This window comes from Amycolatopsis sp. VC5-11, from assembly GCF_037034185.1.
Lineage (GTDB): Bacteria > Actinomycetota > Actinomycetes > Mycobacteriales > Pseudonocardiaceae > Amycolatopsis > Amycolatopsis nivea.
This window is the reverse complement of the sequence record NZ_JBAGKF010000022.1, coordinates 1-57,523: the sequence shown is the minus strand read 5'-3', so window position 1 is coordinate 57,523 and position 57,523 is coordinate 1. Positions and strand designations below refer to the sequence as shown.

Sequence of the window (57,523 nt, the reverse complement as noted above, 5' to 3'; positions counted from 1 at the left end):
CGGGATCCTGCTGGAAGCGACCGGAAAGATCAAACCGAACGTGCCCGCGGCGGTGATCAGCACGGCGATCTACGGGCTCTCGAGCCTGTTCTTCGCGATGACCGCCAGCTATCCGATCGCGGTGGCACTGCTGGTGATCGGCGGCGTGGCGAACCTGGCGTCGATGTCGATCGGCCAGACCGTCGTGCAGTTGCTGGCGAAACCGGAGGAACGCGGCCGGGTGATCGGCGTGTACAGCGTGTCCGCCAACGGTCTCCGCGCGGGCAGCGGATTCACCGTGGGGCTGCTCGGTTCCGCGGTCGGGGTGCACTGGTCGCTGGGCATCAGCGCGGCCGCGCTCACCGTCGGCACCGGGATCGCCGGGTGGTACTCGCTGGGCAGCCGCCGGGCCCGGAAGCTGCACCAGGTCACCGACTGAGCCGGTCTACCTCGTCCGCAGCCATCCCGGCGCGGACGAGGTAGTCACGGACGTCGAAGCCATCGAGGGTGGCCAGGACGGCTTCCCGGATCGTGGTCTGACGGCGGGCCAAAGCTGCTTCGAGCAGCGCGGTTTGGTCTTCGACGCCTAACGCCCGGTACAGCGGGAGGACGGCTTCGGTGGAGAGGGCGTAATCGGCGGCGATGGTTTCCGGGTCGACATCGGCGAGGGCGAGCAGGAGGAGCGAGATAAGGCCGGTGCGGTCTCGGCCGGAAGTGCAGTGGAAGAGCACGCCGCTTTCGGCCCGGGCCAGCGCTTTCAGGACGGTTGCGCAGCGTTCTGCTTTACGGTCAAGGAAAACGCGGTAATACAGCGGGGTGCCGTCGAGTTGCTCGTCGGCGATGTATTGCCAGAACTCGGTGTCTTCGACGTCGTCCAGCGGAACTTCGAGACGCGTCATCCCGGCTGGCACGGTGACGGCGTAGGTGCTGATCTCGGCGGGGTTTCGCAGGTCGATGATGGTGCGGAGGCCGGATTCCCGCGCCTGAGCCCAGCCGGTGCCGGTGACAAACCGGAGGCTGGCGGACCGATAGAACCGCGCGGATCGGGTGACGCCGCCGGATCGGGTCGGGAGACCGCCGAGGTCTCGGGTGTTGAAGAAGCCTTCCCATCCCACTGCCCGGTTCTCGCCCATCAGCCGATCCTGGCCCGGCTCTCTCGCTGCGGGCAACCAGTCAGTTGTCGACGCCGTCCGTCTGCGGAGGACGCAGTGCGCGTGCTGCATTGCGCAATGCTCCGACGAGCGGCGAGGTGTCGGCGGCCCGGGTGCACAGGGAGATCGGGCAAGGTTCGGCGTCGATGATCGGGACGAACGCGACGTGCGGGTGGCGATAGCCGTCAGCGACGAAGCTGCCGGTGATCACGATGGCCTGCCCTCCCGCGACGGCCTCGAGCATCTCGTCCATGGTGCGGACCGACGGGCCGTAGCGGACGGGAATGCCGCTGGGGCGGGGATCGCAGGCCCACCAGCGCACCCAGGCGGGGTCGGCGTCGTCGTCGGTGAGGTGGATTTCGCCGTCGAGGTCGGCGAGTTCGACCGCGTCCCTCGAGGCGAGGCGATGGGTGACCGGCAGCGCCACGACCCGGGGTTCATGGTGCACGACGTCGAGGCGGAGACCCGTAGCGTCGGCAATGGGAGGCCGGACCAAAGCGGCGTCGACTTCACCGTCGCGCACCGTCGTGGCCTGCTGCGACCACGGCAGCTCCACCATCCGGATCGACAGTCCGGGCTCCTCGCGCCGTGCCGTGTCGACGATGTTCCGGACGAGCGGGCCCGCCGAGGCGCTCATGAAGCCGACCCGCAGCGTGGCGGCGAGTTCCCGGCGGTGGGCCTCGACGGCGGCGACGGCACGGTCGGCCGCGGCCAGTGCTTGCCGTGCCTCGTCGAGGAAACGGCGGCCGACCGGGGTGGGACGGACGGGGTGGGCGGAACGGTCCAGCAGTTCGGCGCCGAGCGTGCGTTCCAGTTTGCGGATCTGCTGGCTCAACGCCGGGGCGCTGACGTAGAGCTTGTCCGCCGCGCGGCCGAAGTGCCCCTCGTCGACGACCGCGACCAGGTAGCGCACGAGATGCAGGTTGAGGTCCACGCCGACTCCTCGGGACGGTGACCTGCGAGGTTAACCGATGAGTTCACGGGAGGCGACAGGCTTGTCATGGACCTTCCCGTGCGGCGCGCCCAGGGTTGGGGCTACCCCGAACCGACTCGACGAGGAGCAACGGTGAGCCGTTACGAGCACGACTTCCAGAACATGTTCGCAAGCCTGGAGAAGCAGATCGCGGAAACCGACAACCCGCGCCACCGCGCGATCCTGAAGAACTACCGCTTGCACGCCCTGCTGGAGGTGTCGGGACGCTACGAGGAGTTGCTGGCGCCGACCATGACCGTGGAGCACCCGCATTACCGCATCCACGAGTCCGGCACCTCGCTGATCCTGGACGGGATGGCCGAGGTCAAGGCGTTCTACCAGTCTCTGATCGAGGCGAACGCACTGGTCATGTGGGTCAGCAACCAGGACATCGCGGTCAACGACCGCGGATTCTCCGGCGAGCTGGAGTTCTTCGAGTTCGTGCCCGGCGCGATGCTCGGCGACACCGTCTTCGGTTCGGTGCGGGCCGGGGACGATCCCGGGGACATGCACCTGCTCAAGCGCACGCTCGCGTTCCACTGGCCCTATGACGAAAACTGCAGGCTGATCGGCGAGCACGTCTACGAGGACACCGCCTCGCGGGAGATCATCCCGCTCGAACCGGCCGACATCATCACCGCGGCGCGGGCCGCCGAACTGCTCGCCCCGGAGATCGAGAAGGTCCTGCCGTGAGCGTCGCACTGGTCACCGGGGCCGCGGGCGGTCTCGGCGCCGCCATCGCCGCCCGGCTGGTCGAGGAGCACGCGGTCCTGCTCACCGACATCGATTCCGGCCGTCTCGCCGAGACCGCGGCGAAGCTGGCCGTCGGCGGTGCCAGAGTCGCCCACGCCGTTTGCGACGTCAGTGACCACGCGTCGGTGCGAGCCGCGTTCTCCCTTGCCGAAGAACAACTCGGCGAGGTCACCGCGCTGGCCAACGTCGCGGGCGTCGGCGGCGTGCTGACCCCGTTCACCGAGCTGACCGTGCGGCAATGGGATCGCACGTTCGCGATCAACACTCGCGGGACTTTCCTGACGTGCCAGGAACTTCTCCGCCGCCGCGCCGGCCGCCCCGGCGCGATCGTCAACATCGCTTCGATCGGCGCCCGCCTCGGAATGGAGACGATCGCCGACTACGGCGCGTCCAAGGCCGCGGTCCTCGAAATGACGCACGCGGTGGCCCGGGCCGGCGCTCCCACCGGGCTGCGGGCCAACGCGGTCATGCCCGGTCTGATCTGGACTGACATGTGGCGGAGCGCCACCGAGCAGATGGTCGCGAACGATCCCGCCGCGGCCGGCGCCACTCCGGAACAGCTCTTCGCCGGGTTCGTCGACCGGATGGTCCCGATGAAACGCCCGCAGACCCCGGCCGACATCGCCGAGACGGTCGGGTTCCTGCTCTCGAACAAGGCAGCCAACATCACCGGTCAGACCATCGCGGTCGACGGCGGTGCGGTCATGTCCTGAACCACGACAGCACACAGGGAGCGGCGGGCCGCGGCGTCAGGAGAGGACGCCGCGGCCCGCCGCTTTGGTCGTGCTGCCAACTGCGGTGAACGCGGATCGGCGGCGTTCGATCAGGTTCCGCGACGGGTCGGAAAACGGCGGTCGAACAGGCGATCGCCGGTTTTTGTCGGTGGTCGTCGTTACGCTCGCCCCATCACGCACCACCCGTCACCGTCAGCGACAAGCTGCTCACCAGCGCGGATCACACTGGACCGCAGCTTGTTCCACACCGTATAGTCCACGTGGAATAACCCACGTTGGGTCACTCGATTGGATCTTCTGGAGGAACCGTCATGGTCGCGGCCAAGCTCACGGCACTGGGCGTCGCCGTGCTCGAGCTGCTGCACGAGCGGCCGATGCACCCGTACGAAATGGCCCAGCTGATGCGGGAACGGCACGTCGAAAACCGCGTGAAGCTCAAGGCCGGATCGCTCTATCACACGGTGGATCGGTTGCAGCGCAACGGTTTCGTCGATGTGGTCGAAACCCAGCGGGACGGCAAACGGCCGGAGCGCACGGTGTATGCCATGACGGCCGCGGGCAAAGACGCCTTCCAGGAACGAGCCCGGCAGATGCTGGGCGACGTAGTGCCGGACTACAGCGACGTGCTGAGCGGGCTCGCCGTGATCGACGATCTCGGACGCGACGTCGCGCTGCTCGAACTGGAGCACCGGATCACCCGGCTGCGCGCGGGCGTGGCCGCTGACCAGGTGATCCTCGAGCGGCTGGAATCCGACGGCACCCCCGAAATCTACTGGCTCGACTTCCGGTTCAGCGCGGCGCAGCGGAAGTTCGAGCTCGCGTGGATCGAGCAGCTGTTCGCGGACCTCGACAGCGGCCGGATCCCTTTCCAGGACAAGAAACTCAAGCTCAAGGAAAACCATGAACGCAAGACCGGTTAACCCGTGGGCCGCGCTCAGCGCGCTCTGCATCGGGTTCTTCATGATCCTGCTGGACACCACGATCGTGTCCATCGCGGTGCCCGCCATGCTGCAGCACCTCGACGCCGGGCTGAACTCGGTGGTGTGGGTGATCAGCGTCTACCTGCTCACCTACGCCGTGCCGATGCTGTTCACCAGCCGCCTCGGCGACCGCTTCGGCCCGAAGCGCGTGTTCGTCGCCGGGCTCGTGGTGTTCACCGCTTCGTCGCTGTGGTGCGGCCTCTCCGGCAACGTCGAGATGCTGATCGCCGCCCGTGCCGTGCAAGGCCTTGGCGCCGCACTGATGACGCCGCAGACGCTGGCGTTCATCAGCCACCTGTTCCCGCCCGCGAAGCGCGGCGCGGCGATGGGCGCGTGGGGCGGGGTCGCCGGCCTGGCCACGATCACCGGCCCGCTGCTGGGCGGCGTGCTGGTGCAGCACCTCGGCTGGGAGTGGATCTTCTACGTGAACGTGCCGATCGGCGTCGTCGCGATCGCGCTGACGCTGTGGCTGGTGCCGGACTGGCAGCCGAAGCACTCGCATTCGTTCGACCTGATCGGCATCCTGCTGTCCGCGGCCGGGCTGTTCTGCGTCGTCTTCGGTGTCCAAAATGGACAGCAGTACGACTGGGGCACGGTGTTCGGCGGCATCACAGTCTTCGAAATCATCGGCGCCGGCGTGGTCTTGTTGATCGCTTTCGTGCTGTGGCAGCACTACAACCGCCGCGAACCGCTGGTCCCGCTGCAGGTGTTCGCGAACCGCAACTTCTCCGCGGGCACGCTCACCGCGACCACCGTCGGCTTCACGATGACCGGCATGTTCCTGCCGCTGATCATCTACATCCAGACGGTCCTCGGCCTCTCCCCCACCATGGCGGGCCTGCTCACCGCCCCGATGTCCCTGCTGTCCGGCGTGATCGCCCCCTTCGTCGGCCGCGCTTCGGACAAGATCAACGGCAAATACCTGGTGATGGGCGGCCTGGCCCTGCTGGCCGCGGGCGTCGGCATCATCGCGCTGCAAGCACGACCGGACACGAGCCCGTGGGCACTGATCCCGGCTCTGCTGGTGTGCGGCCTCGGCGTCGGCTGCATCTTCTCCCCCATGAGCAACCTGACGATGGCGTCGGTAGAACCGCGGCTCACCGGCACCGCCTCGGGCATCTTCAACACCGCCCGCCAGGTAGGCGGCGTCCTGGGCAGCGCCGCGATCGGCGTGCTCCTGCAAGCGAGGATCAGCGCGTCGATCACGAGCGAGGCCGCCACCGCGGCCGCGAAACTGCCGGAGCAGTACCGCGCCCCCTTCACCGAAGGCATCGCCCACGCCGCGGCGTCCACCGGCGAATTCGGCTCCTCCGGCGGCCCATCCCCCATCCCGGGCCTCCCGGCGGACATCGCCGCCCAAGCGGGCCGCCTCGCCAGCGAGGTTGTCCACAATGGACTCACCGATGCCGCCCGCGCGACACTGATCCTGCCGATCGCGGTGCTGATACTGGGAGTTTTGTCAGCAGCGGCATTGCGCCGGGTGTCCCCTAGGCCGCACACCCCCGCGCCGACCGCCCCGACCCCAGAACCAGCCCGATGACGAGCTGACCCCCGGGCCCCGGCTGGACCCCACTCCAGCCGGGGCCCGGGAGGCGGCGAGAGACAATCCACGCGACTCTCGTCCCACAGCAGCATTGTTGGCCCCCGACGCAATTCCGCGCGCAGCGGCGAGGTCTGCCGGTGCACAGAAAGCCCGGGCGTGCCAGGCGCGTTCCTCGCCCAGCAACCACCGGCTCGGCATCCCCGCGCACGCCCCCGCCGGGATCCTGGCTCAATGCCAGACCTAGCGCCCGGCTCGCGACCCGGTGCCACGACGCCCGCCCCGCTTTGCGAACCCGGCCGCGAAACCCGCGGCACCAAATCATCGCCCCCGGGCCACACACCCCCAACCCCGCCCCGTCGAGGTAGCGTTCGCCTGTGCGTCTAGTCCTCGCCTCCCAGTCCCCCGCCCGCCTCGCCGTCCTGCGCAGTGCCGGTCTCGACCCGGCCGTTGTCGTGTCCGGTGTCGACGAGGATGCCGTCGCGGCGGCGCTCACCGATCCCGAACCCGCCGAACTCGTCCTGGCCCTCGCGAAGGCCAAGGCCAACGCCGTAGTCGAGATGGTCTCCGAGCCCGACGCCGTGATCGTCGCTTGCGATTCCATGCTTTCCATCGGCGGCGAGATGGTCGGCAAGCCCGCGACCGCCGAGGTCGCGAAGCAGCGGTGGGCTCGGATGGCGGGCGGCTCCGGCGTCCTGCTCACCGGGCATGCCGTGGTCCGGCTCGACGGCGGGCAGCGCACCAAGGAAGCCTCCGGCACCCGGTCCACCACCGTGCACTTCGCCAACCCCAGCCAGGCCGAGATCGACGCCTACGTCGCCACTGGCGAACCGCTGCACGTCGCGGGGGCGTTCACGCTCGACGCGCTCGGCGGATGGTTTGTCGAGGGGGTCGAAGGAGACCCGTCGAGTGTGATCGGGATCAGTCTTCCGCTGCTGCGCCAGCTGCTCGCCGAGGTCGGCGTCAGCGTGACCGAAATGTGGAACTAGTTCACATATTGGGACGATGTGTCACTCGGTCGAGTGATCAGGGAAAGTCGATTCCGGCCCGCACCCGGGCCAGCGGAAACTCTCGACCTCTCTGGGGTGGCACATGTCCTTCGCAAGGACGTACACAAAGCCGCGCGTGTTCGCCGCGGCCGTGCTCGGTTCGCTTGTCGTGGGCGCCGGACTCGGCGTGCTCGCGCGGACGACTGAAGCCGGCTGGCTGACCGACACCCTCGACCACATCGGCACGATCTTCACGACCCTGCTGCAGATCGCGGTGATCCCGCTGGTCTTCACCGCGATCGTGGTCGGCATCAACAGCCTCCGCGGCCTCGGCGGCGGCCGCACCGCCGCGCGGCTCGGCGGCAAGACCGTGCTGTGGTTCGCGATCACGTCGTTCATCGCCTCGCTGATCGGGATCGCGATCGGCAAGCTGTTCAACCCCGGCTCCGGCGGGCTCGGCGAGGGCGTCGCGGCCACCGCGAAGAACGCCGACAAGGCCGCGAAGAGCATGAGCCACTGGGGTTCCTGGGACGCCTTCATCAAGGGCCTGCTGCCGGAGAACTTCTTCTCCGCCTTCGCCGAGGGCAGCACGCTCCAGGTGCTGTTCCTCGCCGTCGTGATCGGTGCCGCCGCCTACAGCCTCGGCGACAAGGCGAAGCCGTTCGTCGACTTCACCACGAGCGTCTTCGAAATCGTCCAGCGTTACCTTGGCTGGATCGTGCGCCTCGCGCCCATCGGCATCATCGGCCTGATCGGCGCCGCCGTCTCCAACTACGGCGACGCGCTGTTCCGTCCGCTGCTGTCGACCACGATCGCGGTGTACGTCGGCTGCCTGCTGATCCTATTCGTCGTCTACCCGATCCTGCTGCAGTTCGTCGCGAAGGTGAACCCGCTGACGTTCTTCGCCAAGGCGGGCACGGCGATCCAGTTCGCGTTCGCGTCGCAGTCGAGTTCGGCCACGCTGCCGCTGACCCGGCAGTCCGCGGTGAACCTCGGCGTCGACCCCGGATACGCCGCCTTCGCCACCCCGCTCGCCAGCGCGACCAAAATGGACGGTTGCGCCGCGGTGTTCCCGGCGATCGGCGCGATCTTCATCGCCAACCTCGCCGGGGTGCCGCTGAGCTTCGGCCAGTACGTCGGCATCGTGGTCGTCGCCGTGGTCGGTGCGCTGGCCACCGCGGGCACCACCGGCTGGCTGACCGCGCTCACCCTGACCACCGCGTTCATCGGACTCGACGCCAAGCAGGTCGCGCTCGGCATCGCGCTGATCTACTCGGTGAACCCGATCATGGACATGATGCGCACCGCCACGAACGTCGCGGGCCAGATCGTGGTCCCGACAATCGTCGCGCGCAGCGAAGGCCTGCTCGACGACGAAATCCTCAACACCCAGACCGCTCGCCCGAACCACCGCGACGAGGGCGGCGCCGCCCGGCCCGCCACCGCCTGAGTCTCAGGAGTTGCCGGAACAGCGCCGCAGCTGGGTTTTCTTCAGCTCGACGTCCGGCCAGCCGCGGAAATCCGACGGCGAGGTGACGGTGCTCGTGCAGCCCATCACCTCGCCGTCGAGTTCGTACACCTCCGCGACCACCGGAGCCGCCTGGCAGCGCGGGGTGCCGGACACCGCCTTCGGGCATTCGTGCCGGACGACGATCACGTCCGCCCGGCCGTCCTGGCTCACGTCGTAGAGCGACAGCGAGCCGGCGTCAGAGAAATACGGCTTGCCGTAGTCGCGCCACACGCCACCGGACTCGGTCAGCAATTCGCCGTACGCACCGCCGGCCGCGTCGCCGCGGATCAGGCACGCGGCGGTCGATCCGTCGATACAGCGCAGGGAAGTCGCCGTCAGCTTCGCGCCCAGGTTCGTGATCGCCAGTTCGAACGGCTGCTGCCCGACCTGGACCCGGCCCGATCCGCCCGAGGCATCCGCCTGCAACACGACCGGGGTACCGCCGACGCTCACCGCCGCCAACTGCTTGCACGGACCGTTTCCGCAGGTCGAGGACGGTGCTTCGACCGGAGCCGCGGCGGGCTCGCTCGGCGTCATGGTCTCCGCGCCGTCCGGCTTCGGGCGCATCGTGACGACCACGACGAGCGCCGCCGCCGTGACCACCGCCGCGAGAACGGCGGTGAGCAGCGCGGATCGCGGGACGCGCTTCGGCCAAGTCCGCATATCCGAGACTGTAAGCGACCTTGCGCACCGTGTCCGTCTATGTTGTCGGAGTGACGAACCCCAATTTGCCCCCGGCCCTTTACCTGCCGACCGGCCCCACCGGCCCGACCACCGACGGCCAGACCGGAGCCAACGTCGAACTGCGCCGCACCCCCGACGGCCGCACCGCGCTGGTCGCCTTCACCGCGCTCGACCGGCTCGTCGACTGCTGCGGCGAGCACCAGCCGTGGATCCTGGTCAACACCGAAAACCTGGCGCTCGTGCACCAGGTCAACCCCTACGACGTCATCGTGCTCGACTCCGAACTACCGGCCGAACTGCGGCATCAGGCCCCTGCCGGACGGGTATAAACAGGACCGAACTGGGTGGTCCACCTCTCAATCCAGGCCCGGTCCTGGTCCGTAGACTCCCGGTTGACCAGCAGCTCGGCGACGGGGCACGGGAGGTATGTGGTGAGCGAGCAGGACACCGCGAGCACAGGCGGTCCGGTGACCAAGGTCCTGGTCGCGAACCGGGGCGAGATCGCGGTTCGCGTGATCCGGGCAGCGAAGGACGCCGGCCTGCAGAGCGTGGCCGTGTACGCGGACCCGGACCGCGACGCTCCGCACGTGCGCCTCGCCGACGAGGCGTTCGCCCTCGGCGGGAACACCGCGGCCGAGAGCTACCTCGCGATCGACAAGATCCTCGACGCCGCCAAGCGGTCCGGCGCCGATTCGGTCCACCCCGGTTACGGCTTCCTTTCCGAGAACGCCGAGTTCGCCCAGGCCGTCCTCGACGCGGGCCTGACCTGGATCGGGCCGAGCCCGCAGTCGATCCGCGACCTCGGCGACAAGGTGACCGCGCGGCACATCGCGATGCGCGCGGGCGCGCCGCTGGTGCCCGGCACCAAGGAGCCGGTGAAGGACGCCGACGAGATCATCGCGTTCGCCGACGAGCACGGCCTGCCGGTCGCGATCAAGGCGGCATTCGGCGGCGGCGGCCGCGGTCTGAAGGTCGCCCGCACCCGGGAGGAAATCCCCGAACTGTTCGAGTCCGCGACGCGCGAGGCGGTGGCCGCGTTCGGTCGCGGCGAATGCTTCGTGGAGCGCTACCTGGACAAGCCGCGGCACGTCGAGGCGCAGGTGCTGGCCGACCAGCACGGCAACGCGATCGTCGTCGGCACCCGCGACTGCTCGCTGCAGCGCCGCCACCAGAAGCTGGTGGAAGAGGCCCCCGCGCCGTACCTGTCCGACGACCAGCGCGCCCGGATCCACGAGTCCGCCAAGGCCATCTGCAAGGAGGCCGGCTACTACGGCGCGGGCACCGTCGAATACCTCGTCGCGGTCGACGGCACCATTTCCTTCCTCGAGGTGAACACCCGCCTGCAGGTCGAGCACCCGGTTTCGGAGGAGACCACCGGCATCGACCTGGTCCGCGAGATGTTCCGGATCGCCCGCGGCGAAAAGCTGCGGATCACCGAGGACCCGACGCCGCGCGGCCACTCGATCGAGTTCCGCATCAACGGCGAGGACGCCGGCCGCGGCTTCCTGCCCGCGCCGGGCACCGTCACCAAGTTCGTCGCCCCGTCCGGTCCGGGCGTGCGCGTCGATTCCGGCGTCGAATCCGGCAGCGTGATCGGCGGCCAGTTCGACTCGATGCTCGCCAAGCTCATCGTCACCGGTTCGGACCGGCAGAACGCGCTCGAGCGCAGCCGCCGCGCGCTGGCCGAGTTCGAGGTCGAGGGCATGGCCACGGTGCTGCCGTTCGACCGCGTGATCGTGAACGACCCGGCGTTCATCGGCGACGAAAACGGCTTCAGCGTGCACACCCGCTGGATCGAGACCGAGTTCGACAACCAGATCGAGCCGTTCGTCGCGCCGGACGTCGAGGCCGAGGAAGAGGCACCGCGGCAGAACGTCGTGGTCGAGGTCGGCGGACGCCGGCTCGAGGTGTCGCTGCCGGGCGGGTTCGCCCTCGAAGGCGGCGGCGCGCCCGCGGCGACGAAAGCCAAGCCGCGCAAGCGGGCAGGCGGCGCGAAGGCAGCGGTGAGTGGCGACGCGGTCACCGCGCCGATGCAGGGCACCATCGTGAAGATCGCGGTCGAAGAAGGCCAGCACGTCGAAGCGGGCGAGCTGATCGTCGTGCTCGAGGCGATGAAGATGGAAAACCCGGTAACCGCGCACAAAGCGGGCACCGTCACCGGGCTTTCGGTCGAGATCGGCTCCGCGGTCACGCAGGGAACGCAACTCTTGGAGCTCAAGGACTGAAGTTGTGCTGAATGTCGTGGGTGCCGCGCGCTCGCGCGGCCTACCATCGACTACGTGACTGAGGTTCCGTCTCCGCAGCTGCGGATCAGCGACCAGGAGCGAGAGTCCGCGCTGCATGCGCTCGGTGAGCACATGAGTGCGGGACGGATCGACATCGACGAGTTCGGCGAACGATCCGCCCGGATCACCGCGGCTAAAACCCGGGGCGAACTGGGCGAGCTGTTCACCGATCTTCCGGTGCCGCATCCGGTGTTCGGCGCGGGCGCGACCGCCGCGCCGGAACCGGCCGCGGTGCCGCCCCCGCTGCCTGTGCCGCAACCCGCGGCGTCCGGCGAGGTGGCCGCGCGGCAGCCGGAGTGGTCGGCAGGGCAACGTGCCGTCGCCGCCTTGGTTCCGCTGGTGTGGATCGCGGCGATCGCCCTGATCGCCACCGGCACCGCGGGATGGCCGGTGATCTTCGCGCCGATCGCGCTCACCGCGGTCGGCCGCGCGCTCTGGGGCAAGGGTTTCGAGCACCATGACCATCACCACCACGACCGGCACCGGGAACGCCGCGAGGAGTTCCGCGCGATGCGCGACGAGCACCGGCGGCAGCGCCGGCTGGACCGCTGAGGCGGACCATGGCTGACCTGCGGCTGAGCGACGCCGAACGCCAGGACGCGCTCGATGTCCTCTCCGAGCACGTCCGCACCGGACGCCTCGACATCGACGAGTACGGCAGCCGCTCGGCGAAGGTCACGTCAGCCAAGCTGGTCAGCGAACTGGTGCCGTTGTTCGACGACCTGCCTTCGCCGCGGCCGAGCGCGCTGCTGGCCACGGCCCGGGCGGAACCGGTCGTGCCCGCGGGCAACGGCAAGCTGGGCGCGTTCGTGTGGCGGTATTCGGTGCCGCTTTCCATCGCCTTGGCGGTCGTCGTGCTCATCGTGACTCGTGGACGGTTGCTGATCGTCTTCGCGCTGCCGTTGCTGCTGATCCTGTTCAGCGGATGGCGGCGGCGCTGAGCCCGCCGGAACGCACGCGGCCGAGTCCGATGATCGGGCTGCGGCCGGGCTCGGTCGATCCGAAAGCCGAGCGATGGGCAGGCCCGCTGTTCGCCGGGATCGGGATTCTGGCGCTCGCGGTGTGCACGATCATCGCCGCCGGTCAGCCACACGGTGATCCCGCGCAATGGCGCACCACGCTGCTGCTCGCCGCGGCGAGCGGACTGTGGTTGCTGGTGCTGATCCCGGTTTTCCCGCGACGCACGCGGAAACCGTGGCTGGCCATCGGGTTTTTCGTCGTGCTGCTGGCTGGCGCGACCGTGCTCACCTCGCGAGTGGATCCGTTCACTGCCTTCGCTTCAATCGGTTACCCGATCGCGTTCGTGTTGTTCCCGACCCGCTGGAGCATCTTCGCCGCGGCCGCAACGGCGGTGGTTCCGTTGCTGGCCAAGGGAATTTGGGAACCTTCGCCGCCATGGATCACCGCGGTGTCGATCGTCGGTCCGATTCTGTACGTGGCGTGGTTCGTCGGCGCGGAGAACGAACAACGTCGTCGCACCAACGAAAAACTCGCCCAGTCGAACGCGCAGCTGGAAACAGCCCTGACAGAAAACGCGGCGCTGCACGCACAACTGCTCACCCAAGCCCGCGAGGCCGGGGTGCTCGACGAGCGACAGCGCATGGCTCGCGAAATCCACGACACTGTCGCCCAGGGATTGACCGGCATCGTCACCCAGCTGCAGGCCGCCGACCGGGCCACCGAAGCCGCGGATCGGCAGCGGCATCTCGACCACGTGCACACGCTGGCGAAGGACAGTCTCACCGAGGCACGCCGAGCGGTTCAAGCGTTGCGACCGGAACCATTAGCGGACTCGCATCTGCCGGAAGCGTTGGCAGGCTTGGCAAATCGAGTGTCCGGCACTTCCGGCACCCAGGTGACCGCCGACGTAGCAGGCGATGCCCAGCCGTTGCTGCCGGAGCTGGAGGTCGCGCTGTACCGGGTGGCGCAGGAAGCGTTGGCCAACGCGGAAAAACACGCACATGCCACCCGCATCGGCATCACGCTCACCTACACGAGCGACCTGGTCATGCTCGACGTCCGGGACGACGGAAGAGGTTTCGCCTCCGGTGACCGCGGCGACGGCACCGGCTTCGGCCTGGAAGCCATGCGCCAGCGGGTGCAACGGGTGGCGGGTTCGCTGACCATCGAATCCGCGCGTGGGGAAGGGACCGCCGTGCACGCGGAGTTCCCGGCGATCCCGTCGCCCGCTCAAGCCAGCTGACCGCCCTCGGCGCTGCCGCGACACCTGCCATGTCCGTTGTGCGGCAACGCTTCCAGCCAGCGCGCGATGTCGTGTCCCCGCCTCGCTGACCGCGGCTGCCCGCCCCTTCGGGTGACCTGGCCGTGACGCGGCACGCAGCCATTTCCCGCCTCCGGACGGCTAGGCTCGTGTCGTGGAACCCGTGGAAATCAACGCGGGCGCGTACTACCTGCGCCAGCTGCGCGCGGACCGGCATCTCGACGACCGGCCCGCGCTGATGGAGGCGTTCGCGGACCCGCAGCATCGGCGGTACGTGCTGAACTACCGGTTGCGCACCCCCGACGAGGCCACCGAGTACGTGACGCTGCGCGCCGCTCAGTGGGCGTGCGACGAGCGCTGCTCGTGGGCCGTCGCCGAGCCGGAGACCGGCCGCCTGCTCGGCGAGGTCGGACTGCGCGATCTGGACCTCAACTTCGGCACCGCCGAGGCGTCGGTGTGGACGCATCCGGCCGAACGAGGCAAAGGCATTGCGGCCGTAGGGCTTTCGGCCGCGATCCAATTCGGGTTCGCCCGGCTGGGCCTGCACGAGATCGCTTATCGGCACGACGAAAGCAACACCGCGTCCGAGATCGTCGCGCGGCGGGCCGGGTTCAGCCGGGTCGGGCCCGAAGACCGGCCCTCGCCCAGCGGCGAAACGCTCATCCGCTGGGTGCTCAAGCCCTCGTGAGTGCCGGTTCTGCCCGGCACTCACGAGGAAAGCTCAGCTGACCGGCTCGATCAGCCCCGCGCGAGCCTCCGGCGCGGCCGCCCGCAACGCGTCCGCCGACTCGTCCGTCGGCTGCAGCTGCGAATCCCGCTCCGCCTCGACCCGCGCCCGGTAGACCTCGACCTCGCGCTTGGTCTCCTCTTCCGACCAGCCCAGCACGCCCGCCACCAGCTGCGCGACCTGCTCGGCGCAGTCGACGCCGCGGTGGGCGTACTCGATGGAGATCCGCGTGCGCCGGGCGAGGACGTCCTCCAGGTGCAGCGCACCCTCGTGGCTGGCCGCGTACACGACCTCCACGCCGAGGTAATCCGGCGCCGACTCGATCGGCTTGAGCAGCTCCGGCCGGTCCGCCGCGAGCGCCAGCACCTCGTGCACCAGCGAGCCGTAGCGGTCGAGCAGGTGCCGCACGCGGTACGGGTGCAGCCCGTGCTCCGCGGCCAGGTGGTCGGCCTGGTTGACCAGCGCGTGGTAGCCGTCCGCGCCGAGCAGCGGGACCTTGTCGGTGATGGACGACGGCGGGCGGCCCGGCAGGTCGACCACCGCGGCGTCGACGGCGTCGGCCGCCATCACCCGGTACGTCGTGTACTTGCCGCCCGCGATCGCGACCAGGCCCGGCGCGACCCGCGCGACCGCGTGCTCGCGCGACAGCTTCGACGTCTCTTCGCTCTCGCCGGCCAGCAGCGGACGCAGGCCCGCGTACACGCCTTCGATGTCGTCGTGCGTCAGCGGCGTCGCGAGCACCGAGTTCACGTGTTCGAGCAGGTAGTCGATGTCGTGCTTGGTGGCCGCCGGATGCGCCAGGTCGAGGTTCCAGTCGGTGTCGGTGGTGCCGACGATCCAGTGGTTGCGCCACGGGATGACGAACAGCACCGACTTCTCGGTGCGCAGGATCATGCCCGACTCCGACACGATCCGGTCGCGCGGAACCACGATGTGCACGCCCTTGCTGGCGCGTACGCGGAACCGGCCGCGGCCGCCGGACAGCCGCTGCAGTTCGTCGGTCCACACGCCGGTGCAGTTGACCACCGCGCCGGCCTGGATCTCGGTCTCGCGGCCGTCCTCGACGTCGCGCACGCGCACGCCGGAAATCCGGTCCGCCTCGCGCAGGAAGCCGACGACCTGGGTGGAGGTCCGGACCACCGCGCCGTAATGCGCGGCGGTGCGCGCGACGGTCATCGTGTGCCGGGCGTCGTCCGACTGCGCGTCGTAGTACCGGATGCCGCCGATCAGCGCCGACCGCTTGAGCGCGGGGACCATTCGGAGGGCACCCGCGCGGGTGAGATGTTTCTGGCCCGGCACCGACCGGGCGCCGCCCATCGTGTCGTACATCAGCAGCCCGGCGGCGGTGTACGGACGCTCCCAGATCCGGTGCGTCAGCGGGTACAGGAAGCTCACCGGCTTGACCAGGTGCGGCGCGATCTTCGTCAGCATCAGCTCGCGCTCGTGCAGCGCCTCGCGCACCAGGCCGAACTCGAGCTGTTCGAGATAACGCAGGCCGCCGTGGAAGAGCTTGCTCGACCGGCTGGACGTGCCGGACGCCAGGTCGCGGGCCTCGACGAGAGCCACCCGCAGGCCGCGGGTCGCCGCGTCGAGCGCGGTGCCCGCGCCGACGACGCCGCCGCCGATCACGACCAGGTCGAAGGTCTCGTCGCCGAAACGCCGCCAGGATTCCTCCCGGCCCGCCGGACCCAGCTGGGCCGGGTCGCTGCCGTTGCGCGGATTCGTCACCACTCGTTCCTCCTCGTGCTCCACCTTCCCCAGCATCGCACGCTTGCGTGATCGTCTGCTGACCCCGAGGTGACACGTGTGGCGGAACCCATGACGATCATGGTCACATTGGTTCGCCCGGCTTATGGATTGCACGCGTACGCGACGGTAACGTGCCGCGGACTGGGGTCGGCGACGAGGCTGTGGCCGGACGTGATCGGCCCTGCACAGACTGTCCAGTGTGGAGGTGCGGAGAGCGTGAGTCCGGGTGCGATCATCGTCTGGGAACTGTTGGGCACGGCAGTGCTCCTGTTGCTGGGCAACGGCGTTGTGGCCAACGTCGTGCTGCGAAAGAACAACGGCTTTCAAGCCGGAACCCTGTTCATCACCTTCGGGTGGGCCTTCGGCGTGTTCGCCGGCGCCAGCCTCGCCGCGCCGACCGGCGCGCACCTGAACCCGGCGGTCACCCTCGGGCTGGCCATTTCGGGCAAGGTTTCGTGGGCGGACGTGCCGTTCTACCTGATCGGCGAAATGCTCGGCGCGATTCTCGGCGCCGTGCTGTGCTGGCTGACCTACAAACTGCAGTTCGACGACCATCCGAATCCGGAGGAGACGCTCGGCATTTTCTCCACCGCCCCGCAGATCCGGAACAAGGCGTGGAACCTGGTGACCGAGGTCATCGGCACCTTCGTGCTGGTCGGCTGGATCCTGCTGACGCCGGCGTTCAAGACCGCCTCGGACGGGACGCCGACCTTCGGCAACACCGCGCTCGGCTACGCCGGGGTGTCGTTCGTCGTGCTGGTGATCGGTATTTCTCTCGGCGGGCCGACCGGCTACGCCATCAACCCGGCCCGCGACCTCGGCCCGCGGATCGCGTACGCGTTCCTGCTGCCGATCAAGGGCAAGCGCGACCCGGACTGGAACTACTCGTGGGTGCCGGTCCTCGGTCCGCTCCTCGGCGCCGCGCTGGCGGCGCTGGTGTACCTGGCCGTGCACAACCTGACCTGATCCAGCTTTCCGGAGGGAATCCATGACTTCGTATGTCGCCGCGATCGACCAGGGCACCACGTCGACGCGTTGCATGATCTTCGACCACTCCGGCCGTGTCGTCGCGGTCGACCAGCGCGAGCACGAGCAGATCTTCCCGAAGGCGGGCTGGGTCGAGCACAACGCCGAGGAGATCTGGGAAAACACCCGGGCGGTCGCGGCGGGCGCGCTCGCCAAGGCCGACCTGCGGCCGACCGACATCGCCGCGGTGGGCATCACGAACCAGCGCGAGACGGCGCTCGTGTGGGACCGCAAGACCGGGAAGCCGGTGTACAACGCGATTGTCTGGCAGGACACCCGCACCGACAAGATCGCCGGCGAACTGGGCGCGCTCGGCGGCGGCCAGGAGCGCTACCGCGAGAAGACCGGGCTCCCGCTCGCGACGTACTTCTCCGGCCCGAAGATCAAGTGGATCCTCGACAACGTCGAGGGCGCACGGGCCAGGGCCGAGGCGGGCGATCTGGTGTTCGGCAACATGGACACCTGGGTGCTGTGGAACATGACCGGCGGCACCGACGGCGGCGTGCACGTGACGGACCCGACGAACGCGTCGCGCACGCTGCTGATGGACCTCGACACCCTGCAGTGGGACGAGGACATCGCGGCGGAGATGGGGATCCCGCTGTCGATGCTGCCGGAGATCCGGTCGTCGTCGGAGGTGTACGGCAAGGTCCGCCCGCGCGGGGCCCTCGCGGAAGTGCCGATCGCGGGCATCCTCGGCGACCAGCAGGCGGCGACGTTCGGCCAGGCGTGCCTTTCGCCGGGCGAAGCCAAGAACACCTACGGCACCGGCAACTTCGTGCTGCTGAACACCGGCACCGAGAAGGTCCTGTCGGAAAACGGCCTGCTCACGACGGTCTGCTACAAGATCGGCTCGAACGACACGGTGTACGCACTGGAGGGCTCGGTCGCGGTCACCGGTTCGCTCGTGCAGTGGCTGCGGGACAACCTGGGGTTGATCTCGTCGGCGGCCCAGATCGAGGAATTCGCCCGAACGGTCGACGACAACGGCGGCGCGTACTTCGTGCCCGCGTTCTCGGGCCTGTTCGCCCCGTACTGGCGCTCCGACGCCCGCGGCGCGATCGTCGGCCTGACCCGGTTCGTGAACAAGGGCCACATCTCGCGCGCGGTCCTGGAGGCGACGGCGTTCCAGTCGCGAGAGGTGATCGACGCGATGAACGCCGACTCGGGTGTCCCGCTGAAGTCGCTCAAGGTCGACGGCGGGATGGTCGTGAACGAACTGCTGATGCAGTTCCAGGCGGACATCCTGGGCGTGCCGGTGATCCGCCCGGTGGTGAACGAAACGACGGCCCTGGGAGCGGCTTACGCGGCGGGGCTGGCGGTCGGGTTCTGGGAGTCGGAGGACGACATCCGGACCAACTGGGCCAAGGACAAGCAGTGGGACCCGTCGATGGACGAGTCGCGGCGGGAGAAGGAATACCGGAACTGGAAGAAGGCGGTGACGAAGACCTTCGACTGGGTGGAGGACTGATCCTTCCGGTCTGAGGTGGGGCGTGCTTGAGCTTTCTGGTGGGCTCCGCCGCCGCAACGGTGTGCGGCTTGGCTGGCCGATGATCGTGAGGGGAACCCTGGGGGAATCTGATTCCGTCAGGGTTCCCCTCACGTACTTCTGACCCACGCTGCCGACTCCACCGAACGCGCCGACCTCGCCACCGATCCCGCCGCGAATGTGCACAGCGCAGCCCGACACCGCCGAACTCAGCTCAGGCTGGCACCGGGCAGAGTCCCGCCCGACAACCGCAAGCCGCACCAAACCGGCCCGCCCAACTCAGCGCAGCCACGCGACCCTGCCCAGTCCGGCCCACCACCGCACAGCCGCAAGGCCCTGCCGAGTCCGGCAACACGGCCTCGCACTGCACAGCCACACGGCCATGCCCGCCGCACAACACAGCCCAGCTCAGCACAGCCGCCCCGCCCGGTCCGGCAACACGGCCTGACACCGCACAGCCACACGGCCCTGTCCGCCGGACAACACGGCCCAGCGCAGCACAAGCCACGCGGCTCTGCCCAGTCCGGCAACACGGCGGCCTGCCACTGCGCAGGCACTGCCCTGCCCAGTCCGGCAACACGGCCTCGCACCGCACAACCACACGGCCATGCCCGCCGGGCCACACGGCCCAGCGCAGCACAGCCACACCGCGCGGCACCGCCCAGTCCGGCGACACGGCCCGGCACCGCACAGTCCGCCGCCCCGCCGGTCCCCCGCCTCACCGGTCAGCCAACTCGGCCAACCCGCCCCGGCGGGGGCTCACATCACCCTGGCCCCAACCGTCACCCCCACCCCTCCTGCGTCCCGGACTGCGAGTTCGGTGCCATCAGCGAAAACCCCGCCCCCTGGTCATCCATCGCGATCACCATCCGGCCGTGTGGGGTGTCCGTCGGAGGGCTCACCACCGTTCCGCCCAGGTCCGGGATTCGCGCTGCTGCCTCGTCCGCGTCGGCGGTCCAGAAGTACGTCACCCAACCAGGCGATGCCTGGCTGTCCGCGGCCAGCCCGCCAAGGCCACCGACCGGCCGCCCGTCGACGTCCAGCGTTGCGTAGGTGAAGCCTGGCCCGGACATGTCGCCGAAGCCGTATCCGAACACGTCGCCGTAGAACTGCTTGGCCGCGGCGAAATCCCGGGTCATGCATTCGTTCCACGCGGGAGCCCCTGGCGTCAGCGTCGCCTGCGTGCCGGAGTGCCTGCCTGGCTGCCACAGGCCGAACGTCGCTCCGGTCGGGTCGGTCGCGATGGCCATCCTGCCTTCGGTCAGGACGTCCATCGGCGGTGCGATGACCTGACCGCCTGCTTCGGCGATCGCGGCTGCCGTCTTGTCCACATCGGACACTGACAGGTACGTCGTCCACATCGGCGGCATGCCTGCCTGCTCCGGCGGGATCTGCCCGATGCCCGCGACCGGCTTGCCGTCGATCTGCGCCATTCCGTAATAACCGGTCTCCGGGCCGCCGGATTCGACTGTCCAGCCGAGCAGCGACTCGTAGAACGTGACCGCCTTGTCGCGGTCAGGCACCATCAAGTCGCCCCAGCACGGTGTGCCCGCGGGCCACGGTTCTGTCCTGGTGATCATGCGTGCCTCCCAGAATTGTGCCAACCGCCACAGTGTCGCACCGGGCACCGACAAAATCGGGGGCGTCTTGTTCAATGCGCGGGGTCACTGCCCGCCGTTCACCAGATGGGCGTACACGATGATGTTGTCCACATAGCTGTGCTCGGCCCGGTCGAACGCGCCGCCGCAGGTGATCAAACGCAGTTCCGGGTCCGAAGTGTCCCCGTACACCGCGTCGGTCGGGAAGACGTCCTTCGGCACCTGGTCCACTTTGGTCACCTCGAAGTGCGCGGTGGTGCCGTCGCGGCGGGCGATATCGACGTCGTCTCCCGGCTTCATTTCCTTGAGCCGGTAGAAGATCCCCTTTTGCTTGTTCCCGTCGACGTGTCCGAGCACGACCGCGGGGCCGACCTCGCCGGGCGTCGGGCCGTTTTCGTACCAGCCTGCCTGCAAGGGTTTGCTGACCGGCGGAACCTGTACCGAATTGTCGGGATTGAGGCCGAGCGGCACGAGACTGGAATGCGCGTCGATGCTCGGGATGTCCAGCGAGACCGGCTCCGATTTCGGCATCGCCGCCGACGCAACCGAGGCAACCGGCGGAGCGCTGGAAGCGGGTGCGGCGGTCGTCGCACCGACCGAGCAGCCGGCCAGCAGCGCGGCGAGCGCGACGGACGCCGCGGCGAGTGTCTTCCTCATCATTTTCCCCCGATCCGCCCGGGCCTGGCCGCGGGAAAAGCAGCCAGGCCCAGGAGACTAGTCAGCCACGCTGGCGACGACGCGCCACCACGAACCCGGTGCCGCCGAGGGCCAGCACGCCCATCGCGCCCGCCGCGAGCGGGAGGCCGAGGTCCGACTGGTTGTCCGCGACCGGACCGTCCGTGCCGCCGGTCTGCGGCGCGCCGGACGGGACCTGGCTGACCTGCTTAGGCGTGGGCGTCGGCTTCGGGACGGGCTTCGCGCCCAGCACGGTGAACTTCGTGGCGATGTCGCCGCTGCCGCAGGAGAACGAAACCTTGTACGTACCGGGCTTCACACCGTTGCGGACGGTCGCGGTGCCCTGCGAGACCGGAGCCTTCGACGGGTCGCCCTGCGGACCGACCGGGTGCAGCTTGCCGAACTGCAACGCGGCCGAGCTCAGGTTCTTGATTTGCGAGGCCTCGCAGCCGACGCGCACCGTGACGCGGTCCCCGGCGTGGCCGGACGACGGCAGCACCCGGATGAAGGCCTTCGGCACGCCGCCGCTGTCGCCAGGCGGTTCCTCCGGCGTCGAGGAAGGCGGAGCGGTGGTGGTGCTCGACGGAGGCGGCGTGGTGGACGTTTCAGCGGCGAAAGCCGGTGCTGCCGAAAGCATTCCGGCGGCGACCAGAGCGGAGAAAACAACGGTACGCTTCATGACACTCCCCTTGATGAAAATACGATTCCCGCCGCGCACGGGCAGCGGCGAATCCGCGTCCGGCCGGCAGTTCCCCCTGCGGCCCGGGCGTTTTCGTTCCGACAACCACCAAGACGCCTTCGCCGGGCGCGGGGTTGCCCCGGACACGAAAAAACCGCCGGAAACAATTTCCCGGCGGTTTTTCGAAGCATGGATGATTAGCCGGCGAGGCTCCCGTCGCCCGCTTTCGCCGCGCCCTGGGGCACCCGCGACACCTGCGCGGCGGGCACGGTGAACGTCGCGTTGTACTGCTTCCCGGCGCACGTGACGGTGAGCGGATAACTGCCGGGTTTGGTGCCAGGCACCAGGTTCGCGTGCGCGCTCATCGTGGCCTTCACGCCGACCATCTCGCCGTAGAAGTACTGAGAGAACTGCAGCGCGGGCGAGCTGAACGCCGCCGTGCCCGCCTTGGCCCCCGGGCAGTAGGCGAACGCCACGTTCGGGTCCGAGCCGCGCTGGTAGGCGTTCACCTGGCCGTGCAGCACCGCGGTGTCCTGGTTCAGCTGCACCGTCACCGGATCGGGGGCCGGACCGTCCGCCGCCACCGCCGGGACCGCTGTCCCGGCCAAACCGATCGCCGCCGCCACCGCGAAAATCGCGCTCTTGCGCACCCTTGTTCCTTCCCCGTGCCACACGTCCTCAACCCGCTAGACGCGGTGTGCGGCACGGGGTTGCCCGGCCGGGAAAAATCAGTCCAGATCGTCGTGCCGCATGAGCTGACGGCCCGCTTCGGTGATCGATCCGGACAGCGACGGGTACACCGAGAACGTGAGCGCCAGGTGGTCCACCGTCAGCTGGTTCTGCACGGCCAGCGCGATCGGCAGGATCAGCTCGCTCGCCGACGGCGCGACCACGACACCGCCGACCACCACACCGGTAGCCGGGCGGCAGAACAGCTTCACGAAACCGCGGCGCAGGCCTTCCATCTTCGCGCGCGCGTTGGTCGCCAGCGGCAGCATGATCGTGCGCGCGGGCACCTCGCCGGAGTCGATCGCCTGCTGGCTGATGCCGACGGTCGCGATTTCCGGGTGGGTGAACACGTTCGCCGCGACCGTCTTGAGCTTGATCGGCGCGACGCCCTCGCCCAGCGCGTGCCACATCGCGATGCGGCCCTGCATGCTCGCCACGGACGCGAGCATCAGCACACCGGTGCAGTCACCCGCCGCGTACACACCGGGGACGCTCGTGCGCGACACCCGGTCCACCGCGATGAAGCCGCCGGGGCCGGGCTCGATGCCGACGCGGTCGAGACCGATGTCGGCGGTGTTCGGGATGGACCCGACGGTCATCAGCGCGTGGCTCGCCTCGATCACGCGACCGTCGGCCAGGTGAACTTCGACGCCCTTCTCGGTGCGCTCGACGCGTTCCGCACGGGCCTGCTTGGCCACCGTGGTGCCGCGCTGTGTGAAGACCTCTTCGAGCACCGCGGCGGCGTCGGCGTCCTCGTGCGGCAGCACGCGGTCGCGGCTGGACACGACGGTGACCTTCACGCCCATCTCGGTGTACGCGGACGCGAACTCGGCGCCGGTGACGCCGGAACCGATCACCGCGAGGTGTTCGGGCAGCTCAGTGAGGTCGTACAGCTGACGCCAGTCCAGGATCCGCTCGCCGTCCGGCACCGCGCCGGGCAGCACGCGCGGGGTCGCGCCGGTGGCGATCAGCACGACGTCGGCGGACAGCGATTCGACCGTGCCGTCGGAGTGCGTGACTTCCACCGTGTGGGTGGCCAGACCCGGCTCGTCGTCGGCGAACCGGGCTTCCGCGGTGATCACGCGGACGCCCTCGCGCTGCACGCGGGCACGGATGTCGGCCGACTGCGCGAGCGCCAGGCCTTTCACTCGCCCGTGGACAGTCGGCAGGTCGACGGTGGTGTCCGCCATGTCGGTGTTGATGCCGAGTTCGCCGAGGTCGTGCATCTTCGCGAGCGCACCGGACGAGGCGATGAACGTCTTCGAGGGCACGCAGTCGTAAAGGACACAGGCGCCGCCCAGGCCGTCCCGCTCGACGATCGTCACGTCGGCGCCGTGCTGCGCCGCGACCAAGGCGGCTTCGTAGCCCGCCGGGCCGCCACCCATGATCACGATCCTGGTCACCGGGGTCCTCCTATGTACGCGTGCTTGGCGGTGGTCCTGACCCTACGCGGCGAACCTGACCGGCAAGCGAAGTGCCCGGACACGGCATGTGCATCCGATCGTGCGACGGATGGGTCGCTAGGCTGTGCCGCGTGCCGTTGTATGCCGCTTACGGATCCAACATGGAGCCCGCCCAGATGCTGGAGCGCGCCCCGCACTCGCCCATGGCGGGCACCGGCTGGCTGGAAGGCTGGCGGCTGACCTTCGGCGGCGAGGACATCGGGTGGGAAGGCGCGCTGGCCACCATCGTCGAGGACCCGTCGTCGCGGGTGTTCGTGGTGATCTACGACGTGACCGCGCTCGACGAGGAACGGCTCGACCGCTGGGAAGGCGGCGAGCTGGGGATGCACACGAAGATCCGGCTGCGGGTCCAGACGATGGACGGCTCGGTGCTGGCCTGGCTGTACGTCCTGGACGCCTACGAGGGCGGGCTGCCCTCGGCGCGCTATCTCGGGGTGCTGGCGGACGCCGCGGAGGCGGCCGGGGCCCCGGCGGATTACGTGGACGATCTGCGCACCCGGCCGTGCACCGGGATCAGCGGCTGACGTTCGCTCCGACTTACTGTCCGTGAAGGGCTCCTTGCGGGAATCTGATTCCCGCAAGGAGCCCTTCACGGACCTTCAGCCGTTCGATGGACGAACCACCGCGGCCGCTTCGACCTCGTCGCGGGCTGCCCGAAACGCTCGTTTCCGGAGTCATCCACACCCGCGGTAGCAGAGGGCCGAAAGTTGTCCCCAACGGTGTCGCCCTGTGGATAACTCCGTGCGACCGGGCGGTCCGCGGCCTCGCTGGACAGCCGCCCAATACCACACGGCAGAGGCTCACCCACACGGGCATCCAGCACCGCAGAGCGCAGGAAAAATAGCAGCGCGTCACCAAAAATGACGGCAGAAATCAGGTCAGCGAAGCACCGCGAGCGGCCCCGGATTCCACCAAAGCCGTTGCGACACAACACGAAATCCACCACCGGCCGCCATCGGCCCACCACCACACTTGGGCAGCACAAAAGTCCGAAATGACTCTCGGTAAACGGGTCGCAGCAGAGGCGTCCGCGGTCTAGACCACGCCGCGTAATCCCCCGCTGACACCCCCGCACGAGGGGTACCTCTCACCCGCCTGAGTTATCCACATCGGCGCGCCGCCTGTGGATAACTCAGGCCAGCGAGGCCAGTGCGGTGTGCACCAAAGTGCGGACTCCGACGAGCAGCGCGCGCTCGTCGAGGACGAACGTCGGGCGATGGATGTCGGCCTGCGGAGCGGGCGGACCGGACCACACGCCGAGCCGGGCGAAGGCCCCGCCGACGTGCTCCAGGTACCAGCCGAAGTCCTCGCCGCCGGACGACTGTTCCGTCCCGGCCAGCCCCGTTTCGCCGACCGCCGCCTCGACGCCGGCGCGCATCAGCGCGGTCGACTCGGCGTCAGAGACCACGGGCGGCACGCCGCGCCGGTAGTCGAGCGAGAAGCCCACGCCGGTCGGGGCCAGCAGCGATTCCACCGAGGACGCGACGAGCGGCTCCAGCGCCTTCCACACCTCGTGGTCGGCGGTCCGCAGCGTGCCGCGCAGGACGCCGTCCTGCGGGACCGCGTTCGCGGCCTGTCCGGCGTGCACCGCGCCCCACACCAGCACCGTGCCGGACCGGGGGTCGACGCGCCGGGACAGCACCGACGGCAGCGACGTGATAACCGTGCCCAGCGCGTACACCAGGTCAGCGGTGAGATGCGGCCGCGACGTGTGCCCGCCGGGCGAGGTGAGGCGCAGTTCGATCAGGTCGGCGGCGGACGTCAGCGCGCCGACCCGGGTGCCGACCTTGCCCGCTTCGAGCCGCGGGTCGCAGTGCAGGCCGTAGATCCGCTCGACGCCCTCCAGCGCACCCGCGGCGATCATGTCCAGCGCGCCGCCGGGCATGACCTCCTCGGCGGGCTGGAAGATCAGCCGCACGCGGCCGGGCAACTCGGGCGCGCCGGCGAGGGCGCGACCGGCGCCGAGCAGGATCGCGGTGTGCGCGTCGTGGCCGCACATGTGCGCCGCGCCGTCGGTGGTGGAGGAGTACGGCAGGCCGGTGTCCTCGGTCAGCGGCAGCGCGTCGATGTCCGCGCGCAGCGCCACGCAGCGCTCGCCCTTGCCGATGTCGCACACCACGCCGGTGCCGCCGGGCAGCACCCACGGCTTGAGGCCGACGCGCCGCAGCAGCGAGACGATCAGCTCGGTCGTCGCGAACTCGTTGCGCGACAGCTCGGGGTGGGCATGGATGTGCCGCCGCCACGCGAGCACGTCCGTCGCGTTCGCGCGCAGCCAGTCGTCCAGCCAGAACGGGCCGCGGCCCGCGCCAAGGTCTTCCACCGGAGCCATGCTGACGCCGGCTTCGGTCAGCAGCGCGCCGGGCGCCGCGATCGGGTTGTGGTCACCTGGAACGTCCGGCCGTGAATCCAGCACCGTCACGCCGCACCTCCTCCCGCAACACGAGCGCAGGGGAACACGCAACGTGCCGATCGATCTGTCTTACGCATTGGAGTCGATCGTGCACCATGCAGGTGGCAAGCGGCGGTGCGCTGCCGTTCGACCAAGACGGCCGGTAGCGGATCTGCGGCGAACGGCTGACGAAGTTCGGCGTGGGTGAACGCCGGAAAGCTCAGCCGCCTTGGGCCTTGCGGCGCTTGATGCGGTGGCGGCGGCCGAAGAACACGATGGCGAGCAGCACCACCGCGGCCCCGCCCGCGATGAGGTTCTTCTTCGTCTTGTCGGCGTTGGCCTTGTCGGTCTGGGAGGGGTCCAGCACCGGTCCCGGCGGGGCCTGGCGGAACCCGTTCACCTGCGTGATCGCCGTCTCAGCCGCCACGGTGACCGACGCCGGAGCCGGGGTCGCCGCGGACGCCGCCGCGGGCAGCACTCCGGTGAGCAGCACGCCGAGCAGACCGGCCAGCAGCAGTCCCCGCACCTTCGCCATGACTTCCCTTCTACGCCGTCACCGTGCATTGTGCCTGTCGAGGAGCGGGCGCGTCAGCCGCCACGCGGTGGAGGCGCGTCCGCTCGCCTCGTGCTGACGACCGTCGAGCGCAACAAGCCCCGAAGACGGGCAAAAGACACTTGCGCGGACAGCGTTTTCCCTTCTTGGACGACGTTCAAGAAGAGGGCTCGGCGAACGCGGCCAAGATCCGCTGCGCGGCCAGCGTGGCGGTGAGTTCTCCGTCGCGCACCGCCCGTTCCACGTCGGCTACCTGCGCGCGGACCGCCGGATGCGCGGTGAGCCGGTCGAGCAGCTGCTCGCGGACCATCGACCACGTCCAGTCGACCTGCTGGCGTTTGCGCCGCTCGCCAAGATCACCCGATTCGGTGAGCACCTCGCGGTGCTTCCCGATCGCCGCCCACACCTCGTCGAGGCCGCTGCCCTCGAGCCCGCTGCACGTGAGCACCGGCGGCGTCCAGAGCGCGTCCTTGCCGTAGATCATCCGCAGCGCGCCCTGCAGTTCGCGGGCGGCGCGCTTGGCATCGCGTTCGTGCGGGCCGTCGGCCTTGTTCACGGCGATCACGTCGGCGAGTTCCAGCACGCCCTTTTTGATGCCCTGCAACTGGTCGCCGGTGCGCGCGAGGGTCAGGAAGAGGAAGCAGTCGACCATGTTCGCCACGGTCACCTCGGACTGCCCGACCCCGACCGTCTCCACCAGCACGACGTCGAAGCCGGCCGCCTCCATCAGCACGATCGTCTCGCGGGTGGCGCGGGCGACGCCGCCGAGCGTGCCGGACGTCGGCGACGGCCGGATGAACGCCTTCGGGTCTACCGCGAGGCGCGCCATCCGGGTCTTGTCGCCGAGGATCGACCCGCCGGTGCGGGTCGAGGACGGGTCGACGGCGAGCACCGCGACCCGGTGCCCGGCCGTCGTGAGGTCGGTGCCGAGCTGGTCGATAAATGTCGACTTGCCGACTCCGGGCACGCCGGTGATGCCGACGCGTTTCGCGCCGCCGGCGTGCGGGAGGAGCTCGACGAGCAGTTCCTGCGCTTGCCGCCGGTGGTCCTCACGATGCGATTCGACCAGCGTGATGGCTTTGGACAGGGTCCCCCGGTCGCCCGCGAGCACGCCCTTCGCGTATTCGCCGACGTCGATCCGCCGCGGCAAGGTTCAGGACTCCTGCGCGGCCAGCTGCTGGAGCAGGTCGATCGCGGCGTCCGCGAGCACCGTGCCCGGGCCGAAGATCGCCGCCGCTCCTGCTTCGCGCAGCTCGGGGTAGTCCTGCGGCGGGATCACGCCGCCGACCACGACCATGATGTCCTCGCGGCCCAACTCGGCCAGCTCGTGGCGCAGCGCGGGCACCAGCGACAGGTGCCCGGCGGCCAGCGAGGACACGCCGATCACGTGCACGTCCGCTTCCGACGCCTGGCGGGCGACCTCGGCCGGGGTGGAGAACAGCGGGCCGACGTCGACGTCGAAGCCGAGGTCGGCGAAGCCGGTGGCGATGACCTTCTGGCCGCGGTCGTGGCCGTCCTGGCCCATTTTCGCGACGAGGATCCGCGGACGGCGGCCTTCCTCTTCAGCGAATTTGTCGACGAGCTCGCGGGCCTTCTCGACGTTGTCCGACTTCCCCACCTCTTCCCGGTACACGCCGGAGATCGTGCGGATCTGGCCGGAGTGGCGGCCCCAGTTCTTCTCCAGGGCGTCGGAGATCTCGCCGACAGTGGCCTTCGCGCGCGCGGCGTTGATGGCCAGCTCGAGCAGGTTGCCGTTGTTCTGCGCGCCTTCGGTGAGGCGGCGCAGCGCGTCCTCGGTGGCCTGCGGGTCGCGCTCTTCGCGCAGCCGACGCAGCTTCTCGAGCTGCTGCGCGCGTACGCCCGCGTTGTCGACCTTCAGCACGTCGATCTGCTCGTCGTCGGTGACCTGGTACTTGTTCACGCCGATGACCGGCTGTCGTCCCGAGTCGATGCGCGCCTGCGTACGCGCAGCCGCCTCTTCGATACGCAGCTTCGGGATGCCTTCGTCAATCGCGCGCGCCATGCCGCCCGCGCCCTCGACTTCGGTGATGTGGCCCCACGCCTTGCGCGCGAGGTCGTAGGTGAGCTTCTCGACGAACGCGCTGCCGCCCCACGGGTCGATGACGCGCGTAGTGCCGGATTCCTGCTGCAGCAACAGCTGAGTGTTGCGCGCGATCCGCGCGGAGAAGTCGGTGGGCAGCGCGAGCGCTTCGTCGAGAGCGTTGGTGTGCAACGACTGCGTGTGCCCCTGGGTGGCAGCCATCGCCTCGACGCACGTACGCGTGACGTTGTTGAAGACGTCCTGCGCGGTGAGAGACCAGCCTGACGTCTGGGAGTGCGTACGCAGCGACAGCGACTTCTGTGACTTCGGATCGAACTGCTTCACCAGCTTCGCCCACAGCAGGCGCGCGGCACGCAGCTTCGCGACCTCCATGAAGAAGTTCATGCCGATGGCCCAGAAGAACGACAGCCGCGGCGCGAACTTGTCGACGTCCAGCCCGGCTTCGACGCCCGCGCGGATGTACTCGACGCCGTCCGCGAGGGTGTACGCCAGCTCCAGGTCGGCGGTCGCTCCGGCTTCCTGCATGTGGTAGCCGGAGATGGAGATCGAGTTGTACTTCGGCATGTGCTGCGAGGTGTAGCCGAAGATGTCGGAGATGATCCGCATCGAGGGCTGCGGCGGGTAGATGTAGGTGTTGCGGACCATGAACTCCTTGAGGATGTCGTTCTGGATGGTCCCCGCGAGCTGCTCCGGCTTCACCCCCTGCTCCTCGGCCGCGACCACGTAGAGCGCGAGCACCGGCAGCACCGCGCCGTTCATCGTCATCGAGACGGACATCTTGTCCAGCGGGATGCCGTCGAACAGCTGGCGCATGTCGTAGATCGAGTCGATCGCCACGCCCGCCATGCCGACGTCGCCGGACACGCGCGGGTGGTCGGAGTCGTAGCCGCGGTGGGTGGCGAGGTCGAACGCGACCGACAGGCCCTTCTGCCCGGCTGCGAGGTTGCGGCGGTAGAAGGCGTTCGACTCCTGCGCGGTGGAGAACCCGGCGTACTGGCGGATCGTCCAGGGCTGGTTGACGTACATCGTCGGGTACGGCCCGCGCAGGTACGGGGCGATGCCCGGGTAGGTGCCGAGGAAGTCCACATCGGACAGATCGGCGGCGGTGTAGACCGGCTTCACGCCGATGCCCTCGGGGGTTTCCCAGGCCAGCGCGTCCGGGCCCTTGCCGGTGGCGTCCTGGACGGCCTGCGCCCACGCGGCGCGGTCACCGGGCTCGGGAGTGCCGAGGGGAATGTCGGCGAAATTCGGGATGCTCATGCGGAGACTCCCAGCTGTGCGTGGAGGCTGGTCAGGATTTCGAGCGCGTCGCACCCGGCGTACAGGTTGCCGTTGATTCCTTCGTAGGTTCCCTTGCCCGCCAACAGAACACTGTTCGCGCCGAGCGACGCCGCGACGGAGGCGGCCTGTTCCTCGTACGCCGCGTCCGTGCCGCACACGCAGGCGACCTTCGCGCCGCTCTCGCGGAACGCACCGGGCAGATCGTCGGTCGCGCCGGGGTTCACCGCTTCGACGCCACCCGCCTGGAGCAGGTTCGTCGCGAAGGACGCGCGGGCGGTGTGCGCGGCGACCGGACCCAGCGTGGCCAGGAAAACCTTCGGCCGTTCGCCGTGCTTGGCGAGGTACGCGTCGGACGCGTCGCGCAGTTTCTCGTACTCCTCGGCGTACCGGTGTCGCGGGAGTCCGCCGTCCACAGTGGACGGGAGCGGTTCGCGGGAGACCGGCTTTTCGTCCAGGTTCGGGAACTCGCTGACACCGGTGAGCGGATCGCGCCGGGTGGCGAGGCGGCTCGCGCGCTTCGCCCAGGTCTCGGCGAGCCGTCCGGCCAGCGCACCGGAAGCCAGCTCGGCCTCGATGCCGCCCGCCGCCTCGATCGCGGTGAACTCGCGCCACGCGGCTTCGGCGAGTTCGTCGGTGAGCTTCTCGACGTACCAGGAGCCGCCCGCCGGGTCGATCACGCTGCCCAGCTTCGACTCTTCGATGAGGATCGCGTTGGTGTTGCGGGCGATCCGTGAGGAAAACGCGTCCGGCAGGCCGATCGCCGCGTCGAACGGCAGCACGGTGACCGCGTCCGCGCCGCCGACCCCGGCCGCGAAACAGGCGACGGTCGTGCGCAGCATGTTCACCCACGGGTCGCGCTGGGTGAACATCGACGGCGACGTGACCGCGTGCTGGTGCATCCCGCGCGCTTCCGCGGCCGCACCGGAGACTTCGAGGACCCGGTCCCACAGCCGGCGCGCGGCGCGGAACTTGGCGATGGTGAGGAACTGGTCCGCGGTCGCGGCGAGCCGGAACTCGATCTGCGCGGCCGCCGCGGCGACGTCCAGACCCGCCTCGGTGAGCGCGCGCAGATAAGCGACGCCGGCCGCGATCGTCGCGCCGAGTTCCTGCGCGTCCGAGCCGCCTGCCTCGTGAAACGGCAGCCCGTCGGCGACGATCGTGCGGACCTTGGGGTACTTAGGGGCAACCTTCGCGGCCAATTCGGCGGCCGGGCCGAGCGGGAGAGAGTGCCCGGTGCGCGCCGAGGTACCGAGCGGGTCCGCACCCAGCGTGCCGACGGCTTCGCTGGCCGGGACCTCGCGCTCGGCGAAGAGGTCGAGCAGCGCCTGAGCAGCGGTTTCGTACTCCGCACCGGCGTCGAGGAGGACCGGCGCGAGACCGACGTAGACCTCGTTCAGCGCGTCCGCGAGCGCGGAAATCGGGAGCGAACCCTCGCCGAGCCGCAGCCACACCGAGGACGCGCCGCCTTCGAGGTCGGCGAGGATCGCCGCGTTCGCCGCCCGGGCGTCTTCGCGCTGGTGACGGACCCGGATGTCCCACCCGGTGTCGACGACGCCCTCCGGCCGGGCCCCGCGCACGAACGGCGGCAGCCCCGGGAAGCCGAGGTCGCCGCCCGCGTCTTCGGCCGTGTATAGCGGCTGGATTTCGATGCCGTCGTAGGTGCGGGAGACGAGCTTGCTCTCCGGCGCACCCGCGAAATCCTCCGGGAGCCTGCCGCTCTTGCGCAGCACTCCCGCCACCAGCTCCTGCCACTGGGCGCGGTCCGCGGTCGGGAACTCCGCCGCGAGCGCGAGCCCGGGCTCGGAAGTCGGCGCCGACTCCGGACCAGCCACGTTCGTCATACCCAGTGATGGTAGAGGCAGGCCACCACCCGCACCTGTGACTCTGCTCGCCCCCCGTACGGGTGAACTCAGGGGTAGCGGTGCTGGGTCGAAGAGTGTCGGCGGGGTGGGCCACAATCATGGGGTGCCCTCGGAGAACAGCGACCAGGACCAGCCCGGCAACACCGACAGCACCGGCTCCGCGAACGCCGAGCCGTCGACCGGCGGCGACCAGCCGCGGGTAGTCGCCGGGCGCTACCGGCTGCGGTCGGTTCTGGGGTCGGGGTCGATGGGCACGGTCTGGTCGGCTTACGACGAGTTCCTGCACCGCCCGGTCGCGGTCAAGGAGATGAAGGTGCCGCCGGGCATCCCGGCCGAACAGGCGGACGAACTGCGCGAGCGCACGCTCCGCGAAGCCCGGGCGATCGCGGTGCTGTCGCATCCGAACGTCATCACGCTGCACGACGTCGCGCGCGAGAACGACGCCCCGTTCGTCGTGATGGAGCTGCTGCCGTCGCGCAGCCTCGCGCACCTGCTGCGCGACCACGGCCCCCTGACGGTCGAACAGGCCGCCGCGGTGGGCATCGCGGTAGCCGCCGCCCTCGAAGCGGCTCACGAAGCAGGCATCACGCACCGCGACGTGAAGCCGGGCAACGTCCTGGTGGCCAGCGACGGCCGGATCAAGCTCACCGACTTCGGCATCGCCCGCAACGTCTCCGAAGCCACCATGACCAGGACCGGCATCATGCTCGGTTCGCCCGCCTACATCTCGCCGGAGGTCGCGTCCGGCGGCGCGGTCACCCCCAACGCGGACCTGTGGGGCCTCGGCGCGACGCTGTTCGCCGCCGTCGAAGGCGCACCCCCGTACGACGCGGACGGCGACCCGCTGGAAACCGTCGGCAAGGTCGTGAACGGCAAGGTCCCGCGCCCGAAGCCGGGCCCGCTGGCCGACGTCATCGCCGCGTTGATGAAGAAGGAGCCGGAAAAGCGGATCTCCCTGCGCGAGGTGCGCCACCGGCTGTACCCGAAGCAGACCAAGGCCACGGTGGACCTGTTCGGCCCCGAACTGTTCCGCACGCCGGACGGCAAGAAAACCGCCGCACACCTGGACGCCACCGACACCCAGGTCATCAAGACGGTCGCCCCGAAACCGGACTCGCCGGAGCAGCCCGCCGCACTCGCCGCGGACCCCGGCCCCCTGCCGTTCATGCGCTCGGGAAACACTGGCTCCGCCCCGGCCTTCACTCCCGCTCCCCCGCTGCCTCCACCGCCGCCGCTGCCCGCCCCGCTGCCGCCGCCACCCCCACGCCGCAGCGGCAAGGCGACTGCGATGCTGGCAGTCGCCTCCATGGTCCTGTTCGCCCTGGCCTGCGGCGGCGGTTTCGCATTGGCCCGGGTGGTGAGCGGCCAGAACCTGCTGCCGCCACAAGGCGTGGAAACCGGAACACTGGCGACCGCGGGCACAGTCGGCGGTTCGTCGGAGCCGCTGAAGCTGATCCCCCAGCACGCCAACGCAAGCTCGACGGCAAACGTCACGCGCGACAGCGAATACACCCTTTCCGTGCCCGAAGGATGGAAACGCTTCATCGCGTCCCGGAAATCCACTTTCGGCACCTCAACGGTAGTCCAGTACGTTTCCCCGGACGGCCGCCAATCCCTGCGCCTGGAACGAATCCCGAACTTCTACGAGAAGTATTCCATCGGCGACGCAATGACCGCACTGCGCTCCTCGGGTTCGCCGGATTCCTTCAACTTCACCCGCGAGCCAGTGCAAACGCCCAACGGCACTGAGGTCATGTTCCGCGCAGTAGAACGAGCACAAACCCGCTCCGCCAACCCAGACGCGGTCATCACCCGAGCCACCTACGCCCTGATCAAACAATCAGAAAACACCCTGTGGCTGCTTTCCCTGACAGTGCCAGCAGAACAAGAAGACACCGGCTCCGCCACTTTTGACCAAATAGCCCCGACCCTGTCTTTCCCCGCGGCCTCGTAAACCGCAGCCCTGCACAAACAATCGAGGCACCCACACCGCCCCCAACCCCGATACGAAGCTCATCTGCGGTTCGGGGGTGCTTGTCAAGGCATCTTTCCCGCCTTGACAAGCACCCCCGAACCGTCAGCACAATAAAACTTCGGGGTGGCGGGCCCCACTCCGAGCGCAATGTCGCCGCCAGGCGACGAGGCGTCCGGCCCCCAGAAGAATTTCACCCCTCCGAATACCTCCGCCCAGTCTCCGCAGCCTGAGCCAACCTCCGAAACCCCTCGAACAACCGATCCCCCAAAACAGTCCCCACCACCGCCGCCTCAACCATCCGATCCATGGACACCCCCGCCTCAAGAGTGTCCAAATCAGCCTCCGCGATCCGATCGGCAATTTCCGCATAACGCCCGATCTGATCCAGCAACGGCTGATGCCCCAGCGCACGAATCGTGCACACGGTCCCCACCAGCAAATCCGCCACCGGATTATCCGGCCCGAACTTCCACCCGTGCTTCCGAGCGAGCGAAGACAACAACTCCATCGCCCACTCGCGATCCTCGTCCGAAACCTCCACCGCGGACCCGGTCAACGCCCGCTGCATCACCCCGAGCACGCTGTACGCGGCCCGGTCCGAATCGACCGCCGCCACGACCTCCCGCACGGTCGCCACGGACAACCCGCCGACCTCGACCAGCGCCCGGATCAGCTTCAGCCGCCGCACGTGCTCCTCGCCGTAGCGAGCCTGGTTCGGACTGGTCCGCTCCCCGGCCGGGAGCAGCCCCTCCCGCAGGTAGTACTTGATCGTCGCCACCGGAATCCCGGACTCGGCGCTCAGCTCTGCCATCCGCACCCGCACGACCCTAACTTCCGGGAAAAACCCTGAGGACTTCTCAGCATGGATAGCTTAACTTCCCATAGTGGAGAGCATCACTATCCATACTGGGAGGACCTTATGACCACCACCGTCGACCCGCCCGCGGCGACGTTGCCCACTGCCCGGATGCGCACGTGGCACCGGCCTTCGCTGTGGTTCGCCGCGGCGATGGGCGTCGCGACGGTGCTGACCGTCGCGGCGATGCTGATCGACCACCGGACCCTGCTCGGCGCGCCGGTGTGGGCGAAGCCGTTCAAGTTCGCCGTGTCCGGCGGGCTCTACTACTTCACCTGGAGCTGGCTCGTCTCGCTGCTGAACGGCCGGTTGCGCAAGGTCGCGAACGTCGCCACGACCGTCTCCGTCGTGCTATTCGCCGCCGAGTACGTGGCGATGGCCTTCCAAGCGGCCCGCGCCCGGCCGAGCCACTTCGCGAACACGTCCCCGTTCGACGCCGCGCTGTTCCAGGCCATGGGGGTCATGGTCGCGGGGCTCTGGCTCGCCACGCTCGTCGTCACCGTGCTGCTCATGTTCACCCGGATCGAAGACCGCGCGGTGTACTGGGCGGTGCGCACCAGCGCGGTCCTCGCGCTGATCGGCGCGGGCCTCGGCGCGACCATGACCCGGCCGACCCCGATCGAACGCGCCGAGATCAAAGCCACCGGGCATTCCGACCTCATCGGCGCGCACAGCGTCGGCGTCGCGGACGGCGGCCCCGGTCTTCCGCTGCTCGGCTGGAGCACCACCGGCGGTGACCTGCGCATCGCGCACTTCATCGGCCTGCACGCGCTGCAAGCGTTGCCGCTCTTGGCGTTCGGGCTCGCGGTGCTCGCGACGCGACTGCCCCGGCTGCGCGAAAGCGCGGTGCGCGTGCGGCTGGTGTGGACGGGTTCGGTCGGCTACGCGGGGCTCGTCGGCTTGATCCTGTGGCAGGCCGAACGCGGCGAGCCGCTCATCCACCCGAGCGGCACGACGCTGGCCGCCGCCGGGCTGCTCGTCGGCGTGATCGCGGTGGCTGCCGCGGCGTCGGTGCTGGTGCCGGCCAGGAAGGCGGTCCGGTGAGCGACCTGACCGTCTTCGCCTGGACGTTCCCGGTCGCGGTTCCGTTCTGGGCGCTGATGATCTTCCTGCCCGGCTGGCGCGGCACTCGCCGGATCCTGGCGTCGCCGTGGGTGCCGCTGCTGCCGCTGGTCTGGTACTTCGTGCTGGCGATCCCGCACTTCGGCGAACTGTGGCACGCGATGCAACGGCCGGATCTCGGTGTCCTGCAAGGATTCCTGAGCACACCGTACGGGGCCGCGCTGGTCTGGGCGCACCTGATCGCGTTCGACCTGTTCATCGCGCGCTGGATGTTCTTCGAGGCGCGCACGCACCGGATCCCGTGGTGGATCGTCAGCCCGCTGCTCCTGCTGACGATCTTCCTGTCACCGTTCGGCCTGGTCGCGTTCCTCGCTGTGCGCAGCGCCCGGATACGCTCGGCGGCATGAGCAACCTGGAGGAGGCGGCCGCGGCCGTCATCGCCGAGCGCACCGGCGTCGAGAAACACGACATCGCCGTGGTGCTGGGTTCGGGCTGGCGTCCGGCCGCGGACGTGATCGGAACCGCCGACGCGGAGATCCCGTTCGGCGAGCTGCCGGGCTTCACCCCGCCCGGCGCGGTCGGCCACGGCGGCACGGTGCGGTCACTGCGGATCGGCGACAAGCGCGCGCTGGTCCTGCTCGGCCGTACGCATTTCTACGAGGGCAAGGGCATCGACCCGGTCGTGCAGAACGTGCGCACGGCCGCGGCGGCGGGCGCACGGACGGTGCTGCTCACCAACGCGGCGGGCGGGCTGCGCGCGGGCATGAACGTCGGGCAGCCGGTGCTGATCGCCGACCACCTCAACCTGACCGCGCGCTCGCCGATCGTCGGCGCGAACTTCGTCGACCTGACCGACCTCTACGCCAAGCGCCTGCGCGACCTGGCGCGGGAGATCGACGATTCGCTCGAGGAGGGCGTGTACGCGGGCCTGCCGGGGCCGCACTTCGAGACGCCCGCCGAGATCCGGATGCTGCGCACCATGGGCGCGGACCTGGTCGGCATGTCGACCGTGCTGGAGGCGATCGCCGCCCGCGCGGCCGGGCTCGAGGTGTTCGGGCTGTCGCTGGTCACGAACCTGGCCGCGGGCATGACCGGCGAACCGCTCAACCACGAGGAAGTCCTCGAGGCCGGACGGCAGTCGGCGACGCGGATGGGTTCGCTGCTGAAGGAGCTCGTCACCCGCGCGTGAGCTCCGGCTAGCGCCCCAATGCCACATTGGGTGCGTCACATGCACCCAATGTGGCATTGGGTGCGTCACATGCACCCAATGCCACATTGGGGCGCAAGCAACTCAGGCGTACCGCGGCAACTGCGCCGCCACTTCCTCCGGCGAAGGCATCCCCGCGACCTCCTCCGCCAGCCCGCGCACGGCGTCCGCCACTGCGCTGTCGGCCAGCAACCGACCGGCCGTCTCGCGGACCGCGTCTGTCGTCAGTTCGTCGCCGACCAGCTTCGCGCCCACGCCCGCGGCGACCACGGCGTCCGCGTTGGTGAACTGGTCCGCGCCCTGCGGCAGCAGCAACTGCGGCACCCCCGCGGCGAACCCGCCCAGCGTGGTTCCGCTGCCGCCGTGGTGGACCACCAGATCGACGTGCGGCAGCAGTTGCGACTGCGGCACCCATGCCTCCAGTCGCACGTTCGACGGCACCTCGCCGAGCGCCTCGACGTCGACCGCCGGGCCGGTGGCCACCAGCACGTCCGCGTCGAGCGCGGCCAGTCCGTGCAAGGCCGAGGTCAGCAGGTGCGCCTGGCTGGCTCCGGTGGTGCCGAGCGTCAGGTACAGCAGCGGGCGGCCGCGGTCCCGGCCTTCGACGCCGGACGGCAGATCGCCCGGTTCGCTCCAGCCGACCGGGCGCAGCGGCACCCGCTGGGCTCCGGCGAGGAACGCAGGCGCCTGCACCGACGGCGGGCAGATGTCCACGAACGGCTGGCCCCAGAAAAGCTTGCTGCTTCCGGTGAGGCCGAGCTCGGCGGCGAACGCGTCGATCTGCTCGGTGATGTGCTCCATCGGGCCGCCGCCGGACACCCGGCCGAAACCGTGCCCGATCGCCGGGATCCCCGCCTGATGCGCGGCGAACGCGCCGCCCGGATTGCCCATTTCGTACACGACCAGGTCCGGTTTCCGCTCGGCGAGCACCGCGGCGAGGTCGGTCATGAACCGGGTGGGCAGCAGCCTGCCGAACGCCTTGCCGATCGCCTCGTTCAGCTCGGCTTCCGGGACCTCGTAGCGGCTGCGGGTGTCACCTGCGAAGAGGAGGTTGAACGCCTCCTGCAGCGTCAACCCGGCGGCGACGGCTTCGAGCCCGGCCTTCTCCAGCGTGGGATGGAAGTCGGATGCGGTCGCGTAAAGCACCTCGTGGCCGGCGTCGCGCGCGGCGGAGGCTAGCGGCAGCAACGGATAAAGGTGCCCGTAAGACGCGAGGGACGTGAAAAGAATGCGCACTCCCCGAGCGTATCGTCAGCCACCACCCAATATCCGGATCCGCGTAAGCTGGCCCGGGTGTCCGACAGCCTCGATTCCCGCCTCCGCGATTCCGTCTACCACTGGATCACCGACGACCCGGATCCGGCCTCGCGCGAGGAACTGACCGCCGCCCTCGCCCGCGCGATGGGCAAGGAGCCCGGCGCGATCGAGGAGATCGCCGACCGGATGGCCGGACCGCTGGAGTTCGGGACCGCGGGCCTGCGCGGGCCGGTGCGCGCGGGACCGAACGGGATGAACGTCGCGGTCGTCACGCGGACCACCGCGGGCGTCGCGGCCTGGCTCGCCGCACAGGGGCACGCGGGCGGCGTCGTCGTGATCGGCCGCGACGCGCGGCACGGGTCGGAGGCGTTCGCCACCGCCGCCGCCGAAGTGCTGACCGCCGCCGGGTTCGCGGTGAAGGTGCTGCCGCAGCCGTTGCCGACGCCGTTGCTGGCGTTCTCCGTGCTGCATTACGGAGCGGTCGCCGGGATCCAGATCACCGCGTCGCACAACCCGCCCGCGGACAACGGGTACAAGCTTTACGACGCCACCGGCGGGCAGATCGTGCCGCCGTCCGACGGCGAGATCGAGCGCGCGATCCAGTCCGCCCCGGCCACCCGGAGCATCCCGCGCACGCCCGGCGCCGAGGTCGTCGACCCGCGCGAGGCGTACCTCGCCGCGGTCGGCGCGCTGCCGCGGGGCACGACACGCGAACTGCGGATCGCCGCGACGGCGCTGCACGGCGTCGGCGCGGAAACTCTCCAGGCCGCGCTGTCCCGGGCCGGATTCACTGACGTGCACCTGGTTTCCGAACAGTCCGAACCGGACGCGGACTTCCCCACCGTCTCGTTCCCGAACCCCGAGGAACCCGGCGCGACCGACCTCCTGCTGGCGCTGGCGTCCGAAGTGGACGCTGACCTCGCGGTGGCGCTCGACCCGGACGCCGACCGGTGCGCGCTCGGCGTCCGCGGCCCCGACGGCTGGCGGATGCTGCGCGGCGACGAGACCGGCGTCCTGCTCGGGGCGCACCTTCTGTCCACAACGGACAACCCGGATCCGTTGGTGGCCACCACGATCGTGTCCTCGTCGCTGCTCGGCGAGGTGGCCAAGGAAAAGGGCGCGCGCTACGCGGAAACGCTCACCGGGTTCAAGTGGCTGGTCCGCGCGGGCGAGGGCTTGGTGTTCGCGTATGAGGAAGCGCTCGGCCTGTGCGTGAACCCGAGCTTTGTTCGCGACAAGGACGGCATCGCCGCCGCGGTCGCGGGCGCGGACCTGGCCGCGACGCTCAAGGCCGAGGGCCGCACGCTGCTGCACGTTCTCGACGACATCGCGACCCGGCACGGCGTGCATCTCACCGATCAGGTGTCGTTGCGGGTCACCGATCTTTCCGTGCGCGGCCGCCTCATGACCGCCTTGCGCTCAGACCCGCCCGCCACGCTCGGCGGGGCGCCGGTGACGCTCGAAGACCTCCTGCCGGACGCCGACGTGCTCCGGCTGAGCGGCGACGGCGTGCGGGTCGTAGTGCGGCCGTCCGGCACGGAACCGAAACTGAAGGCGTACCTGCAAGTGGTGGCTCCGGTGACCGGGGAGCTCGCCGACGCGCGGCGCAGCGCGACGGAAGTGCTCGACGCGGTCCGCGAGGAGATCACCGCGCTGCTGCGCTGACGGGAGAACCATGCCAACGTTGCTGATCGTGCACCACACGCCGTCGCCGTCGATGCAGGCGATGTTCGAGGCCGCGCTCGCCGGCGCGAAGCATCCGGACATCGAGGGCGTCGACGTCGTCCGCCGCCCCGCGCTCGGCGCGACGGTGGCCGACGTGCTCGCCGCGGACGGCTACCTGCTGGGCACGCCGGCGAACCTCGGCAGCATGAGCGGAGCGTTGAAGCATTTCTTCGACACCGTGTACTACCCGTGCCTGGACGCGACGAAGGGCCGTCCGTTCGGGGCGTACGTGCACGGCAACAACGACACGTCCGGGACCGTGCGGCAACTCGACGCGATCACGACCGGGCTCGGCTGGACCCGCGTGGCCGAGCCCGTGCTCGTGACGGGCGAACCGGACAAAGCCGCGCTGGAAGCGGTGACCGAACTCGGCGGAACCCTTGCCGCGACGCTCATGTGAGCAGCGGCTGCTCCGCTGAGCGGGGCCAAAAGCCTTCCAGGGGAAAGTAAAGAGGCCTGTCACCGGAAGCCCTGGGGGTCGACCTCCGGCAACAGGCCAGGTCAAGGGTTCGCAACGAAGGCGATCAACCTCGACTACGCAAGGGTACTACAAAGAACCGATCATGACGACCCTGCAATGGCAACCAAGCGTGCTCGATTCAACTCCGAGGGCGCCGACCAGGACCGCGAAGCCCGGGAAACATGGATCCGGCAGCGGTTCGTGTCCCGGTCAGCGGACCACCGGCACCCCGACCGGCCCAACGGACCCGCCCGGGACTGTCCATTGTGGACAGCCGGAAACGGCGGCTGGTTCACCGGCAGCCGACTGCGGTGAGTGACGAAATCGCACCGGATCCGCCACTCGGCGGATAAAGAAGGCGGGCACCGGTCCGGAGACCGGCACCCGACTTGAGAAAAATCAGGCCGGCGAAACCATCGCCCGCACCGCGGCCGGGACATCGGCCACCGCGACCTGCTCCTGCTCACGCGTGGCCAGGCTCCGGACCGTCACCCGGCCGGCCGCCCAGTCCTCCTCGCCCACGATGACGACCGCCACCGCGCCCGCCTTGTCCGCGCGAGTGAGCTCCTTGCCCAGCTTGCGCAGCTCCAGCGGGGTCGACGTGCGCAGGCCCGCCTTGCGCAGCACCGTCGCGACGTCGCGAGCCGGGTCCGCCAGATCCTCGGTGACCGGGATGACCGCGACGTCGACCTCGCTGCGCGGCTGCGGCGTGAGGCCGTGCGTGTCGAGGAAGTCCATCAACGTCACGTCGCCCATGCCGAACCCGATGCCGGAGATCTGCTCCTTGGTGAACATCGAGGCGAGGTTGCTGTACCGGCCGCCGCCGAACAGCGCCCGGCGGTTCTGCGGCGAGGTGTCGAAGACCTCGAACACGGTCGACGTGTAGTACGCCAGCCCGCGCACGATCAGCGGCTCGTACCGGACCAGGCTCGCCGCGCTGCTGGACAGCACCTTGACCAGGTTCGACTCGGCCTTGACCTCCGCGGGCAGCTCGTCGAGCAGCGCCGGGCCCGCACCGAGGGTCTCGGCGAGCTTCTCGTACTGCTTGTCCGACAACCCGATCTCGGCGGCGCTCGCCGCGTGCTCCTCGGCCGAGGTCTTCTCCCACCGGTCGACGAGCGCGAACACCTGCGCCAGGTGGTCCGGCGAGATCCCGACGACGTCGGTGAGCGCCGAGGACAGCAGGTTCCGGTCGTTGACCCGCACCGCGAACATGTCCGGCGTCGCGCCGACCGCGCCCATCAGGTCGTGGATCAGCTCGAACATCTCGATCTCGCAGTTCGCGCTTTCCGAACCGAAGATGTCGGCGTTGATCTGCCAGTGCTCGCGGACGCGGCCGCGCTGCGGGCGCTCGTAGCGGTGGCAGTTCGGGTGGCTGTACCAGCGCACCGGGAACGACAGCGATTTCGCGTGGCCGGCGATCATCCGGGCCACCGAAGGCGTCATCTCCGGGCGCAGCGCGAGCCGCTCGCCGCCGCGCGTGGTGAGCGTGTACAGCTGCTGGTCGGCGATCTCCTGGCCGGACTTCCGCTCGTAGACCTCCGCCTGCTCCAGGATCGGGCCGTCGTAGCGGAGGTAGCCGTAGCGCTCCAGCACGTCGTAGAGATGGCCGAACACCTGCGTGCGGACGGACATTTCGGCGGGGAGGAAGTCTCGGGTCCCCTTGACAGGCGCAGTTGACAGGTATTCAGGCACGTCATCAAGCTTAACGACCCGGCGCCAGCGATTTCGTCAGGGGAACGCGACGCCGTACGCGGTGAGCAGCATGGCCGCGCCGAGCAGCACCGCGCCGCCGGTCGTGACGCTCATGCCGACGCGGGTGCGCAGCATCGCGAGGAAGAACCCGCCGGACTGCGCGAGCACGCCGAACAGCAGCAGGAAGCAGACGATCCAGCGCGCGGTGTCGCCGAGCCCGCCGTGCTCGACCAGCTGCAACGCGGCGAGCGTGAGGACGAGCAGCACACCGGCGTGCGCGTGTCCGGCGCGGAAGAACCCGCGTTGCTTCTCGGTGAGGTCACCGCGGCGCAGGACGCCGCTCAGCGCGTAGCCGCCGTACATGACGGTGGGCAGCGATACGAGCGCGATGACGGTGAACAACTGGACTGGGCCGTGCATGTTCGCCTCCTTGGGGTGCGGAGCGACCATAACACTGTTTTAAAACACTGTCACGAAACTTGTGGGTCCCCCTTGCCGGTGGCTGTCACCCGACGGTCGAGGGAATCGAGCGGCGGAGCGGACGACGGTGGACTGCGCTGAAGGACATGACTACGACCTCGATGCGGCGCCGCGCCCGATGGGCCGGTCTCGCCTTGTCCCTCGCCCTCGCCGGTCTGTGCTCGACCGCCCTGCCCGCGCAGGCCGCAGTGCCCGCCGCGCACCAGTTGGCGAAGAAGAAGCCGGTGCACATCAAGGCCGCACCGGTCAAGGCCAAGGTGCACAAAGGAGAGCAGATCCGGATCCACGGACACTTCGCGACCGGCCCGGCTGGCCGCGCCGACGACGACGGGATCTTGTACCTCCAGCAGCAAACCCAGGCCGGAGCGTGGGTGAACCTCGCCGCCGCCTCGTGCTCGCCGGACCACGACTTCGACCTCGGGATCCGGCTGAACGTCTCCGGGAGCTTGACGCTGCGGGTCTTCCATCCCGAATCCACGCTGTTCACCGCTGCGGTGTCGGCGGTGTTCACGGTCGTCGTGCTCTAGGAACCGATCCAGTAGGTGTCCGCGGCGGAGAACGGGCATCATGTCGGCGTGAGCCAGCCCGGGGATGCCGCTTCGCCGCAGGTGGCTTATGCCGACCAACTCCGCCAGCAATCGGCGACCTGCCGGTTGCTGGCGGAGAAGCAGCGCGAGAACACCGCCGTGTTCGAAGGCTTCGCCGAGCGAGGCCTTCCCGGTTCCGCCGAGATGGCGGTCCGCTCCGAACGGTCGGCGCGGTTTCTCGTGCTGCTCGCTTCGGTGATCGCGGAGCAGGCGATCGCGCACGACGAGCTGATGGCCGCCGGTGGGCCGGAGAATTCGCGCGCGTATGTGGAGTACGAGGCGACGACCCGGCGGTTGCGGGCGTTGTTGCCGACGGACAGCCTCACCGATTGAGCGGTTACGGCCGCGGAGTCTGCGCGTGGGTCAGCGCACCCACGATGTCCTCCGCCAGCAAAAGACTCGCCAAGCCGTGGCCGTGCTTTTCCCGGCGTACCAACGAAACCACGTTGTTGCTGAACGCGTCCCGCACCGGCCGGAAGACGAGCCGTCCGTCGCGGATTTCCTCTGCGATGTCGAATTCGCTCAGGAACGCGATGGCATCCCCGGACGCGGCGAGTCGTTTCATCGTCTCGATCGAGTTCGTGTGGAAAGCCGGTTCGATGTCGAGACCGGCCTTGGCGAAGGCTTCCGCGACGATGCCGTGGATGACCATCGACCGGTCGGCGAAGATCAGCGGATAGGGCGGGCACTGCGCGAGCGGGATCGGGTCCGCGCCGGCGAGCGGATGGTGCGGAGCGACGACCACGCCGAGCCTGGTGTTCATTTGCCAGCAGACCTCGAGGTGCGCGGACGGCGGGACGTTGAAGCCGAGCCCGAGATCGGCTTCGCTGGCCTCGACCGCGCGCAGGATTTCCTGCGTCGTCATCGTGCGGATCGAGATCCGGACTCGCGGGTGCCGGACCCGGAACGCCGCCGCGGCGGTGGCGACGACGCTGCTGGCCAGGCCGGTCATCGTGGCGATCACGACCTCGCCGCTGCCGAGGGCGTGCAGGTCGCGGATGTCCGCGACAGTCTCGCGGTACTGCTGCAGGGTGCGCCGGACGTGTGCGAGAAGCGCTTCCCCGGCTGGCGTCGGACGCATTCCGCGCGGCAGGCGGTCGAACAGCGGCTGGCCGAGTTCCGCTTCCAGGAGCAGGATCTGCCGGTTGATCGCGGACGGCGCGACGTGCAGCCGGGCACCGGCCGCGCGGATGGATCCGAGGCGCGCCACTTCGTCGATGTACTGCAGCAACCGGGAGTGGAGCACGGGCGGACCTCCTAAGCGTACGAAAAAAGAGTACACGTCGTACGAAAATGAATGCTTGTCAGCAACGGTGTCCGCCGGGTTCTATCAGTGCACCAACGACACCGAAGTGAGGACACCGTGCCGGAATCGCCGACTTATCCCCTGCTCGCGGCGGAAGACGTTGCCGCGCAAGAAGAGCACGTGCGGACGATCTTCGACATTCTCGCCGGCGAGCGGGAAGCGGACCTGCTGCTGCGCAATCTCACCATCGTCGACGTGCACACGGAAAGTGTCTATCCCGGCACGCTTCTCGTTTACCGGCAGCGGATCATCGCGCTGAACCCCGACGAGTCGATCGTGCGGGTGCGCGAGGTTTTCGACGGCGAAGGGCTTTACGCGATCCCCGGGTTGATCGACGCGCATCTGCACTTCGAATCGCAGCTCGCGCATCCGGCGGCGTTCGGGGAGGCGATCGTCCCGAGTGGAACGACCACGGTCTTCGGGGAAACCCTGGATTTCGCCAGCGCGGCCGGGGACGAGGCGGTGGAGGCGGTGCAAACCTTGTTTGCCGACCACGAAAAACTCCTGTACCGGCTTTACGCGTTCGCACCGGGGAAGAAGACCTCGACGGACGTCACCGAGGCCATGCTGAAGATGGATCCGGTGATCGGACTGGGCGAACTCGCTCACCTGTCCTACATGACCGGGGACGCCGACGACTTCCGCAAATCCGCGCTGGGCCGCGCGAATTCCGGATTCGTGAACTGCCACTGGGGCGTCACCGCACTGTCGGACATGCTGCTGAACTACATGCCCGCGATCGGCGTCGACAACAACCACGACGTCTGGAACGAGGACGACATCGAAAAGAGCGTCCGCTACGGCCTTAACACGCAGATCAAGTTCGGCGTCGGAAGTCCCGAGGTCATCCGGACTATGTTGCGTGCCATCGTGAAACGGCGCTGGCCCGCGGAGAACTTCCAGCTCTGCGCCGACAACATCTCGGTGGACCGAGTCCTGCGGCAGGGCCATATCGACTGGGTGATCTCGCTGGCGATCGAAATGGGCATGCCGCCGATCAAGGCGATCAAAATGGGCACCCTCTATGCCGCCCGTTCGTTCCGCAAGGACCGGGACCTCGGTTCGCTCAGCCCGGGCCGCTTCGCGGACATCGTCCTCACGGACAGTCTTGCGAAGATCAATCCGCGGTACGTGTTCAAGGGCGGCGAGTTGGTGGCCCGCGACCGCAAGCTGCTCAACCGCGTCGGCATCGATTACTCCAGCCTGGCCAAGAAACCGAAGCCGGGTCTCGCCGATCTGACTCCCGAGCAACTCGACCTGACGCCGATCGAAGTCTCCCCCGAAGGCGACCAAGCGAAGGTGCTGCTTTTCGACGTCTACGGCCGCGGACATCTCAAGTTCGCCCAAGAGATCTGGGTGCCGTTCCGCGACGGCGCGGTCGTGCCCGAGCACGAAGGCGAGCGGCTCAACCGGATTTCGGTCGTGCAGCGCTATCCCGACGGAGAGCGGCACATCGTCACCGGGTTGTTCAAGGGCGTTTCGATCGACCGTGGTGCGGTTTCGACCTTCTGGCCCGCCCCGTCGGCGTACTTCGTGAGTGTCGGCAGCGAGAGCACGGAGATGTGCGCCAACCTCAAGCAGCTGGACACACTGGTCGGCGGCTGCATCGTCACCGAAGACGGTGAGACAAAAGCCTGTCTGCCACTGGAATTCTACGGCGTGATGGCCGACATGAACCTCGCCGAACTCGTCGACGCGACCCGCTCAATCGACACCGCGCTCGAAAAACTGGGCAACCGCAACGAAGGCGAGCCCGTCGTCAACAAACTCCTGACCCTGTTCATCTCGCTCGACCGTTTCGGATTCATGAAGTAACCCTCAACGAGGAGGTCACGGTCGTGCCTTACGACAAAGACGCGGGAGTAATCGACAACGGAAACGTGGTGCGGCGCTGGATCACCTACATCGCCGGCATCTACCTGCTGACGCTCGGTCTCGGCCTGGCCATCCGGGCCGGGATCGGCATCTCCCCGCAAAGCAGCCTGACCCGCACGATGACGCTCGTGCTGCCGCCGCTCAGCCAGGGCACGTTCAATCTCATGCTCGAAGTGCTCATGCTCATCCTGACTTTCCTGGTGCTGCCAAGGGCATTCAAACTCCAGAACCTGTTCTCGCTGGTACCGGCACTGATCCTGGCCGCACTGCTCGACTTCAACCTGATGGCGACGAAGTGGATCTCCCTGGCCCCGTACGCGGCTAATCTCGCGTTGCTGTTCCTCGCCGACGCGATGCTGGCGTTCGGGCTCTTCCTGATGATCCGCGCCAATCTGGTGCTGATGCCGATCGACCTGTTCGTCAACACCCTGCAGAAGAAGACCGGCCGCAAATGGGGAAACATCAAGACTGTCTTCGACTGCACGCTGCTCGCGATTTCGGCAGGCATCGGGCTGATCTTCCTTGGCGGACCGCATTTCATCCGCGAGGGCACGATCATCAATGCCGTACTGGTCGGCCAGTACATCAAGCTCTATTTCTTCCTGTACAAGAAACTCCAGTCCCGCAAGCTCAAGCCCGTTGAAAGCGCAACGTGAACGTCGCGCCGACCCCAGGCTTGCCGAACGCGGCAATGGTCCCGCCGTGACCCGCGACGACTTCCTGCACCAACGCCAGCCCCAGTCCGAAGCGCCGTCCCTCGCCGTGCGCGCCGTGGGCGAACCGCTCGAAAAGGCGTTCCGCTTCGTGCTGTGGGAAGCCCGTCCCGGTGTCGCACACGCGCAGTTCGACGTGCCGAGCATCCGGGTTGGCGAGAATCACCTCGATCGACCCGCCCGGCGGCGTGTGCCCGATCGCGTTGTCCAGCAAGGCGGACAGCACTCGCCGCAACGCGGTCGGCACGCCCGGCACCACGTCCTCCAGGCCGGGCGAACGGCTCAGCCGGAGGTCCACCTGCCGGTCGTTCGCGCGGACCGATTCCGCCGCCACGGCCTGTTCCGCCAGCACCGCCAGCTGCACCGGTTCCAGATGCGGCCGCTCGGAACAGGCCTGCGCGGACAGCAGCAAATCGTCGACCACCGCGCCCAGCTCCCGGGTGCCTGAGACCAGGGTTTCCAGCTCGGCCGGTCCCGCACCGCCGCGCCGGGCGAGGAGTTGCGTGCGGGTGTGCAACCGGGTCAACGGCGCCCGCAGCTCGTGGGAAGCGTCGGCGACGAACGTCCGTTGTCGGCGCAGCGCCTCGCCCAACGGCCGGATCGCCCGCCCGGCCAGCAGGTATCCGCTGATCACCGAGATGATCAGCACCGCAAGCTCGGCCACCCCGAGCCCCAGCAGCAGCTGTTCCCGGTCCGAGATCAGGTAATGCTCGTTGAAGAACGCCTGCCAGACCTCGCCGTCGCGGTTGACCGTGCGGATGGTGTACGTCGCGCCGTCGAGCACGCGTTCTTCGGTTACCACGTCGCCGTCGTTCGGCACCGCGGGAATCGGCGGGAGCGCGAACGGCAGCCGCCCGGCAGGCGCGTGTCCCTGCGGCGTCACCAGGTAGGTGCAGCCGGGCGGGGTCGCGGAAAGCCCGTGTCCCAAAGCGAAATCCAGCTGCCGCTCGGTCTCCGCGGCCTGCCCGCGCAGCAGCACCCAGTACGCGATCGCGCCCGCGGCGAGCACGACGATCGTGATCACCACGGCGATCTGGCCCGCGATGATCCGCCGCGCGCGCCGCAGCGCACGCGCCTCCGGGGCGACGACGGTGGTCACACCGCCCCGATCTGGTAGCCGAGGCCGTGCACGGTCTTCACCACTCCGCGGCCCAGCTTCCGCCGCAGATAGTACACATATGTGTCCACAATGGACTCCGCGGCGGATTCGGTGAACACTCCCGCGCGCAGCGACGCGCGCGGGTGGATTGCCTTGGGCCGCTGGGCGAGCGTGCGCAACAGCTCGAACTCGCGTCCGGACAGTGTCACCCGCTCGCCGCGCGGCAGCACGACCTCGTGCCGCTGGAGGTCGAGCGCCGCCGCGCCGAGCGGGAGGGACTCGGCGTGCTCCGCGTCGCGGCGGCACAACGCGCGCACCCGGGCGAGGAGTTCGTCGGTCTCGAACGGTTTCACCAGGTAGTCGTCGGCCCCGGTGTCGAGGCCGTGCACCCGGTCGGCCAGCTCGCCCAGCGCGGACAGCACCAGTACCCGCGCGGGCACCGCCCTGCGGCGCAGCTGGGCCAGCACCGAAAGGCCGTCGACCACCGGCAGCCGCCGGTCGAGAATCACCACCGCGTGCCTTCCGGTGAGCCCGAGGTGCAGGCCGCGCTGTCCGTCGTGGGCCACTTCGGTCTCGTAACCTTCTCCGGCGAGCAATTCGACGAGCATCCCGGCGAGATCGCGATCGTCCTCGACCAGGAGCACCCGGGAAGCCGCCGGGGTCTCTGCCTCATCGTGCACAGGTCCATACTCGCAGTGATCCGGCCATCCGACCCTCGACTTTCGTAGGCAATCGCTCAGCTTCGCCCGCTCAGGAGAAATTCGGGCATTTCCCCGTCCGCGTACCGGCGGGCGTCGCGTTTGTCCAGCCAGCCGAGCACCGGCGAGGTCATGATCGTGGTGACGAGCGCGACGAGCACCAGGACGGTGAACAGCGCGGGCGAAACGATTCCGGCGGACAGCCCAACGTTCAATGCCACCAATTGCATCAGTCCGCGCGCGTTCACCAGCACGCCGATCCGCAGCGCGACCGGTTGCGGTTCGCCGGTCAGCCGTGCCGCGCCCCACGAGGCGCCCAGTTTCCCGACCACCGCGACCGCGATGCAGACCAGCGCGAACAGCAGCAGCTTCGGGTCGGCGAGCAGCGCGAACCGCGTGTTCAGGCCGGAGTAGGTGAAGAACAGCGGCAGGAACACGACCCGGCCGACCGGCATGATCCGCGCGAGCACCGCGTCGGCCGCCTCGCCGCGCGGGAACACCAGCCCGAGCACGAACGCGCCGAACACCGCGTACAGGCCGATGACGTCGGTGAACCACGCGGCGGCGAAGAGGAACATGGCGGTGACGAGCATCCGCTGATCCACCGACACCCGCGGGTTGGCCATCACCTTCACCGCGATCCGGCGGACCACCAGCCAGACCAGCAGCACGAACAGCACTCCGCCGCCGATGGCCGTCGCGATAGGACCGGCCGTACCGGCGTGCATGCCGAGCACGACGGCCAGCAGGATCCAGGCGAGGACGTCGTCGAGCGCGCCGCAGGCCAGCGCCAGCGAACCGAACCTCGTGCTGCCCAGGCCGCGTTCGGTGATGATCCGGGCCATCATCGGGAACGCGGTGATCGCGATCGCCACCGCGACGAACGCCGCCGAAACCACCGGCGACACCCCGGGTTTCAGGATCCCGGCCCAGTTCGCGCCGAGCACGCTCACCCCGACGCCGAGGGCGAGCGGCACGACGGTGCCCGCCGCGGACACTGCCGCCACGGTTCGACGGCCTTCCTTGAGCGCGCTCAGCCGGAATTCGTAGCCCGCGCCGAACATGTAGATGACCAGCCCGATCTGGCCGCCGAGGTACAGCAGCGTCCGCACCGAGTCCGGGAACAGCCATTCCTGCACGCCCGGCAACAGGAGTCCGAGCAGCGACGGGCCCAGCAGCACGCCGGTGACCATCTCGCCGACCACCGGCGGCTGCCCGAGCCGCACGGCGAGCGCGTTCACCGCGCGGCAGGCAGCCAGAATCACCACGGCCGCCAGGAAAAACGCGGGTGCGGCTTCTACGGCACTCATCGGGTTCCTCCCTGGAAGTGTTTGGTGCACAACCGGAGCCGGCGCGCGTCGAGCACCATGTAGGTGCCGAACACCAACTGCGCGAGGCTGCGCCACACGTCTTCCCAGCGATCCCGCACCGCCAGATAGGCCAGCGCGGTCCGCGGATTTCTCCGCGATCCGCGCGGCGTGACGAAAACCGGTCCGCGATTGGGAATCGACCGGGTGTGCGCGGCGCTCGTGGCGAGGGTGAACCGGCGCAGGAATTCCCTGGTGACCACCCGCATGGTCACCGGGGCGAGGCCGCGCGCGGGGCACGGCCGGTTCTGCGCGACGCCGAACGGCAAGAAATTTCTCTGCTGGTGCGCGGGGCAACCGGCCCAGCGCTCCGGGTCGAACTCGTCGGCCCGGTCCAGTCCGGCGTAGTGGAATTCCGGATAGCTGAACAGCAGCACGGTGCCGGCGTCGATGGTCCGGTCGGCCAGTTCGATGTCGCCGGTGCTGATCCGGTGCGCGATGCCGAACAGCGGGTACGTGCGAAGGCATTCGTCCAGCACGCGGTCGAAATACTCGTCGTCGTCCGGGTTTTCCGCGAGCCTCCGCTGCACCTGCGGATGTTCGGCGAGCACCATCAGCAGGTGCGCCATCGCCTCGGACATTTGCACGACCGCGGTGTTGAAGAACGTCCCTTGCAGGTAGAACACCTGCTCCTCGCGGGTGAGCCGCGACGGCAGCGGATGCGGTACGTCGTCGAGGCGGCGGCGCAGGTACGCGGTGAGCCGGGCGCGACGGCGCATGTTGCGCGGACGCACGCACTTCAGCGCGGACACGACGTCGTCGGCATGCCCGACTATCAGGTCCCGCGCCTCCGGCGGACACGGTTCGCCGAAGACCAGCTCGTAGTACAGCTCGGCCCAGACCGGCATCATCTCGTCGCGCAGCCGGAGCAGCCGTCCAGGCCCGGTTTCGATCCGGTCGAGCACGCGCGCGGCGACCCGTTCGGTCAGCGCCTGCGATTCCGCCTTCGACTTGACCAGGATGCTCCGGGTCGTTTTGGCGACCTCGTCGTAGCGCGGGCCCGGCTCCAGATGTTCCTGGTGCACCTGGGGTCCGGGCGCGAGCCAGTACCAGAACAGGTCGGACAGCGCGGCGCCCTCGCTGCGTCCGTCGGCGGCCGGATCGGCGTACACCCGGCGGAAGTCCTCGACCGGCACCGGGTAGCCCTCGTCCCCGTTGACCAGCGCGAAAATCCGGTTCCGCAACGCGACCACCCGGCCGGGCAGCCACTTCGGCGAGGTCGCGATCAGCCCGGCCGCTCCGGCGACCACGAGCCGCTTCATCGGACCAGGTCCGCGGTCAGCTCGCCGGGCGTGCGCGCCCCGCAGAGGCCGAGTGCGGTGTCCGTTTCCTCGCGCAGCCGTTCCAGCACTTCGGCGACCCCTTCCTGTCCCGCCGCGGCGAGGCCCCACAGCACCGGCCTGCCGACGCCGACCGCGTCCGCGCCGAGAGCGAGCGCCTTGACCACGTCCGCACCGCTTCGCACGCCGCCGTCGAGAAGAACCGGCACTTGACCGTCCACAACGGACACTATTTCCGGCAGTGCGGCCAGGCTCGAAATTGCGCCGTCGAGTTGCCGGCCGCCGTGGTTGGACACGAAAATCCCGTCGATTCCGGCCGCCACCGCCTGTCGGGCGTCGTCTGGATGCAGCACGCCTTTGAGCAGCAACGGCATTTTCGTGGCCGCGCGCAGCCAGCCCAGGTCTTCCCACGTCAGATCGACGGGCATCTCGATACTCCGCACGCGACCGGTGCTGTCGCGCATGTTCTCGGCGGCCATCCCCGGAGGAAGATCGTGGAACGAGTGGCGAAATTCGCGTTCTCGCCGTCCGCGCACCGCGGAATCGACCGTTATCACCAATGCCCGCGCGCCCGCGTTCTCCGCCCGACTGATGACCGCTTCGGTGAACTCGCGGTCTGACTGCACATACAGCTGGAACCACAGTACGTCCGCGACCTTGGCGACGTCCTCGACCGCCGTCGTCGAGGCCATACTGCACACGAAGACGGTGCCCGCTTCCGCGCTGGCTTGCGCGGTCGCGAGTTCTCCGTCCGAATGCGCGAGCCGGTGGAAAGCCGTCGGGCACACCAGAATCGGCATCGACAACGGCGATCCGGCGATTTCCACCGACAGGTCGCGTTTACCGACTCCACGCAGTGCCCGCGGCACGAGGACGCGGCGGCGGAATTCCTCTTCGTTGGCGCGCAACGTGTCTTCTCGCCCCGCGCCACCGGCGTAATAGTCGTAGTGCGCTGGTTCCATCCGTTCCCGCGCGATGGCTTCCAGCTCCGCGATCGTGCGCATGTCAGAGCTGCTTGGTGAAGAAGGCCGTCAACGCGTCCACGTGCACCGGGCGGTTCCACTCGTTTTCGAGGTTCTCGGTGACGTGGTGGGTCGCGACCAATTCGCCGCCCTGGTAATGCCGGACGATCGGGTGCAGGTAATGCCCTTCGCCGGAATCGTTCGCGACGTCCTGGCTCGCGCGGGTGACAGTGAAATCGAACGGGTCGATCTTGTCGTGGTCCGGCCCGTAGTCGAGAGTGATCACAAACGCGTCGGCACTCTTGCCCAGCGGAGTGTCCTGGAACCGGTCGACCGGGACTTCCTCGTAGTACCTGGCTTGGTCGCCGTCGACCACGAGGACGTCGGCGAGGAAGCCGAACTGCTGGTACAGCGCGGAAGTGCGGTTGATCCGGCGGATGACGGCGTCGACCAGTTCGCTGGTCTTGTTGGCCACCACCGTGTTCGGCCATTCGGTGTCGTGGTAACGCTCGTCAAGCACCTTGGAAAGCGCGCGGACGCCGTAGCGGTAGCCATGGATGAACGCGCTGGTGGCTTTCTTGAAATCGCGGACCTGGGTGATCGTCCCGGCGAAGTAAAGTCCGGGCACGTTCACCGATTCCCACGACGACGTCTGCGCCGGGAACCGGTTGTTGATCGTCATCTCCGGACGGCAGTCTTCGTCGAACATCGAGGCGTCGAACCGGAATCCGGTGGCCGCGATGACCCGGTCGTAACGGATCTCCTTCACCAGTTCATTGGCGCGGGCGAAGGCGAACTTGACGTGGTAGCCGTCGTCGTCCTTGGTGATCTCGCGGACGTCGCCGTCGAGAATCGCGTGCTGCAGTTTCAGCTGGTACATGTCGAGCACGCCGGCGTTGTATGCGCGGAGATGCCCGACGAAGTGCGTGCGCCAGGCGAGTTTGACCGGTCGCGGGCCCGCGACGTGCAGCACCGCTGCGTAAGCATTAAGACTGTCGGCCGTCTCGAAAGCGGAGTTTCCCTTGCCCAGCACGAGAACGCGCTGGTTGATGAACTGCTCCGGCTCGATGTCGTAATCGGCGTACTGGTCGACCAGTTCCATGCCCGGTACGTCCGGGACATACGGCTTGGTCACGCCGGTCGCCATGATCAGCCGCCGCGCGCTGAACGTTTCCCCGTCCGCCGCGGTGACCGTGAAGACGTCGTCCGCGCGCGAAATTCGCGCAACCTCGGTGTCGTACCGGATTCTGACGTCGTGTTTCGCCGCGTAATCGGCGGTGTAGCGCAGGAACGCTTCCGCGGGCGGGAACATCTCCGCGCTGTAGTCGGTGAAGACGAGCGGGTCCGGCCCGTCGTCGAGCAGCGAGTTCCAGTCGACCCGGAGGTTCAGCTCTGGGTCGGTCCATCCGGTGTACTTCTTGTTGACCGAGATGAGCGTGCGGTGCCGGGGAAAGCGCGTGAAGAACGCGGCGGGCACGGACCCGCGCTCCAGGACCAGGTAGCTGCGCCCGGCCCCGCCCAGCTGCCGCCCGAGCTGCAATCCCGCCGGCCCGGCTCCGACCACCAGGTAGTCCAGCACGTCCGCCATGAAACCGACCTCCCGCGTCGCCTTGATCTGACGGCGATCAGAGTGGTCGGAAGATCTCAGAAATCCCTCAGAACGTACCCGGTCTTCGGGACACCGGTGCCCCGCTTCCGTCGCGGGGCACCGGCTTCAGCCGCTACTTGCCGGTGACGCGCGCGAGCGCCTCCGGGTACCGCGCACCGGCGACCGCCTCGAGCGGAGCGGCCTTCTCGATGGCCGCGATGTCCTCTTCGGACAGTTCCAGCTCGGCCGCGCCGACGTTCTCTTCCAGGTACTTCCGCCGCTTCGTGCCCGGGATCGGCACGACGTCGGAGCCCTTGGCCTGCACCCAGGCGAGCGCCAGCTGCCCCGCGGTGACCCCCTTGTCCGCGGCCAGCGCGCGCAGCGCCTCGACAATCGCCATGTTGCGCGCGAAGTTGTCCTCGGCGAACCGCGGCAGGCCGCGCCGCATGTCGCCCTCGGGCAGCTCCTGCACCGAGGTGACGGCACCGGTCAGGAACCCGCGCCCCAGCGGCGAGAACGGCACGATTCCAATCCCCAGCTCCCGGCAGGTGCCGAGAATCTCGTCCTCGATGCCGCGCGTCCACAGCGACCACTCGCTCTGCAGCGCGGTGACCGGATGCACCGCGTGCGCCCGGCGGATCGTGTCCGCACCCGCCTCGGAGATCCCGGCGAAACGGATCTTCCCGGCCTGGACCAGCTCGGCGAGCGCGCCCCAGGTCTCCTCGATCGGGACGTTCGGGTCGACGCGATGCTGGTAGTAGAGGTCGATGTGGTCGACCCCGAGCCGCTGCAGCGATTCGTCGCAGCACTGCTTCGCGTACGCGGCGTCACCGCGTGCGGTCATGCCCTGATCGGTGTGCACGATGCCGAACTTCGTCGCGAGAACCACCTGGTCGCGACGGTCCGCGATCGCCTTGCCGACGAGCTTCTCGTTCTCCCCCGCGCCGTACACGTTGGCCGTGTCGAGCAGGGTCACCCCCAGGTCCAGCGCCCGGTGCACGGTGGCGACGGACTCGCCGTCGTTGTCGCGCACGCCGTAGGCCGAGCTCATCCCCATGCAGCCGAGCCCCTGTGCCCCGACCTCCAGTGCGCCGAGCTTCCTCGTACCGATCACGCGGAAATTCCCTCCATCTCGGGCGCGACGCCGAAGGCCTTGCGCTCGATCTGCTCGTAGTTGGCGATCTTGTAGTCCAGAATGTCGAGACAACCCTGCAGTTCGGCGATCCGGTCGGCGACCGACTGCCGCTGCTCCACGAGGATCGCCTTGCGCCGTCCCGCGCTGGCCACCCCGTGCCTGCGCAGCGAGGCGTACTCGCGCATGCTCTTGATCGGCATCCCGGTGAGCCGCAGCTTCGTGAGGAAGCCGAGCCAGTTCAGGTCCTCGTCGGAGTAGGCGCGCCGCCCCGCCGAGTCTCGTGCGGGCGGTTCGAGAAGCTTGATCCGTTCGTAGTACCTGAGGGTGTCGATCGACAGGCCGCTACGTCGTGCGGCTTCCGCTATCGAGTAGCTCATGCGCTCGACAGTACGACCTGGAGTGCACTCCAGGTCAAATCTTAAAACGACGGTCACGGTCGCGTTTTATAACGTTGTTGCGTTACGCTGGGTACATGCCTCGCCCCCGTACCCATGACGAAACCCTCCGGCTGAAGCTCCTGGACCGGGCAGGCGAACTGATCTCCGCGGACGGCCCCAAGGCCCTGTCGCTGCGCAAACTGGCCGCCGACTCCGGCACGTCGACCACCGCGGTGTACTCGCTGTTCGGCAGCAAACCGGACCTGGTGAACGCGCTGTACGTGGAAGGCTTCCGCCGCTTCGGCGCCCGCCTGGCGAAGGTCCCCCTGTCCGGCGACGCAGTAGCCGACCTCGTGCGGCTGGGCATCGCGTACCGAGAAAGCGCCCTAGCCGACCCGCACCTGTACGCGATCATGTTCAGCCGCTCCGTGCCGGGCTTCGAACCCAACGCCGAGGCCGACGAGGTCGCGCAAGCCACCCTCGCCCCGCTGATGGGCGTCGTCCGCACCGCGGTGTCGTCCGGCCAGTTCCAGGACGTCGCGCCGGAACTGATCACCGTCAGCCTGTGGGGTTTCGTGCACGGCCTGGTGTCCTTGGAACTGTCCGGCCGCCTCCCGGACGGCTTCAGCGTTTCCGACGCGTACGAGAAAGCCTTGCACGCCAACGCTTCCGGATGGCTTACCTAGCCCCGTACTGCCGGTCCCCCGCATCGCCGAGCCCCGGCACGATGAACCCGGAATCGTTGAGCCGCTCGTCAATGCTCGACGTGACCACCCGCAGCGGCAGCCCAGTCTGCTCCAGATGCGCCAACCCTTCCGGCGCGGCGAGCGCACAGATGGCGGTGACGTCAGTAGCACCACGATCGGTCAGCAGGCGAATCGTGTACTCCATCGAGCCACCGGTCGCGAGCATCGGATCAAGCACCAGCACCGGCCGATCCGAGAGCGACTCAGGCAGCGACTCGAGATACGGGGTCGGCTTGAGCGTCTCCTCGTCACGAGCGAGCCCGACGAACCCCATCTGCGCGTCCGGGATCAGCTTGTGCGCCTGATCAGCCATGCCAAGCCCCGCCCGCAACACAGGCACCAGCAACGGCGGACTGGCAAGCCGATAAGCGTCAGTGCGCGCGACCGGAGTATGAATGCGCTCAGTACGAACCGGCGCGTCCCGCATGGCTTCATAGACGAGCATGACAGTCAACTCATGCAGCGCGGCCCGGAACGCAGCACTGTCAGTCCGAGCGTCCCGCATGGTCGAGAGACGAGCCTTGGCCAGCGGGTGATCGACTACCTGCACATCCATAGCGCACAACTTAGCCGCCCGTTTCGGACCCGCCACTCTTTCCCCCGCACGTTCGTGGGCCCCATTACGTCGTGAGGGCCACCCTCACATCCCCTGATTCCCGCAGGGTTCCCCTCACGACCATGCTCCGGAGGTGAGGGGCCCCTTCACGGACCTGGATTCCCTCAAGGAGCCCTTCACGACCCACCCCGCCACCGCAGCCACCGGGATGCTTCCCCAATGTGGCATTGGGTGCGTCGGATGCACCCAATGTGGCGTTCGGTGCGTCAGATGCACCCAATGCCACATTGGGGCGCTAACCCCACCCAAACCGCAGCCGGTGCACCCAGCACCGAGGACCCCAGCCGCACCGACGCACCCAACGAGCCAGGCACCTGGCCCTTCCCCGCAGCCAATGCACCCAACCATCGATGCACCCAGCCCCACCCGCAGCCGA

Annotated in this window: 55 protein-coding genes (1 of these 55 cut by a window edge); 27 read left to right on the top strand and 28 right to left on the bottom strand. The window is 68.9% G+C overall.

What is annotated here, in order from left to right; genetic code table 11:
- Positions 1-418 carry the 3' portion of an MFS transporter gene (locus tag WA670_RS39395; protein ID WP_037816042.1) on the top strand. It extends 884 nt beyond the left edge of the window, so 418 of the gene's 1,302 nt are visible here — the last part of the coding sequence; its start codon lies beyond the left edge, outside the window; its stop codon occupies positions 416-418.
- On the opposite strand, the gene WA670_RS39390 is transcribed toward WA670_RS39395, so the two are convergent.
- Both WA670_RS39390 and WA670_RS39385 read right to left on the bottom strand, forming a co-directional pair.
- The gene (locus WA670_RS39390) at positions 408-1,112 is read right to left on the bottom strand and encodes a tyrosine-protein phosphatase (protein ID WP_336161150.1); all 705 of its coding nucleotides are present in this window, start codon (positions 1,110-1,112) and stop codon (positions 408-410) included. The two genes, WA670_RS39395 and WA670_RS39390, sit on opposite strands and share 11 nt — an antisense overlap.
- Positions 1,113-1,152: 40 nt before the next feature.
- Positions 1,153-2,064 (bottom strand): LysR family transcriptional regulator, encoded by a 912-nt coding sequence (locus tag WA670_RS39385; protein WP_037816045.1) that lies wholly within the window; start codon positions 2,062-2,064, stop codon positions 1,153-1,155.
- Between the two features lie 132 nt (positions 2,065-2,196).
- On the opposite strand from WA670_RS39385, the gene WA670_RS39380 reads away from it, so the two are divergent.
- The 6 genes from WA670_RS39380 (at position 2,197) to WA670_RS39355 (ending at position 8,549) form a co-directional block, all read left to right on the top strand.
- The gene (locus tag WA670_RS39380; RefSeq protein ID WP_037816047.1) at positions 2,197-2,796 is read left to right on the top strand and encodes a hypothetical protein; all 600 of its coding nucleotides are present in this window, start codon (positions 2,197-2,199) and stop codon (positions 2,794-2,796) included.
- A complete protein-coding gene (locus WA670_RS39375; RefSeq protein WP_134669332.1) occupies positions 2,793-3,569 on the top strand; it encodes an SDR family NAD(P)-dependent oxidoreductase in 777 nt (258 codons plus the stop codon). The genes WA670_RS39380 and WA670_RS39375 overlap by 4 nt, the downstream gene beginning before the upstream one ends.
- 332 nt (positions 3,570-3,901) lie before the next feature.
- On the top strand, positions 3,902-4,510 hold the full coding sequence (locus WA670_RS39370) for a PadR family transcriptional regulator (protein ID WP_275294433.1): 609 nt from the start codon (positions 3,902-3,904) through the stop codon (positions 4,508-4,510).
- Entirely contained in the window at positions 4,491-6,110 is a 1,620-nt protein-coding gene (locus WA670_RS39365; protein WP_134732569.1) for a DHA2 family efflux MFS transporter permease subunit, read from the top strand. The genes WA670_RS39370 and WA670_RS39365 overlap by 20 nt, the downstream gene beginning before the upstream one ends.
- A 377-nt stretch (positions 6,111-6,487) precedes the next feature.
- On the top strand, positions 6,488-7,099 hold the full coding sequence (locus WA670_RS39360; protein ID WP_037816053.1) for a Maf family protein: 612 nt from the start codon (positions 6,488-6,490) through the stop codon (positions 7,097-7,099).
- Positions 7,100-7,202: 103 nt separating this feature from the next.
- Positions 7,203-8,549: a dicarboxylate/amino acid:cation symporter gene (locus WA670_RS39355; protein ID WP_167754313.1), complete on the top strand. Its 1,347-nt coding sequence runs from the start codon at positions 7,203-7,205 to the stop codon at positions 8,547-8,549.
- Positions 8,550-8,552: 3 nt separating this feature from the next.
- Here the strand turns inward: WA670_RS39355 and WA670_RS39350 are convergent, their stop codons facing one another.
- A complete protein-coding gene (locus tag WA670_RS39350) occupies positions 8,553-9,272 on the bottom strand; it encodes a hypothetical protein (RefSeq protein WP_134732568.1) in 720 nt (239 codons plus the stop codon).
- A 29-nt stretch (positions 9,273-9,301) separates the two neighbouring features.
- Between WA670_RS39350 and WA670_RS39345 the strand changes: the two genes are divergently transcribed.
- The 6 genes from WA670_RS39345 to WA670_RS39320 all read left to right on the top strand — a co-directional run bounded on the left by WA670_RS39345 (position 9,302) and on the right by WA670_RS39320 (position 14,487).
- Positions 9,302-9,622, top strand: coding sequence for an SAV_915 family protein (locus WA670_RS39345; RefSeq protein WP_106961290.1), 321 nt, complete (start codon positions 9,302-9,304; stop codon positions 9,620-9,622).
- 102 nt (positions 9,623-9,724) lie between these two features.
- A complete protein-coding gene (locus WA670_RS39340; RefSeq protein WP_037816057.1) occupies positions 9,725-11,518 on the top strand; it encodes an acetyl/propionyl/methylcrotonyl-CoA carboxylase subunit alpha in 1,794 nt (597 codons plus the stop codon).
- Between the two features lie 54 nt (positions 11,519-11,572).
- Positions 11,573-12,130 (top strand): DUF1707 SHOCT-like domain-containing protein, encoded by a 558-nt coding sequence (locus WA670_RS39335; RefSeq protein ID WP_134732567.1) that lies wholly within the window; start codon positions 11,573-11,575, stop codon positions 12,128-12,130.
- Positions 12,131-12,138: 8 nt separating this feature from the next.
- A complete protein-coding gene (locus WA670_RS39330; RefSeq protein WP_134732566.1) occupies positions 12,139-12,519 on the top strand; it encodes a DUF1707 SHOCT-like domain-containing protein in 381 nt (126 codons plus the stop codon).
- Positions 12,504-13,781: a sensor histidine kinase gene (locus WA670_RS39325; protein ID WP_134732564.1), complete on the top strand. Its 1,278-nt coding sequence runs from the start codon at positions 12,504-12,506 to the stop codon at positions 13,779-13,781. The genes WA670_RS39330 and WA670_RS39325 overlap by 16 nt, the downstream gene beginning before the upstream one ends.
- A 172-nt stretch (positions 13,782-13,953) precedes the next feature.
- Positions 13,954-14,487 (top strand): GNAT family N-acetyltransferase, encoded by a 534-nt coding sequence (locus WA670_RS39320; protein ID WP_205670288.1) that lies wholly within the window; start codon positions 13,954-13,956, stop codon positions 14,485-14,487.
- Positions 14,488-14,520: 33 nt separating this feature from the next.
- Here WA670_RS39320 and WA670_RS39315 read toward each other — a convergent pair whose 3' ends face one another.
- A complete protein-coding gene (locus tag WA670_RS39315) occupies positions 14,521-16,290 on the bottom strand; it encodes a glycerol-3-phosphate dehydrogenase/oxidase (protein WP_106961289.1) in 1,770 nt (589 codons plus the stop codon).
- A gap of 201 nt (positions 16,291-16,491) precedes the next feature.
- Between WA670_RS39315 and WA670_RS39310 the strand changes: the two genes are divergently transcribed.
- Together WA670_RS39310 and glpK are read left to right on the top strand one after the other, a co-directional pair.
- Positions 16,492-17,241: an MIP/aquaporin family protein gene (locus tag WA670_RS39310; RefSeq protein ID WP_037816065.1), complete on the top strand. Its 750-nt coding sequence runs from the start codon at positions 16,492-16,494 to the stop codon at positions 17,239-17,241.
- 22 nt (positions 17,242-17,263) lie between these two features.
- Complete coding sequence (glpK, locus tag WA670_RS39305; RefSeq protein WP_037816066.1) at positions 17,264-18,772, top strand: glycerol kinase GlpK; 1,509 nt, start codon at positions 17,264-17,266, stop codon at positions 18,770-18,772.
- A gap of 800 nt (positions 18,773-19,572) precedes the next feature.
- Here the strand turns inward: glpK and WA670_RS39300 are convergent.
- The 5 genes from WA670_RS39300 to WA670_RS39280 all read right to left on the bottom strand — a co-directional run bounded on the left by WA670_RS39300 (position 19,573) and on the right by WA670_RS39280 (position 23,874).
- Positions 19,573-20,370 (bottom strand): VOC family protein, encoded by a 798-nt coding sequence (locus tag WA670_RS39300; protein WP_336161142.1) that lies wholly within the window; start codon positions 20,368-20,370, stop codon positions 19,573-19,575.
- Between the two features lie 84 nt (positions 20,371-20,454).
- Entirely contained in the window at positions 20,455-21,048 is a 594-nt protein-coding gene (locus WA670_RS39295) for a class F sortase (protein WP_336161141.1), read from the bottom strand.
- A gap of 58 nt (positions 21,049-21,106) precedes the next feature.
- Positions 21,107-21,742 carry a hypothetical protein gene (locus WA670_RS39290; RefSeq protein WP_336161140.1) on the bottom strand — a complete coding sequence of 212 codons (636 nt, stop codon included), beginning with the start codon at positions 21,740-21,742 and terminating at the stop codon, positions 21,107-21,109.
- Between the two features lie 197 nt (positions 21,743-21,939).
- Positions 21,940-22,392 carry a hypothetical protein gene (locus WA670_RS39285; RefSeq protein WP_043831840.1) on the bottom strand — a complete coding sequence of 151 codons (453 nt, stop codon included), beginning with the start codon at positions 22,390-22,392 and terminating at the stop codon, positions 21,940-21,942.
- Between the two features lie 78 nt (positions 22,393-22,470).
- Positions 22,471-23,874 (bottom strand): NAD(P)H-quinone dehydrogenase, encoded by a 1,404-nt coding sequence (locus WA670_RS39280; protein WP_037816072.1) that lies wholly within the window; start codon positions 23,872-23,874, stop codon positions 22,471-22,473.
- A gap of 131 nt (positions 23,875-24,005) precedes the next feature.
- Here WA670_RS39280 and WA670_RS39275 point away from each other — a divergent pair, with 131 nt between their 5' ends.
- Positions 24,006-24,458, top strand: coding sequence for a gamma-glutamylcyclotransferase (locus WA670_RS39275; protein WP_199817833.1), 453 nt, complete (start codon positions 24,006-24,008; stop codon positions 24,456-24,458).
- A gap of 608 nt (positions 24,459-25,066) precedes the next feature.
- Here WA670_RS39275 and WA670_RS39270 read toward each other — a convergent pair.
- From WA670_RS39270 to WA670_RS39250, 5 genes are all read right to left on the bottom strand, one after another.
- Positions 25,067-26,353 (bottom strand): amidohydrolase, encoded by a 1,287-nt coding sequence (locus WA670_RS39270; RefSeq protein WP_037816075.1) that lies wholly within the window; start codon positions 26,351-26,353, stop codon positions 25,067-25,069.
- 190 nt (positions 26,354-26,543) lie between these two features.
- The gene (locus WA670_RS39265) at positions 26,544-26,858 is read right to left on the bottom strand and encodes a hypothetical protein (protein ID WP_037816076.1); all 315 of its coding nucleotides are present in this window, start codon (positions 26,856-26,858) and stop codon (positions 26,544-26,546) included.
- Between the two features lie 175 nt (positions 26,859-27,033).
- Positions 27,034-28,026, bottom strand: a complete 993-nt coding sequence (gene meaB / locus WA670_RS39260; protein WP_037816077.1) for a methylmalonyl Co-A mutase-associated GTPase MeaB — start codon at positions 28,024-28,026, stop codon at positions 27,034-27,036.
- Between the two features lie 3 nt (positions 28,027-28,029).
- Entirely contained in the window at positions 28,030-30,198 is a 2,169-nt protein-coding gene (gene scpA / locus WA670_RS39255; protein ID WP_037816078.1) for a methylmalonyl-CoA mutase, read from the bottom strand.
- Positions 30,195-32,060, bottom strand: coding sequence for a methylmalonyl-CoA mutase subunit beta (locus tag WA670_RS39250; RefSeq protein ID WP_336161139.1), 1,866 nt, complete (start codon positions 32,058-32,060; stop codon positions 30,195-30,197). Before WA670_RS39250 ends, scpA begins: the two co-directional genes overlap by 4 nt.
- A gap of 268 nt (positions 32,061-32,328) precedes the next feature.
- On the opposite strand from WA670_RS39250, the gene WA670_RS39245 reads away from it, so the two are divergent.
- Positions 32,329-34,035 carry a serine/threonine-protein kinase gene (locus WA670_RS39245; RefSeq protein WP_051729197.1) on the top strand — a complete coding sequence of 569 codons (1,707 nt, stop codon included), beginning with the start codon at positions 32,329-32,331 and terminating at the stop codon, positions 34,033-34,035.
- Between the two features lie 211 nt (positions 34,036-34,246).
- Here WA670_RS39245 and WA670_RS39240 read toward each other — a convergent pair whose 3' ends face one another.
- Positions 34,247-34,867 carry a MerR family transcriptional regulator gene (locus WA670_RS39240; RefSeq protein WP_336161234.1) on the bottom strand — a complete coding sequence of 207 codons (621 nt, stop codon included), beginning with the start codon at positions 34,865-34,867 and terminating at the stop codon, positions 34,247-34,249.
- A gap of 108 nt (positions 34,868-34,975) precedes the next feature.
- Between WA670_RS39240 and WA670_RS39235 the strand changes: the two genes are divergently transcribed.
- Genes WA670_RS39235 through WA670_RS39225 form a run of 3 tightly spaced genes read left to right on the top strand, consistent with a single transcriptional unit; the run spans position 34,976 to position 37,163 of the window.
- A complete protein-coding gene (locus WA670_RS39235; protein ID WP_336161138.1) occupies positions 34,976-35,956 on the top strand; it encodes a hypothetical protein in 981 nt (326 codons plus the stop codon).
- Positions 35,953-36,381: an ABA4-like family protein gene (locus WA670_RS39230; RefSeq protein ID WP_134669304.1), complete on the top strand. Its 429-nt coding sequence runs from the start codon at positions 35,953-35,955 to the stop codon at positions 36,379-36,381. The genes WA670_RS39235 and WA670_RS39230 overlap by 4 nt, the downstream gene beginning before the upstream one ends.
- Positions 36,378-37,163 carry a purine-nucleoside phosphorylase gene (locus tag WA670_RS39225; protein ID WP_043831834.1) on the top strand — a complete coding sequence of 262 codons (786 nt, stop codon included), beginning with the start codon at positions 36,378-36,380 and terminating at the stop codon, positions 37,161-37,163. Before WA670_RS39230 ends, WA670_RS39225 begins: the two co-directional genes overlap by 4 nt.
- 102 nt (positions 37,164-37,265) lie before the next feature.
- Here the strand turns inward: WA670_RS39225 and WA670_RS39220 are convergent, their stop codons facing one another.
- Positions 37,266-38,417, bottom strand: coding sequence for a glycosyltransferase (locus tag WA670_RS39220; protein WP_037816080.1), 1,152 nt, complete (start codon positions 38,415-38,417; stop codon positions 37,266-37,268).
- A 57-nt stretch (positions 38,418-38,474) separates the two neighbouring features.
- Between WA670_RS39220 and WA670_RS39215 the strand changes: the two genes are divergently transcribed.
- Both WA670_RS39215 and WA670_RS39210 read left to right on the top strand, forming a co-directional pair.
- The gene (locus WA670_RS39215) at positions 38,475-40,103 is read left to right on the top strand and encodes a phospho-sugar mutase (protein ID WP_336161137.1); all 1,629 of its coding nucleotides are present in this window, start codon (positions 38,475-38,477) and stop codon (positions 40,101-40,103) included.
- Positions 40,104-40,113: 10 nt separating this feature from the next.
- Positions 40,114-40,563, top strand: a complete 450-nt coding sequence (locus tag WA670_RS39210) for a flavodoxin family protein (RefSeq protein ID WP_009072659.1) — start codon at positions 40,114-40,116, stop codon at positions 40,561-40,563.
- 459 nt (positions 40,564-41,022) lie between these two features.
- Here the strand turns inward: WA670_RS39210 and hisS are convergent, their stop codons facing one another.
- Positions 41,023-42,318 carry a histidine--tRNA ligase gene (gene hisS, locus WA670_RS39205; protein ID WP_037816082.1) on the bottom strand — a complete coding sequence of 432 codons (1,296 nt, stop codon included), beginning with the start codon at positions 42,316-42,318 and terminating at the stop codon, positions 41,023-41,025.
- Between the two features lie 36 nt (positions 42,319-42,354).
- On the bottom strand, positions 42,355-42,738 hold the full coding sequence (locus tag WA670_RS39200) for a hypothetical protein (protein ID WP_037816084.1): 384 nt from the start codon (positions 42,736-42,738) through the stop codon (positions 42,355-42,357).
- Between the two features lie 146 nt (positions 42,739-42,884).
- On the opposite strand from WA670_RS39200, the gene WA670_RS39195 reads away from it, so the two are divergent.
- Together WA670_RS39195 and WA670_RS39190 are read left to right on the top strand one after the other, a co-directional pair.
- A complete protein-coding gene (locus WA670_RS39195; protein WP_037816085.1) occupies positions 42,885-43,325 on the top strand; it encodes a hypothetical protein in 441 nt (146 codons plus the stop codon).
- A gap of 48 nt (positions 43,326-43,373) precedes the next feature.
- Positions 43,374-43,718 carry a hypothetical protein gene (locus tag WA670_RS39190; protein WP_336161136.1) on the top strand — a complete coding sequence of 115 codons (345 nt, stop codon included), beginning with the start codon at positions 43,374-43,376 and terminating at the stop codon, positions 43,716-43,718.
- A 4-nt stretch (positions 43,719-43,722) separates the two neighbouring features.
- Here the strand turns inward: WA670_RS39190 and WA670_RS39185 are convergent, their stop codons facing one another.
- Positions 43,723-44,631 (bottom strand): LysR family transcriptional regulator, encoded by a 909-nt coding sequence (locus WA670_RS39185; RefSeq protein WP_037816087.1) that lies wholly within the window; start codon positions 44,629-44,631, stop codon positions 43,723-43,725.
- Between the two features lie 117 nt (positions 44,632-44,748).
- Between WA670_RS39185 and WA670_RS39180 the strand changes: the two genes are divergently transcribed.
- Positions 44,749-46,506 (top strand): adenine deaminase C-terminal domain-containing protein, encoded by a 1,758-nt coding sequence (locus tag WA670_RS39180; protein WP_336161135.1) that lies wholly within the window; start codon positions 44,749-44,751, stop codon positions 46,504-46,506.
- A 23-nt stretch (positions 46,507-46,529) separates the two neighbouring features.
- Positions 46,530-47,222: a YczE/YyaS/YitT family protein gene (locus WA670_RS39175; RefSeq protein WP_134732540.1), complete on the top strand. Its 693-nt coding sequence runs from the start codon at positions 46,530-46,532 to the stop codon at positions 47,220-47,222.
- Here WA670_RS39175 and WA670_RS39170 read toward each other — a convergent pair.
- From WA670_RS39170 to WA670_RS39135, 8 genes are all read right to left on the bottom strand, one after another.
- Positions 47,197-48,378 carry a sensor histidine kinase gene (locus tag WA670_RS39170; RefSeq protein WP_134732538.1) on the bottom strand — a complete coding sequence of 394 codons (1,182 nt, stop codon included), beginning with the start codon at positions 48,376-48,378 and terminating at the stop codon, positions 47,197-47,199. The genes WA670_RS39175 and WA670_RS39170 overlap by 26 nt on opposite strands.
- Positions 48,375-49,022, bottom strand: a complete 648-nt coding sequence (locus WA670_RS39165; protein ID WP_037816092.1) for a response regulator transcription factor — start codon at positions 49,020-49,022, stop codon at positions 48,375-48,377. The genes WA670_RS39170 and WA670_RS39165 overlap by 4 nt, the downstream gene beginning before the upstream one ends.
- 92 nt (positions 49,023-49,114) lie before the next feature.
- Positions 49,115-50,386, bottom strand: coding sequence for a cation:proton antiporter (locus tag WA670_RS39160; protein ID WP_336161134.1), 1,272 nt, complete (start codon positions 50,384-50,386; stop codon positions 49,115-49,117).
- Positions 50,383-51,705: a cytochrome P450 gene (locus tag WA670_RS39155; protein ID WP_037816095.1), complete on the bottom strand. Its 1,323-nt coding sequence runs from the start codon at positions 51,703-51,705 to the stop codon at positions 50,383-50,385. Before WA670_RS39155 ends, WA670_RS39160 begins: the two co-directional genes overlap by 4 nt.
- Positions 51,702-52,727 carry an alpha-hydroxy acid oxidase gene (locus tag WA670_RS39150; protein ID WP_037816096.1) on the bottom strand — a complete coding sequence of 342 codons (1,026 nt, stop codon included), beginning with the start codon at positions 52,725-52,727 and terminating at the stop codon, positions 51,702-51,704. Before WA670_RS39150 ends, WA670_RS39155 begins: the two co-directional genes overlap by 4 nt.
- A 1-nt stretch (position 52,728) precedes the next feature.
- Positions 52,729-54,273, bottom strand: coding sequence for an NAD(P)-binding domain-containing protein (locus WA670_RS39145; RefSeq protein ID WP_336161133.1), 1,545 nt, complete (start codon positions 54,271-54,273; stop codon positions 52,729-52,731).
- A 133-nt stretch (positions 54,274-54,406) separates the two neighbouring features.
- The gene (locus WA670_RS39140) at positions 54,407-55,387 is read right to left on the bottom strand and encodes an aldo/keto reductase (RefSeq protein ID WP_336161132.1); all 981 of its coding nucleotides are present in this window, start codon (positions 55,385-55,387) and stop codon (positions 54,407-54,409) included.
- Positions 55,384-55,785 (bottom strand): MerR family transcriptional regulator, encoded by a 402-nt coding sequence (locus WA670_RS39135; protein ID WP_009072633.1) that lies wholly within the window; start codon positions 55,783-55,785, stop codon positions 55,384-55,386. Before WA670_RS39135 ends, WA670_RS39140 begins: the two co-directional genes overlap by 4 nt.
- A gap of 95 nt (positions 55,786-55,880) precedes the next feature.
- Between WA670_RS39135 and WA670_RS39130 the strand changes: the two genes are divergently transcribed.
- A complete protein-coding gene (locus WA670_RS39130; protein WP_037816100.1) occupies positions 55,881-56,471 on the top strand; it encodes a TetR/AcrR family transcriptional regulator in 591 nt (196 codons plus the stop codon).
- Here WA670_RS39130 and upp read toward each other — a convergent pair.
- Complete coding sequence (upp, locus tag WA670_RS39125; protein WP_037816101.1) at positions 56,464-57,087, bottom strand: uracil phosphoribosyltransferase; 624 nt, start codon at positions 57,085-57,087, stop codon at positions 56,464-56,466. The two genes, WA670_RS39130 and upp, sit on opposite strands and share 8 nt — an antisense overlap.
- Positions 57,088-57,523 lie beyond the last annotated feature (436 nt).

Coding starts and splice junctions, on each gene's coding strand:
- WA670_RS39235 (WP_336161138.1), top strand. CDS start 34,976: ATGACCACCACCGTCGACCCGCCCGCGGCGACGTTGCCCACTGCCCGG.
- WA670_RS39325 (WP_134732564.1), top strand. CDS start 12,504: ATGGCGGCGGCGCTGAGCCCGCCGGAACGCACGCGGCCGAGTCCGATG.
- WA670_RS39245 (WP_051729197.1), top strand. CDS start 32,329: ATGGGCACGGTCTGGTCGGCTTACGACGAGTTCCTGCACCGCCCGGTC.
- WA670_RS39225 (WP_043831834.1), top strand. CDS start 36,378: ATGAGCAACCTGGAGGAGGCGGCCGCGGCCGTCATCGCCGAGCGCACC.
- WA670_RS39155 (WP_037816095.1), bottom strand. CDS start 51,705: ATGAAGCGGCTCGTGGTCGCCGGAGCGGCCGGGCTGATCGCGACCTCG.
- scpA (WP_037816078.1), bottom strand. CDS start 30,198: ATGAGCATCCCGAATTTCGCCGACATTCCCCTCGGCACTCCCGAGCCC.
- WA670_RS39145 (WP_336161133.1), bottom strand. CDS start 54,273: ATGGCGGACGTGCTGGACTACCTGGTGGTCGGAGCCGGGCCGGCGGGA.
- WA670_RS39370 (WP_275294433.1), top strand. CDS start 3,902: ATGGTCGCGGCCAAGCTCACGGCACTGGGCGTCGCCGTGCTCGAGCTG.
- WA670_RS39330 (WP_134732566.1), top strand. CDS start 12,139: ATGGCTGACCTGCGGCTGAGCGACGCCGAACGCCAGGACGCGCTCGAT.
- WA670_RS39240 (WP_336161234.1), bottom strand. CDS start 34,867: ATGGCAGAGCTGAGCGCCGAGTCCGGGATTCCGGTGGCGACGATCAAG.
- WA670_RS39210 (WP_009072659.1), top strand. CDS start 40,114: ATGCCAACGTTGCTGATCGTGCACCACACGCCGTCGCCGTCGATGCAG.
- WA670_RS39130 (WP_037816100.1), top strand. CDS start 55,881: ATGCCTCGCCCCCGTACCCATGACGAAACCCTCCGGCTGAAGCTCCTG.
- WA670_RS39160 (WP_336161134.1), bottom strand. CDS start 50,386: ATGAGTGCCGTAGAAGCCGCACCCGCGTTTTTCCTGGCGGCCGTGGTG.
- WA670_RS39355 (WP_167754313.1), top strand. CDS start 7,203: ATGTCCTTCGCAAGGACGTACACAAAGCCGCGCGTGTTCGCCGCGGCC.
- WA670_RS39265 (WP_037816076.1), bottom strand. CDS start 26,858: ATGGCGAAGGTGCGGGGACTGCTGCTGGCCGGTCTGCTCGGCGTGCTG.
- WA670_RS39135 (WP_009072633.1), bottom strand. CDS start 55,785: ATGAGCTACTCGATAGCGGAAGCCGCACGACGTAGCGGCCTGTCGATC.
- glpK (WP_037816066.1), top strand. CDS start 17,264: ATGACTTCGTATGTCGCCGCGATCGACCAGGGCACCACGTCGACGCGT.
- WA670_RS39315 (WP_106961289.1), bottom strand. CDS start 16,290: ATGCTGGGGAAGGTGGAGCACGAGGAGGAACGAGTGGTGACGAATCCG.
- WA670_RS39250 (WP_336161139.1), bottom strand. CDS start 32,060: ATGACGAACGTGGCTGGTCCGGAGTCGGCGCCGACTTCCGAGCCCGGG.
- WA670_RS39350 (WP_134732568.1), bottom strand. CDS start 9,272: ATGCGGACTTGGCCGAAGCGCGTCCCGCGATCCGCGCTGCTCACCGCC.
- WA670_RS39150 (WP_037816096.1), bottom strand. CDS start 52,727: ATGCGCACGATCGCGGAGCTGGAAGCCATCGCGCGGGAACGGATGGAA.
- upp (WP_037816101.1), bottom strand. CDS start 57,087: ATGGATGTGCAGGTAGTCGATCACCCGCTGGCCAAGGCTCGTCTCTCG.
- WA670_RS39300 (WP_336161142.1), bottom strand. CDS start 20,370: ATGATCACCAGGACAGAACCGTGGCCCGCGGGCACACCGTGCTGGGGC.
- WA670_RS39390 (WP_336161150.1), bottom strand. CDS start 1,112: ATGGGCGAGAACCGGGCAGTGGGATGGGAAGGCTTCTTCAACACCCGA.
- WA670_RS39365 (WP_134732569.1), top strand. CDS start 4,491: ATGAACGCAAGACCGGTTAACCCGTGGGCCGCGCTCAGCGCGCTCTGC.
- WA670_RS39200 (WP_037816084.1), bottom strand. CDS start 42,738: ATGCACGGCCCAGTCCAGTTGTTCACCGTCATCGCGCTCGTATCGCTG.
- WA670_RS39295 (WP_336161141.1), bottom strand. CDS start 21,048: ATGATGAGGAAGACACTCGCCGCGGCGTCCGTCGCGCTCGCCGCGCTG.
- WA670_RS39195 (WP_037816085.1), top strand. CDS start 42,885: ATGACTACGACCTCGATGCGGCGCCGCGCCCGATGGGCCGGTCTCGCC.
- WA670_RS39290 (WP_336161140.1), bottom strand. CDS start 21,742: ATGAAGCGTACCGTTGTTTTCTCCGCTCTGGTCGCCGCCGGAATGCTT.